46 protein-coding genes, 5 tRNA genes, 3 rRNA genes, 2 pseudogenes and 1 riboswitch (2 of these 57 cut by a window edge) are annotated in these 57,671 nt (G+C 54.4%); of the genes and pseudogenes, 42 read left to right on the top strand and 14 right to left on the bottom strand.

Annotated elements, in window-relative coordinates; all coding sequences use genetic code 11:
* From ubiB to hemB, 6 genes are all read left to right on the top strand, one after another.
* A protein-coding gene (ubiB, locus tag O1Q98_RS10460) for a ubiquinone biosynthesis regulatory protein kinase UbiB (RefSeq protein ID WP_125261021.1) crosses the window boundary here: on the top strand, positions 1–951 show its 3' portion. 687 nt of this gene lie to the left of the window's left edge; the window shows 951 of its 1,638 coding nt (coding positions 688–1,638); its start codon lies off the left edge, out of view; it ends in the stop codon at positions 949–951.
* Positions 952–1,024: 73 nt separating this feature from the next.
* Entirely contained in the window at positions 1,025–1,282 is a 258-nt protein-coding gene (gene tatA, locus O1Q98_RS10455; RefSeq protein WP_125261213.1) for a Sec-independent protein translocase subunit TatA, read from the top strand.
* Positions 1,283–1,285: 3 nt separating this feature from the next.
* Positions 1,286–1,879 (top strand): Sec-independent protein translocase protein TatB, encoded by a 594-nt coding sequence (tatB, locus tag O1Q98_RS10450; RefSeq protein WP_125261020.1) that lies wholly within the window; start codon positions 1,286–1,288, stop codon positions 1,877–1,879.
* A 3-nt stretch (positions 1,880–1,882) separates the two neighbouring features.
* The gene (gene tatC / locus O1Q98_RS10445) at positions 1,883–2,653 is read left to right on the top strand and encodes a Sec-independent protein translocase subunit TatC (protein ID WP_125261019.1); all 771 of its coding nucleotides are present in this window, start codon (positions 1,883–1,885) and stop codon (positions 2,651–2,653) included.
* Between the two features lie 131 nt (positions 2,654–2,784).
* Complete coding sequence (gene tatD, locus O1Q98_RS10440; RefSeq protein WP_125261018.1) at positions 2,785–3,570, top strand: 3'-5' ssDNA/RNA exonuclease TatD; 786 nt, start codon at positions 2,785–2,787, stop codon at positions 3,568–3,570.
* Positions 3,571–3,582: 12 nt separating this feature from the next.
* A complete protein-coding gene (gene hemB / locus O1Q98_RS10435) occupies positions 3,583–4,605 on the top strand; it encodes a porphobilinogen synthase (protein WP_125261212.1) in 1,023 nt (340 codons plus the stop codon).
* A 63-nt stretch (positions 4,606–4,668) separates the two neighbouring features.
* On the opposite strand, the gene rfaH is transcribed toward hemB, so the two are convergent.
* Positions 4,669–5,157, bottom strand: coding sequence for a transcription/translation regulatory transformer protein RfaH (rfaH, locus tag O1Q98_RS10430; protein WP_125261017.1), 489 nt, complete (start codon positions 5,155–5,157; stop codon positions 4,669–4,671).
* Positions 5,158–5,354: 197 nt separating this feature from the next.
* On the opposite strand from rfaH, the gene ubiD reads away from it, so the two are divergent.
* From ubiD to O1Q98_RS10415, 3 genes are all read left to right on the top strand, one after another.
* Positions 5,355–6,851 carry a 4-hydroxy-3-polyprenylbenzoate decarboxylase gene (ubiD, locus tag O1Q98_RS10425; protein WP_125261016.1) on the top strand — a complete coding sequence of 499 codons (1,497 nt, stop codon included), beginning with the start codon at positions 5,355–5,357 and terminating at the stop codon, positions 6,849–6,851.
* Between the two features lie 49 nt (positions 6,852–6,900).
* Complete coding sequence (gene fre / locus O1Q98_RS10420; RefSeq protein WP_125261015.1) at positions 6,901–7,602, top strand: NAD(P)H-flavin reductase; 702 nt, start codon at positions 6,901–6,903, stop codon at positions 7,600–7,602.
* A gap of 119 nt (positions 7,603–7,721) precedes the next feature.
* A complete protein-coding gene (locus tag O1Q98_RS10415) occupies positions 7,722–8,051 on the top strand; it encodes an ArsR/SmtB family transcription factor (RefSeq protein WP_125261014.1) in 330 nt (109 codons plus the stop codon).
* Positions 8,052–8,128: 77 nt separating this feature from the next.
* On the opposite strand, the gene fadA is transcribed toward O1Q98_RS10415, so the two are convergent.
* On the bottom strand, positions 8,129–9,292 hold the full coding sequence (fadA, locus tag O1Q98_RS10410; RefSeq protein WP_125261013.1) for an acetyl-CoA C-acyltransferase FadA: 1,164 nt from the start codon (positions 9,290–9,292) through the stop codon (positions 8,129–8,131).
* A 12-nt stretch (positions 9,293–9,304) separates the two neighbouring features.
* Positions 9,305–11,494 carry a fatty acid oxidation complex subunit alpha FadB gene (gene fadB, locus O1Q98_RS10405; protein WP_125261012.1) on the bottom strand — a complete coding sequence of 730 codons (2,190 nt, stop codon included), beginning with the start codon at positions 11,492–11,494 and terminating at the stop codon, positions 9,305–9,307.
* A 183-nt stretch (positions 11,495–11,677) separates the two neighbouring features.
* Between fadB and pepQ the strand changes: the two genes are divergently transcribed.
* The 10 genes from pepQ to birA all read left to right on the top strand — a co-directional run bounded on the left by pepQ (position 11,678) and on the right by birA (position 23,356).
* Positions 11,678–13,009, top strand: coding sequence for a Xaa-Pro dipeptidase (pepQ, locus tag O1Q98_RS10400; protein WP_125261011.1), 1,332 nt, complete (start codon positions 11,678–11,680; stop codon positions 13,007–13,009).
* The gene (locus tag O1Q98_RS10395; RefSeq protein WP_125261010.1) at positions 13,009–13,623 is read left to right on the top strand and encodes an IMPACT family protein; all 615 of its coding nucleotides are present in this window, start codon (positions 13,009–13,011) and stop codon (positions 13,621–13,623) included. The genes pepQ and O1Q98_RS10395 overlap by 1 nt, the downstream gene beginning before the upstream one ends.
* A 40-nt stretch (positions 13,624–13,663) precedes the next feature.
* Positions 13,664–15,115 (top strand): Trk system potassium transporter TrkH, encoded by a 1,452-nt coding sequence (gene trkH / locus O1Q98_RS10390; RefSeq protein WP_125261009.1) that lies wholly within the window; start codon positions 13,664–13,666, stop codon positions 15,113–15,115.
* A 19-nt stretch (positions 15,116–15,134) separates the two neighbouring features.
* Positions 15,135–15,674 (top strand): menaquinone-dependent protoporphyrinogen IX dehydrogenase, encoded by a 540-nt coding sequence (hemG, locus tag O1Q98_RS10385; protein ID WP_125261008.1) that lies wholly within the window; start codon positions 15,135–15,137, stop codon positions 15,672–15,674.
* Between the two features lie 391 nt (positions 15,675–16,065).
* A 16S ribosomal RNA gene (locus O1Q98_RS10380) occupies positions 16,066–17,605 on the top strand.
* An 85-nt stretch (positions 17,606–17,690) separates the two neighbouring features.
* Positions 17,691–17,766 (top strand) — tRNA-Glu (locus tag O1Q98_RS10375).
* A 204-nt stretch (positions 17,767–17,970) separates the two neighbouring features.
* Positions 17,971–20,879: ribosomal RNA gene (locus O1Q98_RS10370) — 23S ribosomal RNA — on the top strand.
* A 120-nt stretch (positions 20,880–20,999) separates the two neighbouring features.
* Positions 21,000–21,115, top strand: a 5S ribosomal RNA gene (rrf, locus tag O1Q98_RS10365).
* The 16S, 23S and 5S rRNA genes sit together here with 1 tRNA gene alongside, the layout of an rRNA operon.
* Before the next feature lie 250 nt (positions 21,116–21,365).
* Positions 21,366–22,403 carry a UDP-N-acetylmuramate dehydrogenase gene (murB, locus tag O1Q98_RS10360; RefSeq protein WP_125257913.1) on the top strand — a complete coding sequence of 346 codons (1,038 nt, stop codon included), beginning with the start codon at positions 21,366–21,368 and terminating at the stop codon, positions 22,401–22,403.
* Positions 22,400–23,356, top strand: a complete 957-nt coding sequence (birA, locus tag O1Q98_RS10355) for a bifunctional biotin--[acetyl-CoA-carboxylase] ligase/biotin operon repressor BirA (RefSeq protein WP_125257914.1) — start codon at positions 22,400–22,402, stop codon at positions 23,354–23,356. Before murB ends, birA begins: the two co-directional genes overlap by 4 nt.
* A gap of 18 nt (positions 23,357–23,374) precedes the next feature.
* Here the strand turns inward: birA and coaA are convergent, their stop codons facing one another.
* A complete protein-coding gene (coaA, locus tag O1Q98_RS10350; protein WP_416232393.1) occupies positions 23,375–24,337 on the bottom strand; it encodes a type I pantothenate kinase in 963 nt (320 codons plus the stop codon).
* Positions 24,338–24,930: 593 nt separating this feature from the next.
* Between coaA and O1Q98_RS10345 the strand changes: the two genes are divergently transcribed.
* The 15 genes from O1Q98_RS10345 to O1Q98_RS10275 all read left to right on the top strand — a co-directional run bounded on the left by O1Q98_RS10345 (position 24,931) and on the right by O1Q98_RS10275 (position 41,704).
* Positions 24,931–25,006, top strand: a tRNA-Thr gene (locus O1Q98_RS10345).
* Between the two features lie 17 nt (positions 25,007–25,023).
* Positions 25,024–25,108: transfer RNA gene (locus tag O1Q98_RS10340), tRNA-Tyr, on the top strand.
* 134 nt (positions 25,109–25,242) lie between these two features.
* A tRNA-Gly gene (locus O1Q98_RS10335) sits at positions 25,243–25,317 on the top strand.
* A gap of 9 nt (positions 25,318–25,326) precedes the next feature.
* A tRNA-Thr gene (locus tag O1Q98_RS10330) sits at positions 25,327–25,402 on the top strand.
* A 107-nt stretch (positions 25,403–25,509) separates the two neighbouring features.
* On the top strand, positions 25,510–26,694 hold the full coding sequence (tuf, locus tag O1Q98_RS10325) for an elongation factor Tu (RefSeq protein ID WP_012768098.1): 1,185 nt from the start codon (positions 25,510–25,512) through the stop codon (positions 26,692–26,694).
* A gap of 232 nt (positions 26,695–26,926) precedes the next feature.
* Positions 26,927–27,310, top strand: coding sequence for a preprotein translocase subunit SecE (secE, locus tag O1Q98_RS10320; RefSeq protein ID WP_125257916.1), 384 nt, complete (start codon positions 26,927–26,929; stop codon positions 27,308–27,310).
* Between the two features lies 1 nt (position 27,311).
* On the top strand, positions 27,312–27,857 hold the full coding sequence (gene nusG / locus O1Q98_RS10315; RefSeq protein ID WP_015848189.1) for a transcription termination/antitermination protein NusG: 546 nt from the start codon (positions 27,312–27,314) through the stop codon (positions 27,855–27,857).
* A gap of 148 nt (positions 27,858–28,005) precedes the next feature.
* Positions 28,006–28,434, top strand: a complete 429-nt coding sequence (gene rplK, locus O1Q98_RS10310) for a 50S ribosomal protein L11 (protein WP_125257917.1) — start codon at positions 28,006–28,008, stop codon at positions 28,432–28,434.
* A 3-nt stretch (positions 28,435–28,437) separates the two neighbouring features.
* The gene (gene rplA, locus O1Q98_RS10305; RefSeq protein ID WP_125257918.1) at positions 28,438–29,142 is read left to right on the top strand and encodes a 50S ribosomal protein L1; all 705 of its coding nucleotides are present in this window, start codon (positions 28,438–28,440) and stop codon (positions 29,140–29,142) included.
* Positions 29,143–29,488: 346 nt separating this feature from the next.
* The gene (gene rplJ / locus O1Q98_RS10300) at positions 29,489–29,986 is read left to right on the top strand and encodes a 50S ribosomal protein L10 (RefSeq protein ID WP_035339300.1); all 498 of its coding nucleotides are present in this window, start codon (positions 29,489–29,491) and stop codon (positions 29,984–29,986) included.
* 66 nt (positions 29,987–30,052) lie between these two features.
* Positions 30,053–30,418, top strand: coding sequence for a 50S ribosomal protein L7/L12 (gene rplL / locus O1Q98_RS10295; RefSeq protein WP_035339301.1), 366 nt, complete (start codon positions 30,053–30,055; stop codon positions 30,416–30,418).
* 324 nt (positions 30,419–30,742) lie between these two features.
* Complete coding sequence (gene rpoB / locus O1Q98_RS10290; RefSeq protein ID WP_125257919.1) at positions 30,743–34,771, top strand: DNA-directed RNA polymerase subunit beta; 4,029 nt, start codon at positions 30,743–30,745, stop codon at positions 34,769–34,771.
* Between the two features lie 106 nt (positions 34,772–34,877).
* A complete protein-coding gene (gene rpoC / locus O1Q98_RS10285) occupies positions 34,878–39,101 on the top strand; it encodes a DNA-directed RNA polymerase subunit beta' (protein WP_125257920.1) in 4,224 nt (1,407 codons plus the stop codon).
* 262 nt (positions 39,102–39,363) lie between these two features.
* On the top strand, positions 39,364–40,458 hold the full coding sequence (locus O1Q98_RS10280; protein ID WP_125257921.1) for a DUF1176 domain-containing protein: 1,095 nt from the start codon (positions 39,364–39,366) through the stop codon (positions 40,456–40,458).
* 121 nt (positions 40,459–40,579) lie between these two features.
* Entirely contained in the window at positions 40,580–41,704 is a 1,125-nt protein-coding gene (locus O1Q98_RS10275) for a DUF1176 domain-containing protein (protein ID WP_125257922.1), read from the top strand.
* A gap of 269 nt (positions 41,705–41,973) precedes the next feature.
* Here the strand turns inward: O1Q98_RS10275 and O1Q98_RS10270 are convergent, their stop codons facing one another.
* A complete protein-coding gene (locus tag O1Q98_RS10270; RefSeq protein ID WP_240632691.1) occupies positions 41,974–42,150 on the bottom strand; it encodes a DUF1127 domain-containing protein in 177 nt (58 codons plus the stop codon).
* Between the two features lie 114 nt (positions 42,151–42,264).
* On the bottom strand, positions 42,265–42,555 hold the full coding sequence (locus O1Q98_RS19795; RefSeq protein WP_164512935.1) for a DUF1127 domain-containing protein: 291 nt from the start codon (positions 42,553–42,555) through the stop codon (positions 42,265–42,267).
* A 221-nt stretch (positions 42,556–42,776) separates the two neighbouring features.
* Between O1Q98_RS19795 and O1Q98_RS10265 the strand changes: the two are divergent.
* Positions 42,777–44,199, top strand: a pseudogene (locus tag O1Q98_RS10265) (aminotransferase-like domain-containing protein).
* A 122-nt stretch (positions 44,200–44,321) separates the two neighbouring features.
* Here the strand turns inward: O1Q98_RS10265 and thiH are convergent.
* Genes thiH through thiC form a run of 6 tightly spaced genes read right to left on the bottom strand, consistent with a single transcriptional unit; the run spans position 44,322 to position 49,816 of the window.
* A complete protein-coding gene (gene thiH, locus O1Q98_RS10260; protein ID WP_125257925.1) occupies positions 44,322–45,467 on the bottom strand; it encodes a 2-iminoacetate synthase ThiH in 1,146 nt (381 codons plus the stop codon).
* The gene (locus O1Q98_RS10255) at positions 45,467–46,237 is read right to left on the bottom strand and encodes a thiazole synthase (RefSeq protein ID WP_278141449.1); all 771 of its coding nucleotides are present in this window, start codon (positions 46,235–46,237) and stop codon (positions 45,467–45,469) included. The genes thiH and O1Q98_RS10255 overlap by 1 nt, the downstream gene beginning before the upstream one ends.
* A gap of 11 nt (positions 46,238–46,248) precedes the next feature.
* Positions 46,249–46,449 carry a sulfur carrier protein ThiS gene (thiS, locus tag O1Q98_RS10250; protein ID WP_125257927.1) on the bottom strand — a complete coding sequence of 67 codons (201 nt, stop codon included), beginning with the start codon at positions 46,447–46,449 and terminating at the stop codon, positions 46,249–46,251.
* Complete coding sequence (locus O1Q98_RS10245; protein ID WP_125257928.1) at positions 46,433–47,194, bottom strand: HesA/MoeB/ThiF family protein; 762 nt, start codon at positions 47,192–47,194, stop codon at positions 46,433–46,435. Before O1Q98_RS10245 ends, thiS begins: the two co-directional genes overlap by 17 nt.
* Entirely contained in the window at positions 47,184–47,831 is a 648-nt protein-coding gene (gene thiE / locus O1Q98_RS10240) for a thiamine phosphate synthase (RefSeq protein WP_125257929.1), read from the bottom strand. The genes O1Q98_RS10245 and thiE overlap by 11 nt, the downstream gene beginning before the upstream one ends.
* On the bottom strand, positions 47,831–49,816 hold the full coding sequence (thiC, locus tag O1Q98_RS10235; protein WP_240632692.1) for a phosphomethylpyrimidine synthase ThiC: 1,986 nt from the start codon (positions 49,814–49,816) through the stop codon (positions 47,831–47,833). Before thiC ends, thiE begins: the two co-directional genes overlap by 1 nt.
* 140 nt (positions 49,817–49,956) lie before the next feature.
* A riboswitch (TPP riboswitch) is annotated at positions 49,957–50,072 on the bottom strand.
* Positions 50,073–50,331: 259 nt separating this feature from the next.
* Between thiC and nudC the strand changes: the two genes are divergently transcribed.
* From nudC to O1Q98_RS19790, 7 genes and pseudogenes are all read left to right on the top strand, one after another.
* Complete coding sequence (gene nudC, locus O1Q98_RS10230) at positions 50,332–51,105, top strand: NAD(+) diphosphatase (protein ID WP_125257930.1); 774 nt, start codon at positions 50,332–50,334, stop codon at positions 51,103–51,105.
* Between the two features lie 52 nt (positions 51,106–51,157).
* Positions 51,158–52,231 (top strand): uroporphyrinogen decarboxylase, encoded by a 1,074-nt coding sequence (gene hemE / locus O1Q98_RS10225; RefSeq protein WP_125257931.1) that lies wholly within the window; start codon positions 51,158–51,160, stop codon positions 52,229–52,231.
* Positions 52,231–52,905, top strand: a complete 675-nt coding sequence (nfi, locus tag O1Q98_RS10220; RefSeq protein WP_125257938.1) for a deoxyribonuclease V — start codon at positions 52,231–52,233, stop codon at positions 52,903–52,905. Before hemE ends, nfi begins: the two co-directional genes overlap by 1 nt.
* Before the next feature lie 111 nt (positions 52,906–53,016).
* Positions 53,017–53,607 (top strand): YjaG family protein, encoded by a 591-nt coding sequence (locus O1Q98_RS10215; RefSeq protein WP_125257932.1) that lies wholly within the window; start codon positions 53,017–53,019, stop codon positions 53,605–53,607.
* A 252-nt stretch (positions 53,608–53,859) separates the two neighbouring features.
* Complete coding sequence (gene hupA / locus O1Q98_RS10210) at positions 53,860–54,132, top strand: nucleoid-associated protein HU-alpha (RefSeq protein ID WP_012882985.1); 273 nt, start codon at positions 53,860–53,862, stop codon at positions 54,130–54,132.
* Between the two features lie 4 nt (positions 54,133–54,136).
* Positions 54,137–54,679 (top strand): annotated as a pseudogene (locus tag O1Q98_RS10205) (DUF1481 domain-containing protein); the annotation flags it as partial.
* A 23-nt stretch (positions 54,680–54,702) separates the two neighbouring features.
* Positions 54,703–54,840, top strand: coding sequence for a DUF1481 domain-containing protein (locus O1Q98_RS19790; RefSeq protein ID WP_423201720.1), 138 nt, complete (start codon positions 54,703–54,705; stop codon positions 54,838–54,840).
* A 176-nt stretch (positions 54,841–55,016) separates the two neighbouring features.
* On the opposite strand, the gene purD is transcribed toward O1Q98_RS19790, so the two are convergent.
* Positions 55,017–56,306: a phosphoribosylamine--glycine ligase gene (purD, locus tag O1Q98_RS10200; RefSeq protein WP_125257934.1), complete on the bottom strand. Its 1,290-nt coding sequence runs from the start codon at positions 56,304–56,306 to the stop codon at positions 55,017–55,019.
* Positions 56,307–56,321: 15 nt separating this feature from the next.
* Positions 56,322–57,671, bottom strand: partial view of a bifunctional phosphoribosylaminoimidazolecarboxamide formyltransferase/IMP cyclohydrolase gene (gene purH, locus O1Q98_RS10195; RefSeq protein ID WP_125257935.1) — the 3' portion only. 240 nt of this gene lie beyond the right edge of the window; 1,350 of the gene's 1,590 nt are visible here — the last part of the coding sequence; its start codon lies beyond the right edge, outside the window; the stop codon is at positions 56,322–56,324.

Raw genomic sequence — 57,671 nt, 5'->3', positions numbered from 1 at the left:
GTCTATTCCGATTACTGTAACGAGCGTGTGCTCGTTATGGAGCGCATTTACGGAATACCGGTGTCGGATATTGAGGCGCTTAAACGGCATGGCGTGAACATGCCGCTACTCGCAGAGCGCGGCGTACAGGTGTTTTTCACTCAGGTATTTCGCGACAGCTTTTTCCATGCGGATATGCATCCCGGCAATATCTTTGTCAGCTACGAGCACCCGGAAGATCCGCAATATATCGGTATTGATTGCGGCATTGTCGGTTCTCTTAACAAAGAGGATAAGCGTTATCTGGCTGAGAATTTTATCGCTTTCTTTAACCGCGATTACCGCCGTGTGGCCGAGCTGCATGTCGATTCTGGCTGGGTTCCGCAGGATACAAATGTTGAAGAGTTCGAATTTGCTATTCGCACCGTCTGCGAGCCGATATTTGAAAAGCCGTTAGCAGAAATTTCTTTTGGTCATGTATTATTGAACCTCTTTAATACCGCTCGTCGCTTCAATATGGAAGTGCAGCCACAACTGGTGCTGTTGCAAAAGACGTTGCTGTATATTGAAGGCGTTGGCCGCCAGCTCTACCCACAACTGGATTTGTGGAAGACAGCGAAACCCTTTTTAGAAACCTGGTTAAAAGACCAGGTTGGTTTACCTGCCATGCTGCGGGCATTCAAAGAGAAAGCACCGTTTTGGGCAGAAAAGCTGCCAGAGATCCCAGAGTTGTTCTATGACAGCTTACGCCAGCATAAGATGCTGAAGCAGAATATGGAGAGGTTATCCCATGAACTGCGCACCCAGCACACGCGTCAGGGGCAGTCTCGTTATCTGCTTGGCGTCGGGGCGGCGCTGTTGCTCAGTGGCACAGCGTTACTGATTAGTCAGGTCGAGGCGGATATTGTCCCTGCCGGGCTCATCGCCGCCGGTTTTGTCGCCTGGATGATAGGCTGGCGGCGTACACGTTGAATCAGCGTTTTATCAGCGGTGTTATCGTGATAAGGCGTCACATGAATCCTTTTTGCACAAAGAGGTAGGCAGTATGGGCGGTATTAGTCTTCCAAGTTTGTTATTGATAGCGGTTATTGTGGTTTTATTGTTCGGTACCGGCAAACTCAAGTCGCTTGGTGCCGATCTGGGCGCATCGATTAAAGGCTTCAAAAAAGCGATGAGTGATGATCAGCCCGCAACCCAGGACGAAAAACAGCAACAGGATGCTGACTTTGCGACCAAGGCCATGACGGAGCATAAGTCGCAGGGCAGTCAGGAAGAGAAAAATCAGTCTAAAGAGCGGGTGTAACTGGTGTTTGATATCGGCTTTGGTGAACTGTTACTGGTGTTTGTGATAGCACTGGTGGTGTTGGGGCCTGAGCGTCTGCCGGTTGCAGTCAGAACGGTGGCGGGCTGGATTCGTACCTTGCGTTCGCTGGCATCGACGGTGCAAAACGAACTGGCTCAGGAGATGAAACTACAGGAATTGCAGGAAAGCCTGAAAAAGGTGGAACAGGCGAGCCAGTTGCAGAATTTATCCCCAGAGCTCAAGGCATCGATGGATGAACTGAAAGAGGCGGCACAAGCCATAAAACGCCCCATCAGTATTAAACCGGATGGCACTGAATTACCGGAACATGTTCCGTTATCAGAGCCGCATATGGGTGATGGTAAGCAAGCCGAAACGTCGTCTGCTGTCACGTCAGCGCCTGCTGATGCGCCGGATGCCAACAGTGCCAAGGCATCGGCGTTTGTGGCGAGCCATGCACCGGGCGTCTCTGCCAGCCCATCGGATGAGCATAACGTCGTCGTGCAGAATACCGCTGAACATAAAGCAGTCGAGATTAAAGCGAGCGCTGCGCAGTCGGTCACTGCTGTTTCTTCCCAACCTTCTGGTGATCGTTAACGTATGGCTGTTGATCAAACCCAACCGCTGATCAGTCATTTGATAGAACTGCGCAAACGACTGTTAAACAGCATTATCAGCGTACTGGTGGTATTTCTGGCGTTAATCTATTTCGCTAACGATATTTACCAGATCGTTTCCGCCCCGTTGATAAAACAGATGCCTGTCGGTGCCAGCATGATTGCGACCGATGTGGCCTCGCCGTTTTTCACCCCGATTAAACTGACGCTGATTGTCTCGGTGTTCTTGTCGGCACCGTTGGTGTTGTATCAGGTATGGGCATTTATCGCCCCGGCGTTGTACAAGCATGAGCGTCGGCTGATGATGCCGTTGCTGGTATCGAGTAGCCTGTTGTTTTATATGGGCATGGCCTTTGCCTATTTTATTGTGTTTCCACTGGCGTTCGCCTTTTTCGCACAAACCGCGCCGAAAGGCGTATTGATCGCCACCGATATCAATAACTATCTTGATTTCGTGATGGCGCTGTTTATGGCATTTGGGGTGTCGTTTGAAGTTCCGGTAGCGATTGTGCTGCTGTGCTGGAGCGGAGTGGTCACGCCGGAAGGACTCAAGCAGAAGCGTCCTTACGTGCTGGTAGGCGCATTTGTGGTCGGGATGTTGCTGACACCACCGGATGTGTTCTCGCAAACCCTGTTGGCGATTCCGATGTATCTGCTGTTTGAAGTCGGCGTGTTCTTCGCCCGTTTCTACGTCGGTAAACGTCGTCGCCCTGATGAAGATGAGAGTATGGACGAATCCGCGCCGTCTTCCTGATGGTGGCGTATCGTGACAGGGTTGTGTGGCAGAGAATGTCACACTGGTTTAGCGCAACACCTCTTTCGGGAGGTGTTGTCTTTTGGGCCCGGAAGAAACCTTGCTGGACATAACGCGCGGAGTTGCCAGAGATGTTTGATATTGGTGTGAATTTAACCAGCCCGCAATTTCAGGCTGACCGCGACCACGTGATTGCGCGGGCGCGCGAAGCGGGTGTCACAGGGTTGTTGCTAACGGGGACTGACGTTGAAGAGAGTCGGCAGGCGCAGGTGCTGGCGAGCCATTATCCCGATTTTTGCTGGTCAACCGCTGGGGTACACCCGCATGATGCGAGCCATTGGGACGAGACCAGCGCCGAGGCTATTTTTCAATTGGCCGCGCAGCCGCAGGTACTGGCCATCGGCGAATGCGGGCTCGATTTTAACCGTAATTTTTCTACCCCCGCGCAGCAAGAGCAGGCGTTTAGCGCCCAGTTGGCGCTTGCTGCTGAAAAAGCGCTGCCGGTTTTTTTGCATTGCCGCGACGCGCACGATCGCTTTATGGCGATACTGACGCCCTGGCTTGGCAAGCTTCCTGCGGTGGTATTGCACTGTTTTACCGGCACGGGCGATGAGCTGGATGCGTGTCTGCGCGCCGGGCTGATGATTGGCATTACCGGTTGGGTGTGCGATGAGCGGCGCGGGTTAGCGCTGCGGGCACTGTTGCCACGCATCCCTGACGACCGCTTATTGCTGGAAACCGATGCGCCCTATTTGCTTCCTCGGGATTTACATCCAAAACCGACATCCCGACGAAATGAACCCTGCTTTTTGCCACATATTGTCCGGCAGGTTGCGACCTGGCGCGGTCAGGATGCCATCAGGCTTGGCAAAATAGCGGATGACAATGCCCGGCGGATTTTCCGGCCAGGTCTGTAAGGAGAATTAATGATGAGCACTGCTTTTCCCGGTACGTTTCCTGGGCGGCGTATGCGCCGCCTGCGTCGCCACGATTTTAGCCGTCGTCTGGTGTCTGAACATCAGGTGACAGTCAATGACCTGATCTACCCGGTATTTGTGATGGAGGGTAAGAATGGGCGTCAGGAAGTGCCGTCTATGCCGGGGGTGTATCGCCTGACGATTGATGAGCTGGTAAAAGAAGCGGAAGTCATCGCCAAACTGGGGGTGCCGGTATTGTCGCTGTTCCCGGTAATTGAAGCGGATAAGAAATCACTGCTGGCGGAAGAAGCCTATAACCCGGACGGGCTGGTGCAACGCACCGTGCGAGCGCTAAAAGATGCCGTGCCGGAGCTCGGATTGCTGACGGATGTTGCGCTAGACCCCTACACCACGCATGGTCAGGACGGCGTGATTGATGATGACGGGTATGTGATTAATGACATCACCAAAGAGATTCTGGTGCGTCAGGCACTGTCCCATGCGCAAGCCGGGGCGGAAATTGTCGCCCCCAGCGACATGATGGATGGGCGTATTGGCGCGATTCGCGATCAACTGGAAACTCAGGGTCTGATCAATACCCAAATCATGGCCTATTCCGCAAAATATGCGTCCTGCTATTACGGCCCGTTTCGTGATGCGTTGGGCTCATCGGGCAATCTGAAAGGCGGCAATAAGAAGACCTATCAGATGGACCCGGCCAACAGTAACGAAGCGCTGCAAGAGATAGCGCAGGATTTGCAGGAAGGGGCGGATATGGTGATGGTCAAACCGGGGATGCCGTATCTGGATGTGGTGCGCCGGGTGAAAGACACGTTCGGCGTGCCGACATTCGCCTATCAGGTATCAGGCGAGTATGCCATGCAGATGGCGGCGATTCAGAACGGTTGGTTGCAAGAACAGCCGTTGGTGATGGAGTCGCTGTTGTGCTTTAAACGCGCGGGGGCCGATGGCGTATTAACGTATTTTGCCAAGCGTGTCGCTCAGTGGTTGCATGACGAAGCGCAACGCCGCTAACGCACCTCACCGTGTCACGATGACGGCTCCCGCATCCATCCCTTGATGGGGCCGTCATCACTGTCAGGCTTTTTTAAACTGACGGTTGTCGATACTCTGGCGTATCGGCTTGTTGAGCAAATTGAGTAACAGCATGGAGCGGGCCTCGCCGTCAGGTTCGGTATAAATGGCTTGCAACCCGCTGAATACACCTTCGGTAATCACCACGCTATCACCCGGCTGAGGCGTTTGTGGGTCAACATAACGCGCTTCTTGATGTTGGCGTAAATCATTAATCACCTGTTGGGGAACGGTCGCCGGGAGCTTGCCGAAGCGTACAAAATGGCTGACGCCACGGGTTGAGCCCACCGTGGTGGTATGGATCTGTTCCGGGTCAAATTCCACAAACAGGTAATTGGGAAACAGCGGTTCGTTGACCTCGGTGCGTTTACCCCGGACGATTTTTTCGAGTGTTATCATCGGACTGAGGCAAACAACCTCCTGGCGCTCCAGATGTTCTTTGGCCCGTAGCAGTTGGCCGCGCTTGCAATACAGTAGATACCAGGCTTGCATAGTTTCACTTAGTTTTGTGGTTGGCATATTCAGTGGTTGTCACAGCGCGCAGCATAGCAAAAGCCATGCGGGATAAGAATTTCCATAATGGATTTTTCACCCTGAGAATGTTCCGAGTGTTCAGGAACAAACCGCATTACCAGCAAGCGACAGCATGGTGAAGAGCCTCTATAATAGCCGCACCACTGACTTTCCAGATGATCAGCATGAAATACCGTGACTTACGTGAATTTCTCGCCCAGCTTGAAGCGAGAGGCGAGCTTAAACGCATTCGTCAGCCGATAGATCCTTACCTCGAAATGACGGAAATTGCCGATCGCACTCTGCGGGCTGAAGGCCCGGCCTTACTGTTTGAAAACCCGAAAGGGTATGACATGCCGGTGCTATGCAACCTGTTTGGTACGCCTAAACGGGTGGCGCTGGGAATGGGGCAAGAGGACGTGAACGCGCTGCGTGACGTTGGCCGCCTGCTGGCATTTTTAAAAGAGCCGGAACCGCCGCGTGGGTTTCGTGACCTGGTGGATAAGTTGCCGAAGTTTCGTCAGGTGCTGAATATGCCGACCAAGCGTTTGTCGAGCGCGCCTTGTCAGGAGCAAGTGTGGGAAGGCGAGGCGGTTGATTTAGGCCGTATTCCCATTATGCATTGCTGGCCGGGTGACGCCGCTCCGCTGGTGACATGGGGGTTAACCGTGACGCGCGGGCCGTTTAAAGAGCGGCAGAATCTGGGGATTTACCGCCAGCAGTTGATTGGGCGTAATAAGCTTATCATGCGCTGGTTGTCTCATCGTGGCGGCGCGCTGGATTTTCAGGAGTGGTGCCAGCAGCGGCCAGGTGAGCGTTTTCCGGTAGCGGTCGCGCTTGGCGCAGACCCGGCGACCATTCTTGGCGCGGTCACACCGGTGCCGGATACGTTGTCCGAATATGCCTTTGCCGGGCTGTTGCGCGGCCACAAAACCGAAGTAGTGAAATGCCTGTCGTGCGATCTTGAGGTGCCCGCCAGCGCCGAAATCGTGCTGGAAGGGTACATTGAAGCGGGTGAAACCGCCCCGGAAGGGCCTTATGGCGACCACACCGGTTACTATAATGAAGTCGATAGCTTCCCGGTATTTACCGTGACGCATGTCACGCAGCGGCGCGATGCGATTTATCACTCGACCTATACCGGCCGCCCACCGGATGAACCGGCGGTGCTTGGCGTTGCGTTAAACGAAGTGTTTGTCCCGCTATTACAGAAACAATTTCCAGAAATTGTCGATTTTTATCTGCCGCCTGAGGGCTGTTCTTACCGTCTGGCGGTGGTTACTATGAAGAAGCAGTACGCCGGGCATGCCAAACGGGTGATGATGGGCGTCTGGTCTTTCCTGCGCCAGTTTATGTACACCAAATTTGTTATCGTTTGTGATGACGATATCAATGCCCGTGACTGGAAAGATGTGATTTGGGCTATCACCACGCGTATGGATCCGGCGCGCGATACGGTGCTGGTGGAAAACACGCCGATAGATTATCTGGATTTCGCTTCGCCGGTTTCCGGGCTCGGTTCCAAGATGGGTCTGGATGCCACCAACAAATGGCCGGGAGAAACGCAGCGTGAATGGGGCCAGCCCATCACCAAAGATCCGGCTGTGGTGGCGCGGGTAGATGCCATGTGGCATGAACTCGCTATTTTTAATGACAGCGATAAGCCGCGTTAAGGGCGCTTATGCTGTTGTCCGTTTTGCTTCGACCCGACAGAGGGATTGCATGACAACGTTGAGCTGTACAGTGACGTCGGTGGAAGCTATCACCGATACGGTTTACCGGGTGCGTCTGTTGCCCTCGGCGCCTTTTTCTTTCCGTGCCGGGCAGTACCTGATGGTGGTGATGGATGAACGGGATAAACGCCCGTTTTCGATGGCATCAACACCCAATGAACAAGGATTTATTGAGCTGCATATCGGCGCATCCGAGATGAATCTGTATGCGATGGCGGTGATGGATCGCATTCTGAAAGAAAAATCACTGCTGGTTGATATCCCGCACGGTGATGCTTGGCTGCGTGAAGACAGCGATCGTCCGTTGATTTTGATTGCCGGAGGCACCGGTTTTTCTTACGTGCGTTCGATTCTGCTAACGGTGCTGGCGCAACAGCCTGAACGCGCGGTGTCAGTGTATTGGGGCGGGCGAGAATTGAGCCATCTGTACGATTTGGGTGAGCTGGAGTCGCTGTCCAAACAGCATGCCAATCTGAGCGTGATTCCGGTCGTTGAACAACCGGATGACAGCTGGCATGGCCGTTCCGGTACGGTACTGAGCGCTGTCTTGCAGGACTTTGGCTCGCTGGCCGCCCACGATATTTATATTGCCGGACGCTTTGAAATGGCGAAAATTGCCCGCGAGCGTTTTTGCAATGAGCGCGGTGCGCAGCTGGCGCACATGTACAGCGATGCGTTTTCGTTTATCTGATCTCGTCTGCTTCGATGCAACCTTGACGTGTTGTGAATGATTATTTTATATAAAAGTAGATTGTCTCAGTCACTCTATTTGCGATCGGTTCACTTTCAGTCATGCAAAAAGGTAACGACATGGCGGTAGCAACAGCGGATATCAGCGAACAGCGCATTCGTGATGCCGCGCATGGCGCGGCGGATGTTCTGCGCGCCATGGCGAATGGCGATCGACTGATGTTGATGTGTTTTCTCAGTCAGGGCGAAGCGTCGGTTGGGCAAATGGAGCAGGCGCTGGATATTCACCAGCCCACATTGTCGCAGCAATTAGGCGTGATGCGGCGTCTGCATCTGGTGACGACCCGGCGTGAAGGCAAGCAGATCTTCTATCGCATTGATGACCCGAAAATACTCACCTTGCTCAGTACCATTTACGCGCTCTACTGCCCCACGGCGCAGTCAGAATAGGTTGTCGTCTGGCGCGTTGCAGTCAGTTCAGGCGGCGTGTTCTGCCGCCTGAGCTCTTTCTCACGGCAAACGCGTTATCATGCCCGTTCAAGCACGGTGGCAATGCCTTGGCCCAGCCCGATACACATCGTCGCCACGCCAAACTCCACATCACGTTGCTCCATCAGGTTAATCAGCGTCGTCAGAATACGCGCGCCAGAGCACCCCAGCGGGTGTCCCAGGGCGATTGCGCCGCCGTTCAGGTTCACTTTGTCATCAAGACTCGCCATCAGGCCAAGGTCGTTGATGCAAGGTAATACCTGCGCGGCAAACGCTTCATTTAATTCAAATACGCCGATGTCATGTAGGCTCAGACCCGCTCTTTGCAAGGCTTTACGCGTCGCAGGGACCGGGCCATACCCCATTAGCGACGGGTCACAGCCCACCACGGCGGTGGCGCGAACCCGAACCCGGGGCGCGATACCCAACGCGCGAGCATAAGATTCGCTCATGACCAATAATCCGGCGGCACCGTCTGATAGCGCAGACGAGCTGCCTGCGGTTACGGTGCCGTTAACCGGATCGAATGCCGGGCGCAGTGAGGCCAGCGCCTCAAGGCTGGTGTCTGGGCGTATCACTTCATCGTAGTCAAACAGGTGCAGTGCGCCGTCGCTGCGATGCCCGCTGGTTGGCACAATTTCGCGTGAAAACACGCCCGATTGTGTCGCGGCGAAAGCCCGTTGGTGAGAGCGGGCGGCAAAGGCATCCTGCTGTTCGCGGCTGATGCGGTGCAGGCGCGCCAGCATTTCGGCGGTCAGCCCCATCATGGCGGCGGCTTTGGCGACGGTGTGGCTGAGTCCCGGGTGAAAATCAGCCCCGTGAGTCATCGGCACATGGCCCATATGCTCGACGCCCCCGGCCAGGCAAACCTGAGCGTCGCCGACTCTGATGGCGCGAACCGCATCGTGCAGCGCCTGCATGGAAGAACCACACAGGCGGTTAATGGTAACAGCGGGCACATGATGGGGAATTTCAGCCAACAGGGCCGCATTGCGTGCGATGTTAAAGCCTTGCTCCAGCGTTTGCTGCACGCAGCCCCAGTAGATGTCATCAATATTATCGGCGTTCAATGCCGGGTTACGCTCCAGCAGGCTGCGCATCACATGCGCGGCGAGCGTTTCAGCACGAACCTGACGAAATGCCCCGCCTTTAGAGCGCCCCATTGGGGTACGCAGGGCATCAACAATCACGGCGTTTTCCATACTTCTGCGTCCTTATGCCGGGTGATGAAGAGATAAATCGGCGTGTGGCAAGGCCGCCGGATAAAAACACTGTTGCTGTTGCGCCATCTGTTGCAGGCTCTCAGGCAGGCGGTAGAGTGGCCCAAGCCCAGCCAGCGACTGCGCGATGTGCGCATAACGCTCGGCACCGAGGGTGTCGAGATAGCGGCAGGCACCGCCGCGAAAAGCGGGAAAACCGAGCCCATAAAGCAGTGCCATATCCGCCTGTGCCGGGCTTGCCACAATGCCCTCTTCCAGACAGCGCGCCACTTCGTTGAGCATGGGCACCATCAGCCGTTCGATAATCTCATCGGCACTAAATGTGCGTCTGGGCTGGCATACCGCATCGAGTAATACATCCGTTTGCGCATCGTGCTCGCGGCGTTGCTTGCCTTTATCATCGGTGTGATAGCGATAGAAACCGGCACCGCTTTTTTGGCCCAAACGCTGGTGTTCGACCAGCACATCAATCACATCCCGTTCGGTTTTTGCCATGCGCTGTGGAAACCCGGCGGACATGACGGCTTGTGCATGATGTGCGGTATCCAGCCCGACCACATCCAGCAAATACGCCGGGCCCATCGGCCAGCCAAACCGGGATTCCATCACCGCATCAATGTCTCTGAAATCCGCGCCGTCACGCATCAACAGCGAAAATGCGGCAAAATAGGGGAACAGCACACGGTTAACGAAAAAGCCTGGGCAGTCATTCACGACAATGGCGGTTTTACCCATTTTGGCGGCAAAGGCGACGACGGCTGCGAGCGTTTGTTCACTGGTTTTGGCACCGCGAATAACCTCGACCAGCGGCATACGGTGTACCGGATTGAAAAAGTGCAGGCCGCAAAAATTCTCGGGCCGCTTCAGGGCGCTGGCAAGCTGGGTGATAGAAATGGTCGAGGTGTTAGAAACCAACAGCGCCCGCTCGCTGAGGTGGGCTTCTGCCTCGGCCAGCACGCTGGCTTTCACCTGCGGGTTTTCCACCACGGCTTCAATCACCAGGTCGGCCTGCTCAATGGCGTTGTCATGCAGCGTGGGGTGGATGCGCGCCAGCGTCTGTGCCAGCGTCATCACATCCATTTTCCCGCGTTCGACGTCGGCATGCAGCCGTTGCGTCGCTTCTGTCATACCCAGTGTCAATGCGGCGTCGCGGATATCTTTCATCCAGACGGGGATGCCTTTGCGGGCGGCCTGACACGCAATGCCGCCCCCCATGATGCCTGCGCCAAGAACCGCGAGGCGCTCGGGAGCGCGCGCTCCTGCGGCCCACTTTTTCGCGGCGCTTTTTACCGCCTGCTCATTCAAAAACACGCCCACCAGCGCTGAGGCGGCAGAGGTTTGTGTGAGTGCGACGAAATTCTCTGTTTCCTGCAACAGTGCCGCATCACGCGCCAGTCCGGCGGTCGCTTCAATGGTGTTCACAGCGGTCAGTGGGGCGGGATAGTGCGGGCCGGTGAGTTGCTGCACTTTCGCTTTGGCAGTGAGAAAACTCATCATCGCTTCACTGCGGCCTAACCGTAGCGCAGCGGTTTTCTGGCGGCGGCGAGCGCGCCAGTCAAGCTTGCCGCTGATGGCCTGGCGCAACATATGCAGCGCCGCTGGAAGCAATGCCTCTTGCTCGGTGAGGGCATCAATCAGCCCGACATGTAATGCATCGGCGGCGCACAGGTCTTTACCGGCGGCGATTATCTCCAGCGCATTGTCAACGCCGATAAGACGAGGCAGCCGCACGGTGCCGCCAAATCCCGGCATGATACCGAGTTTGACTTCGGGTAAACCGATGCGTGCCTCGCGGGAGGCCACGCGAAAATCCGTTGCCAGCACGCATTCACAGCCGCCGCCCAGCGCATAACCGTTGATGGCGGACAGGGTGGGCACGGGTAAATCTTCCAGTTGGCTGAAAATGGCATTCGCCTGTGTCAGCCAGCGTTGCAGCGTTTGCGTTGGTGCGGCAAACAACGACAGAAATTCCGTGATATCGGCACCAGCGATAAAGGCTGGTTTGTCTGAGCGCAGCAGCAATGCGCGTAAGTCAGGCTGTTGCGCCAGGTGGCGTAGCGCCTCGCCCAGACTGGCGACGGTGCGTGTGTCGAGCGTGTTAATGTTGCCCGGCGCGGCAAACACCAGCTCGGCTATACCATCCTCACGCCACGCCAGATAAAGGGTGTCGCCTTGGTAGATCATGGTTATCTCCCTAATGTATCCCTAATCTGGTACGACCAGATGATAAAAATTGTGGTGTGAATGTTAATAAAATGCAAATAACGGATGGGCGATTTGCCGCCGGGATCACAGGGCTGGCAACGCTGCCGCTATCGGGGGGCTGTGGTACACTGAGCAGATACACGGCTAACGATAGGGGTAGTGATGGAAACGCTAACGTCTTTGTATCATCAACATATCGCCACACTGCAACAACGTACCCAGGCGGTGCTGGCGCGGCATAACTTGGATGCCTTATTGATCCACTCTGGTGAGTTGATGATGGCGTTTCTCGACGACCACGCTTACCCGTTTACCGTCAACCCGCAATTTAAGGCCTGGCTGCCAGTGACTCAGGTGCCTAACTGCTGGCTGTGGGTGGACGGTGTCTCAGCGCCGAAATTGTGGTTCTACTCTCCGGTCGATTACTGGCATAACGTTGCGCCAGTGCCAGAGAGTTTCTGGACATCCGCCTGGGAGATTGCGGTGCTACGCAAGGCCGATGATATCGGCCAGCAACTTCCCGCCCGGCGCGAGCGGGTCGCTTATATCGGCGCACTGCCGCAACGGGCATTGAGTCTGGGTATTGACGCTCAACACATCAACCCGCAGGGCGTGCTGGATTACCTGCATTATCACCGCGCCTATAAAACCGATTATGAGTTGGCTTGCCTGCGTGAGGCGCAGAAAACCGCCGTAATCGGCCACCGCGCGGCACTGGACGCGTTTAAAGCGGGCATGAGCGAGTTTGATATTAACCTCGCCTACCTGACGGCGACCGGCCATCGCGATACTGATGTGCCTTATGACAATATCGTTGCGCTTAATGAGCATGCCGCCGTGCTGCATTACACCCAACTGGAGCAGCGCGCGCCTGCCGATATGCGCAGTTTTCTGCTGGATGCTGGCGCGCAGTACAACGGTTATGCGGCCGATATCACCCGTAGCTATGCGGCAAACCCTGAGAGTGACTACGCCGCGCTGGTGAAAGACCTGAACATTGAGCAGCAGGCATTGATTGGCTCGTTACAAAACGGCGTGCGCTATACCGACTATCATTTGCAAATGCATCATCGGGTGGCGGTGTTGTTAAAACGTCATCAGTTGGTCAACGGCCTGAGTGAAGACGCCATGGTGGAGCAAGGTGTCACCACGCCGTTTTTGCCGCATGGCCTTGGTCATCCGCTCGGTTTACAGGTGCATGATGTTGGCGGTTTTATGCAAGATGATAGCGGCGCTACGCTGCCTGCGCCGTCGGCGCACCCTTATCTGCGCTGCACCCGTATACTGGAGCCCCGTATGGTGATGACTATCGAGCCGGGTATCTATTTTATTGATTCTCTGCTGGAGCCCTGGCGTCAGGGTGCGATGCGTCAGCACTTTAACTGGCAGAAGCTGGATGCGCTGCGCCCGTTTGGCGGTATTCGTATAGAGGATAACGTGGTGATGCATGAGAAGCGCGTCGAAAACCTGACCCGCGATCTCGATTTAGCCTGATGCAGTCATACCCCATCCCTGCAACGTCGGTCAGCGTGCAGGAAGAGATCAAAAAAAGTCGCTTTCTGACGCTGTTGTCACCGGCGTGTGGGGTTGATGCCGCGCGCGAGGTTATCCAGCAGGTGCGGCATGCTCACCCTGATGCCGCACATCACTGTTGGGCCTATGTCGCCGGTGCGCCGGATGACTCACAGCAACTCGGCTTTTCTGATGACGGCGAGCCTTCCGGCACGGCGGGCAAACCGATGCTGGCGCAACTGATGGGCAGCGGCATTGGCGAAGTGGTGGCCGTCATTGTGCGCTACTATGGCGGTATTCAGCTTGGCACCGGCGGCCTGGTGAAAGCCTACGGTGGCGGCGTTCAACAAGCGTTAAAACAGTTGCCGGTGCAGCAAAAAGTGATGCTGCAACAGTTTCGATTGCAGTGTGACTATACCTGGCTATCTCAAGTGGAGAGTACGGTACAGGCGCTGCAAGGGTTGGTGATAGCAAGCGAATATACCAACCAGGTTTCGCTGTTGGTGGCGTTTCCTGTCACCATGGTCGATGAGGCCTCTCGCCGCCTGCGAGATGTCAGTCGCGGCGCGTTGCATTTACAGTCAATTTCACAATAATCCCAGCGCGTAATCTTGAACCATTAAGGAAGGCTCCCTGATGCATTTGCGTGCCATAACCCGCATTGTCGGACTACTGGTTATTCTCTTCTCCGGCACTATGTTTATTCCTGGCATGGTGGCGCTTATTTACCGCGATGGTGCGGGGCGCGCATTTATTCAGACATTTTTTGTCGCGCTGGCAATCGGCATGGCGCTATGGCTGCCGAATCGCAAACATCGGCATGAACTCAAGGCCCGCGAGGGTTTCTTGATAGTCGTACTGTTTTGGACGGTGTTGGGTAGCGTCGGAGCATTGCCATTTTTGTTCGCCGAGCGGCCTAGCCTGTCAATGACCGATGCGTTTTTTGAGTCTTTTTCCGGCCTCACCACCACCGGTGCGACCACGCTGGTCGGGCTTGATTCCCTGCCGAAAGCGATTTTGTTCTATCGCCAGATGCTGCAATGGATGGGAGGCATGGGGATCATTGTGCTTGCGGTGGCTATTTTGCCGATACTGGGCGTCGGGGGGATGCAGCTTTATCGTGCCGAAATGCCGGGGCCGCTGAAAGACAACAAGATGCGCCCGCGTATTGCCGAAACCGCCAAAACACTCTGGTTAATCTATGTATTGCTGACGGTGCTATGTGCGCTGGCCTTATGGCTGGCGGGGATGTCGATTTTTGATGCCATCAGTCATAGCTTTTCCACTATCGCTATCGGCGGTTTCTCTACCCACGATGCCAGTATCGGCTATTTTAACAGCCCGACAATCAACACCATTATCGCGATATTCCTGCTGATTTCCGGCTGTAATTTTGGTTTGCACTTTGCCGTGCTCAGTGGCCGCAGCCTGCGTGTTTACTGGCGTGACCCGGAATTTCGCATGTTTATCTTCGTGCAGCTGTCGCTGGTTGTGGTCTGTACGCTCGTGCTGTGGGGGCATCATGTCTACAAAGGTGGGCTGGAAACCCTGAATCAGGCATTTTTTCAGGTGGTGTCGATGGCGACAACCGCCGGTTTCACCACGGACAGCATCGCATCCTGGCCGTTGTTCCTGCCGGTGCTGCTGCTGTGCTCCGCCTTTATTGGCGGTTGCGCCGGTTCAACCGGGGGCGGGCTTAAGGTGATACGCATCCTGCTGCTGTTTTTGCAGGGTTCGCGCGAATTAAAACGTCTAGTTCATCCCAATGCGGTTTACACCATAAAGCTTGGGCAGCGCGCGTTGCCAGAGCGAATCCTTGAAGCGGTCTGGGGCTTCTTCTCGGCTTATGCGCTGGTATTTATTGTCAGCATGCTGGCAGTGATCGCAACCGGGGTCGATAATTTCTCCGCGTTCGCCGCAGTCACCGCGACGCTCAATAACCTCGGGCCGGGTCTTGGCACGGTGGCTGATAACTTTACCTCGATGAACGATGCCGCAAAATGGATTCTGATTGTCACCATGCTATTTGGCCGTCTTGAGGTCTTTACTATGCTGGTACTGTTTACGCCGACTTTCTGGCGAGAATAACGGATAAAGGGAACGAATCATGAAAGCGTTAATACTGTTTTCCAGCCGGGATGGGCAGACCAGAGCAATCTCTGCTTTTATCGCGAATAACCTTAAAGGGGTGGTGGAGTGCGATATTGCCAACATCCTAACTGCCCAGGAGTTTGATCTGAATAAGTACGATAGCATCATGATCGGTGCGTCAGTACGCTATGGGCGCGTTAATCCGGTGGTAGAGACATTTATCCGACAGAACCTTGCGTTATTACAGCAAAAGCCGAGCGCTTTCTTTTGCGTCAACCTCACGGCGCGTAAACCAGAGAAGCGCTCGCTGCAAACCAATGCCTATACGCGCAAGTTCCTGCTACGTTCCCCTTGGCAGCCCGATCTCGGCGCGGTGTTTGCAGGCGCACTGCGCTACCCTCGTTATCGCTGGTTTGACCGAATCATGATTCAACTCATCATGCGTATGACCGGCGGTGAAACCGACAGCACCAAAGAAATCGAGTACACGGATTGGGAGCAAGTGGCGCGTTTTGCGCAGTCGTTCGGGCAAATAGTGCATAAAAAAGTACAGTAATAGCGCATTGTGGGGTAATTTTCGCCATGATGATGAAAAAAGAGACGCTTGAGAGATTTTTTGCAATTAGGGCTTGTCAGGCCGCAGGAAGTCCCTATAATGCGCCTCCACTGACACGGCAACAGCGGCAACGCAATGCGGTGTCAGCGAAGAAGAAACGAAAATAAACGTTGACTCTTCATGAGGAAAGCGTAGTATACGCCACCTCGCGACAGCAGGCTCAGGCCGGTCGCACTGCTCTTTAACAATTAATCAGACAATCTGTGTGGGCACTCGCAGGACACTTCGCAAAAACTTTTGTGAAAGTCTTGAAGAGTGACAACAGTTAATTCATTACGAATAAACAGTAAATTCTTTGAGCACGTTTTCTTCGGAAAACACAATCAAACTTAAATTGAAGAGTTTGATCATGGCTCAGATTGAACGCTGGCGGCAGGCCTAACACATGCAAGTCGAGCGGTAGCACAAAGGAGCTTGCTCCTTGGGTGACGAGCGGCGGACGGGTGAGTAATGTCTGGGAAACTGCCTGATGGAGGGGGATAACTACTGGAAACGGTAGCTAATACCGCATAACGTCTTCGGACCAAAGAGGGGGACCTTCGGGCCTCTTGCCATCAGATGTGCCCAGATGGGATTAGCTAGTAGGTGAGGTAATGGCTCACCTAGGCGACGATCCCTAGCTGGTCTGAGAGGATGACCAGCCACACTGGAACTGAGACACGGTCCAGACTCCTACGGGAGGCAGCAGTGGGGAATATTGCACAATGGGCGCAAGCCTGATGCAGCCATGCCGCGTGTGTGAAGAAGGCCTTCGGGTTGTAAAGCACTTTCAGCGGGGAGGAAGGCGATAAGGCTAATAACCTTGTCGATTGACGTTACCCGCAGAAGAAGCACCGGCTAACTCCGTGCCAGCAGCCGCGGTAATACGGAGGGTGCAAGCGTTAATCGGAATGACTGGGCGTAAAGCGCACGCAGGCGGTCTGTTAAGTTGGATGTGAAATCCCCGGGCTTAACCTGGGAACTGCATTCAAAACTGACAGGCTAGAGTCTCGTAGAGGGGGGTAGAATTCCAGGTGTAGCGGTGAAATGCGTAGAGATTGGAGGAATACCGGTGGCGAAGGCGGCCCCCTGGACGAAGACTGACGCTCAGGTGCGAAAGCGTGGGGAGCAACAGGATTAGATACCCTGGTAGTCCACGCTGTAAACGATGTCGATTTGGAGGTTGTGCCCTTGAGGCGTGGCTTCCGGAGCTAACGCGTTAAATCGACCGCCTGGGGAGTACGGCCGCAAGGTTAAAACTCAAATGAATTGACGGGGGCCCGCACAAGCGGTGGAGCATGTGGTTTAATTCGATGCAACGCGAAGAACCTTACCTACTCTTGACATCCAGAGAAACCTGCAGAGATGCGGGTGTGCCTTCGGGAGCTCTGAGACAGGTGCTGCATGGCTGTCGTCAGCTCGTGTTGTGAAATGTTGGGTTAAGTCCCGCAACGAGCGCAACCCTTATCCTCTGTTGCCAGCACTTCGGGTGGGAACTCAGGGGAGACTGCCGGTGATAAACCGGAGGAAGGTGGGGATGACGTCAAGTCATCATGGCCCTTACGAGTAGGGCTACACACGTGCTACAATGGCGTATACAAAGAGAAGCAACCTCGCGAGAGCAAGCGGACCTCATAAAGTACGTCGTAGTCCGGATTGGAGTCTGCAACTCGACTCCATGAAGTCGGAATCGCTAGTAATCGTAGATCAGAATGCTACGGTGAATACGTTCCCGGGCCTTGTACACACCGCCCGTCACACCATGGGAGTGGGTTGCAAAAGAAGTAGGTAGCTTAACCTTCGGGAGGGCGCTTACCACTTTGTGATTCATGACTGGGGTGAAGTCGTAACAAGGTAACCGTAGGGGAACCTGCGGTTGGATCACCTCCTTACCGAGTGAAGAGCCTGCGTGGTGTCCACACAGATTGTCTGATGAAGTAAAAGAGTCAAAAGCGTCTTGCGAAGCTGACAAGAGATGTCCCCTTCGTCTAGAGGCCCAGGACACCGCCCTTTCACGGCGGTAACAGGGGTTCGAATCCCCTAGGGGACGCCAATGACAAGACAGGTGAGTGAAAGTCACGGTCAGGGATATCCCGAAGATAACCTAAAGCTGATTAGAGATAGTCAGGTTTACGTTTATCTTGCTCTTTAACAATCTGGAACAAGCTGAAAATTGAAACGACAGCATGTGTATGCGAATGCATGTGTTGTTCGAGTCTCTCAAAAACTTGCATCCCGAAACACTTTCGGGTTGTGAGGTTAAGCGACTAAGCGTACACGGTGGATGCCTAGGCAGTCAGAGGCGATGAAGGGCGTGCTAATCTGCGATAAGCGTCGGCAAGGTGATATGAACCGTTATACCCGACGATACCCGAATGGGGAAACCCAGTGTGTTTCGACACACTATCACACACTGAATTCATAGGTGTGTGAGGCGAACCGGGGAACTGAAACATCTCAGTACCCCGAGGAAAAGAAATCAACCGAGATTCCCCCAGTAGCGGCGAGCGAACGGGGAAGAGCCCAGAACCTGAATCGGCTTGTGTGTCAGTGGAAGCGTCTGGAAAGGCGCACGATACAGGGTGACAGTCCCGTACACGAAGATGCACAGGTCGTGAGTTCGATGAGTAGGGCGGGACACGTGGTATCCTGTCTGAATATGGGGGGGACCATCCGCCAAGGCTAAAATACTCCTGACTGACCGATAGTGAACCAGTACCGTGAGGGAAAGGCGAAAAGAACCCCGGCGAGGGGAGTGAAATAGAACCTGAAACCGTGTACGTACAAGCAGTGGGAGCCTTGATTTATCAGGGTGACTGCGTACCTTTTGTATAATGGGTCAGCGACTTATATTCTGTAGCAAGGTTAACCGAGAGGGGAGCCGCAGGGAAACCGAGTCTTAACTGGGCGTTAAGTTGCAGGGTATAGACCCGAAACCCGGTGATCTAGCCATGGGCAGGTTGAAGGTTGGGTAACACTAACTGGAGGACCGAACCGACTAATGTTGAAAAATGTAGCGGATGACTTGTGGCTGGGGGTGAAAGGCCAATCAAACCGGGAGATAGCTGGTTCTCCCCGAAAGCTATTTAGGTAGCGCCTCGTGAATTCATCTTCGGGGGTAGAGCACTGTTTCGGCTAGGGGGCCATCCCGGCTTACCAACCCGATGCAAACTGCGAATACCGAAGAATGTTATCACGGGAGACACACGGCGGGTGCTAACGTCCGTCGTGAAGAGGGAAACAACCCAGACCGCCAGCTAAGGTCCCAAAGTCATGGTTAAGTGGGAAACGATGTGGGAAGGCCCAGACAGCCAGGATGTTGGCTTAGAAGCAGCCATCATTTAAAGAAAGCGTAATAGCTCACTGGTCGAGTCGGCCTGCGCGGAAGATGTAACGGGGCTAAAACCATGCACCGAAGCTGCGGCAGCGACACTATGTGTTGTTGGGTAGGGGAGCGTTCTGTAAGCCTGTGAAGGTGGCCTGTGAGGGCTGCTGGAGGTATCAGAAGTGCGAATGCTGACATAAGTAACGATAATGCGGGTGAAAAACCCGCACGCCGGAAGACCAAGGGTTCCTGTCCAACGTTAATCGGGGCAGGGTGAGTCGACCCCTAAGGCGAGGCTGAAAAGCGTAGTCGATGGGAAACAGGTTAATATTCCTGTACTTGGTGTTACTGCGAAGGGGGGACGGAGAAGGCTATGTCATCCGGGCGACGGTTGTCCCGGTTTAAGCGTGCAGGTGGGTGGACCAGGCAAATCCGGTCTGCTGTTAACACTGAGGCGTAATGAAGAGGTACTACGGTACTGAAGTGACAGATGCCCTGCTTCCAGGAAAAGCCTCTAAGCATCAGGTAACATTGAATCGTACCCCAAACCGACACAGGTGGTCAGGTAGAGAATACTCAGGCGCTTGAGAGAACTCGGGTGAAGGAACTAGGCAAAATGGTGCCGTAACTTCGGGAGAAGGCACGCTCCTGTTGGTGAAGTCCCTTGCGGACGGAGCTGACGGGAGTCGCAGATACCAGCTGGCTGCAACTGTTTAATAAAAACACAGCACTGTGCAAACACGAAAGTGGACGTATACGGTGTGACGCCTGCCCGGTGCCGGAAGGTTAATTGATGGGGTCAGCCGCAAGGCGAAGCTCTTGATCGAAGCCCCGGTAAACGGCGGCCGTAACTATAACGGTCCTAAGGTAGCGAAATTCCTTGTCGGGTAAGTTCCGACCTGCACGAATGGCGTAATGATGGCCAGGCTGTCTCCACCCGAGACTCAGTGAAATTGAACTCGCTGTGAAGATGCAGTGTACCCGCGGCAAGACGGAAAGACCCCGTGAACCTTTACTATAGCTTGACACTGAACCTTGAGCCTTGATGTGTAGGATAGGTGGGAGGCTTTGAAGTGTGGACGCCAGTCTGCATGGAGCCAACCTTGAAATACCACCCTTTAATGTTTGATGTTCTAACGTGGGCCCCTAATCGGGGTTGCGGACAGTGTCTGGTGGGTAGTTTGACTGGGGCGGTCTCCTCCCAAAGAGTAACGGAGGAGCACGAAGGTTAGCTAATCCTGGTCGGACATCAGGAGGTTAGTGCAAAGGCATAAGCTAGCTTGACTGCGAGAGTGACGGCTCGAGCAGGTGCGAAAGCAGGTCTTAGTGATCCGGTGGTTCTGAATGGAAGGGCCATCGCTCAACGGATAAAAGGTACTCCGGGGATAACAGGCTGATACCGCCCAAGAGTTCATATCGACGGCGGTGTTTGGCACCTCGATGTCGGCTCATCACATCCTGGGGCTGAAGTAGGTCCCAAGGGTATGGCTGTTCGCCATTTAAAGTGGTACGCGAGCTGGGTTTAGAACGTCGTGAGACAGTTCGGTCCCTATCTGCCGTGGGCGTTGGAAGATTGAGGGGGTTGCTCCTAGTACGAGAGGACCGGAGTGAACGCACCACTGGTGTTCGGGTTGTCATGCCAATGGCATTGCCCGGTAGCTACGTGCGGAAGAGATAACCGCTGAAAGCATCTAAGCGGGAAACTTGCCCCGAGATGAGTCTTCCCTGGGCCCTTGAGGCCCCTGAAGGGACGTTTAAGACGAAGACGTTGATAGGCTGGGTGTGTAAGCGCAGCGATGCGTTGAGCTAACCAGTACTAATGACCCGAGAGGCTTAACCTTACAACACCGAAGGTGTTTTGGTGAGAGACGCAGAGAATAGATTCAGCTTGTTCAGAGATTGGTTCGGGTGGTTATGTGGAAGTGAGAGCGGAGCATAACGGCCGGAATAAAAAGAATTTGCCTGGCGGCGACAGCGCGGTGGTCCCACCTGACCCCATGCCGAACTCAGAAGTGAAACGCCGTAGCGCCGATGGTAGTGTGGGGTCTCCCCATGCGAGAGTAGGGAACTGCCAGGCATTAAATAAGGCGAAGGGCCCGGTCGAAAGACCGGGCCTTTTGTTTTGGGTGCGGTTTATGCGGGGGTGGGGCAATGGGGGCCCGGCACGCTGTATGTATGCTGCACCGTAACACACGGTCAGGCATGAAACCACGCGCCCTGTGCTGATGCCTCGCTCGCTTGTCTCGCCCGGTGCTATCGAAACATCAACCCATCATTGCTCAGAATCAGTTAGACTATGCCTAATTGTCCATTAGGTATTGTTCATTATGACGAATGCACTCTATTCCCTTAAAGCATTTAATTCTTTCTCGTTATCCGCCGTTGCTACACGAGTTGTTACTGCAAAAAATGCGCCTGAGCTATTATCTGCCTGGCAACAAGCCCGCCGAGATGGACAACCAGTTTTGGTATTAGGTGAGGGGAGTAATGTCCTCTTTCTCGAGGATTTTTGCGGTACGGTGTTGCTCAACAGAATTAAAGGGATTGAAATTCAAGAGAGTGATTTAGGATGGATGCTGCATGTCGGTGCCGGAGAGAATTGGCATCGTTTCGTGAAATATACTTTGGATAATAATATCCCAGGTCTCGAAAATTTAGCTCTTATCCCGGGGTGTGTTGGTTCTGCCCCTATTCAAAATATTGGTGCATATGGGATGGAGCTTCGGAAGGCTTGCTCATATGTTGATGTCCTTAATTTTAATAATGGCAATGTCATTCGTTTGAGCGCTAGCGAATGCCATTTTGGTTATCGTGACAGTATATTCAAACACCAATATCAGGATGGATTTGCGATAATCTCGGTAGGTTTTTACCTTCCTAAAGATTGGAAACCCATTTTGGAGTATGGCGAGCTGGCTCAGTTTAACCCTGAGACGACAACTGCCGAGCAAATATTTGATGCTGTTTGTCAGATGAGAATAAGTAAATTACCTGATCCCGCAGTAATGGGAAATGCGGGGAGTTTCTTTAAGAACCCGATTGTTTCAGCTGTGCTTGCTGAAAAGATACTCGCTGTTTATCCAAATGCACCCTATTACCCTCAGCATAATGGTGAGGTGAAAATAGCAGCTGGTTGGTTAATCGATCAATGTGGTTTAAAAGGGTATCAGATAGGCCAAGCCGCTGTGCATAATAAACAAGCGCTTGTTCTTGTCAATAAAGGAAGCGCAACAAGCCTTGATGTACTTGAACTGGCTCGCTATGTCAGAAATCAGGTCGCAGAAAAATTTGATATCTGGCTTGAGCCTGAGGTGCGATTTATTTCTTCCTTAGGTGAGGTTGACGCAGTAGAGGCGTTATCATGAAAGATTATACGGTTCCACTGAAGATAATTTCTATTCTCTCTGACGGTGAATTTTATTCAGGTGAATATCTCGGTGAGATAATCGGAATGAGCCGCGCTGCAATTAATAAACACATCCAAACTATTAAGGAATGGGGTGTGGATGTGTTTACTGTAACAGGGAAAGGTTATGCCCTGGCGGGCCCTATGCAATTACTTGATGCCGAGATAATTCGCTCGCAGGTAATAAGTGGTCATATTGCTGTTTTACCGGTTATTGACTCTACTAACCAATACTTATTAGACAGACTCGATTCGCTTGCCTCGGGTGATGCCTGTATTGCTGAGTATCAGCAATCAGGGCGTGGCAGGCGTGGTAGGCAATGGTTCTCACCTTTTGGTAGTAACCTTTATTTGTCACTTTACTGGCGTTTGGAGCAAGGCCCTGCCGCAGCAGTCGGGGTAAGTTTGGTTATCGGTATCATTATGGCTGAGGTACTGCGTAATCTCGGTGCACAAGATGTACGCGTCAAATGGCCTAATGATTTATATTTAAATGATAAAAAACTTGCTGGCATTCTCGTAGAGTTAAATGGCCGTACTGGTGATGCAGCACATTTAGTCATTGGTGCAGGAATTAACTTGAAAATGAGCTCGTCGGGCACTGCGGTAATTAATCAGGAATGGATTAACCTGCAGGAGGCCGGAATTGACGTCGATCGTAATGTTCTTGCTGTGAAATTGATTACCGAGCTTCGCCATGCTTTAACCGTTTATGAACAGCGGGGGCTTTCTCCTTTTATCCCTAGATGGATAGAGTTAGATAACTTCTATAATCGTCCTGTCAGGTTAATTGTTGGTAGCAGGGATATTAAAGGGATTGATAAGGGTATAGACTCTCAAGGTGCTTTGCTGTTAGAGCAGGATGGTGAAATATCCTCCTATATTGGTGGTGAGATATCTCTAAGAGGATAATAAAGGGGGAGTACCCCCTTATTTTCTTAATCTAACGCACTCAACAGCGTGATTAGCACTCTTCGTCATAATAAGGCTGGCTCTCTCGCGTGTGGGTAGAATATTTTGCTGCAAGTTAAGCCCATTAATTTCTTGCCAAAGTTTTGAGGCGATATTGATCGCTTCATCCTCAGTAAGTTTGGCATAATTATGAAAATAAGAGTGAGGGTTAGTAAATGCACCCTGCCTGAATTTTAAAAAACGGTTTATGTACCACGTTTGTAGTAAATTTTCAGGAGCATCAACATAAATAGAGAAGTCGACAAAGTCGGAAACAAAAACCCTATGTGGATCATGTGGATAGTCCATGCCGCTTTGCAGGACATTTAACCCTTCAAGGATAAGGATATCAGGTTGTTCTATAACTTTATTACTCTCTGGAACAATATCATATGTTAAATGAGAGTATGTCGGTGCCGTCACACATGAAACACCTGACTTTACATCAGACACAAATTTTACCAAGCTATGCATGTCATAAGACTGAGGGAAACCTTTTTTCTTCATAAGGTTTCTTTCCTGCAAAGTTTTATTTGGATGCAGAAATCCATCGGTAGTAATTAAGTCAACTTTACGATGTTCTGGCCAGCGACTAAGTAGTGCCTGTAATACTCGCGCAGTTGTACTTTTACCAACAGCAACACTACCTGCAATACCGATGATATAAGGAATCTTTTGCTCGTTAGTGCCTAGAAATTGCTCAAGAACAGCCTGCCGCCGTAAATTAGAACTGATATAAAAGTTCAGTAATCGTGATAACGGCAAATAAATCTCTGCAACCTCATCTAAAGAGAGATCCTCGTTAATGCCTTTAAGCTTAATAATTTCATCTTCAGTCAATGTTAATGGCACAGAATCACGTAAGTTAGCCCATTGCTGGCGATTGAACTGAAGATAAGGCGTGGCGAAAGCGTGCTCTTTAATCATAAGTATGTTCTGCATAGCGCTACCAGTTAAGGAAGGAAATAACCTGTTACTCATCCTTAAAAAGGTCTGGTACTCAGGTTGCTGGACAGACTGTAGTCGCAGCGTCCTTTCCTGATAATAATTTATCGTCCCAAAGGCAGAGTACCACCATGAAGGGCCGGAAAAGAAGCAAAAAACGGACTAAGTTATGATGCCTGTGATGCAGGTGCCAGGATTGGTGGTGTGCTAATCAATCTATTACCTACTCTTGCTCTGGTTTATTTCCCAGGATTATCGACAATATAAAGAGTGTTACTTAAGAACAAAGATATCGGGATGTTAAGTGCTTTTGGCAAAGTATATCGTTTCTTAAGCGTGGCTATTGGCGAATAATTGGTCATAAAGGTGTTGTTTTGGTGCCGGTGTTACCTTGGTTGTACTGCGATAAGTAGCTTGAGTATATTCGGCATGAAGATATTGTGAGCACGTTATGGTGATTATTTGTCCATGTCATTGAGTGATATGCTAAATTGCTCTCAATTTTGTGCAAAATCTAGGCGGTAGTGCGATTTGAGCGATTTTTTTGTTGCATACGGCGTCCCCTCTGCCTAGAATGCGCAGCACTTGATGCCGGCTTAGCTCAGTAGGTAGAGCAACTGACTTGTAATCAGTAGGTCGCCAGTTCGATTCCGGCAGCCGGCACCATCAAGTACACACAATCAGGTGGGGTTCCCGAGCGGCCAAAGGGAGCAGACTGTAAATCTGCCGTCACAGACTTCGAAGGTTCGAATCCTTCCCCCACCACCAAATTCAATCCTGGTGACAGGATAAAATCGATACGGTGGTTATTAAATTCCGCGTCGATTAAGAAAGCAAGGTACAACTATATGTGTGCCTTGCTTTAAGTTCTACAGAGAAATCAGGTAGCCGAGTTCCAGGATGCGGGCATCGTATAATGGCTATTACCTCAGCCTTCCAAGCTGATGATGTGGGTTCGATTCCCACTGCCCGCTCCAATTAGATGTGCTGATATAGCTCAGTTGGTAGAGCGCACCCTTGGTAAGGGTGAGGTCGGCAGTTCGAATCTGCCTATCAGCACCACTTCTTTATCCTCCTCCTGATTTTCTTTCTGTTAACAAATTCAGCAAGTAATTGCTTGGTTGATGTGGTGATATCACCGATTTATCCGTGTCTTAGAGGGACAATCGATGTCTAAAGAAAAATTTGAACGTACAAAACCGCACGTTAACGTCGGTACTATCGGCCACGTTGACCATGGTAAAACAACGCTGACCGCTGCCATCACTACCGTTCTGGCAAAAACCTACGGTGGCCAGGCTCGTGCATTCGACCAGATCGATAACGCGCCGGAAGAAAAAGCACGTGGTATCACCATCAACACCTCTCACGTTGAATACGATACCCCGACTCGTCACTACGCGCACGTTGACTGCCCAGGGCACGCCGACTACGTGAAAAACATGATCACCGGTGCAGCCCAGATGGACGGCGCTATCCTGGTTGTTGCTGCGACTGACGGCCCGATGCCGCAGACTCGTGAGCACATCCTGCTGGGTCGCCAGGTAGGCGTTCCGTTCATCATCGTGTTCCTGAACAAATGCGACATGGTTGATGACGAAGAGCTGCTGGAACTGGTTGAGATGGAAGTGCGCGAGCTGCTGTCTCAGTACGACTTCCCGGGCGACGACACGCCGGTTATCCGTGGTTCCGCGCTGAAAGCGCTGGAAGGCGAAGCCGAGTGGGAAGCGAAAATCATCGAACTGGCCGAAGCACTGGACAGCTACATCCCGGAACCTGAGCGTGCGATTGACAAGCCGTTCCTGCTGCCGATCGAAGACGTATTCTCTATCTCTGGCCGTGGTACCGTTGTGACCGGTCGTGTAGAGCGCGGTATCGTGAAAGTGGGCGAAGAAGTGGAAATCGTGGGTATCAAAGACACCGCGAAAACCACCTGTACCGGCGTTGAAATGTTCCGCAAACTGCTGGACGAAGGCCGTGCGGGCGAGAACGTGGGCGTTCTGCTGCGTGGTACCAAACGTGATGAAGTTGAGCGTGGTCAGGTACTGGCTAAACCGGGCTCAATCAAGCCGCACACTCAGTTCGAATCTGAAGTGTATATCCTGAGCAAAGACGAAGGTGGCCGTCATACGCCGTTCTTCAAAGGCTACCGTCCGCAGTTCTACTTCCGTACGACTGACGTGACTGGCACCATCGAACTGCCGGAAGGCGTGGAAATGGTAATGCCTGGCGACAACATCAAGATGGTCGTAAACCTGATCGCGCCGATCGCGATGGACGACGGTCTGCGTTTCGCAATCCGTGAAGGTGGCCGTACTGTAGGCGCCGGCGTGGTTGCTAAAGTTATCGCTTAATAGCGATATGAATTGACGCAACATGCGGTAAAACAGGGCATCATTTGATGCCCTTTTTCTACGCTCTTATCGTAGAACCTATCTCATCAATGATTGTGAGATATAATCGTTGGTGAGATAGGCTCTGTGTAAGTGGTATGAGTCCCGGAAACAGAAACATCGTGTTCTCCGGTCAGGTTTGCCCTTACGGCAGGGCAAGATTATTTGTCTGAAACTAGTGACAGGTTGGTTTATGAGTGCGAATACCGAAGCTCAGGAGAGCGGGCGTGGTCTCGAGGCGCTGAAATGGCTGGTTGTTGCAGTGCTGCTGGTCGCAGCAATTGTAGGTAACTATTACTATCGCGAATTCAGTCTACCGCTGCGTGCTATGGCTGTCGTTGTGTTGATAGCGGTTGCAGGCGGTGTTGCGTTACTGACCACGAAAGGCAAAGCAACGGTGTTGTTTGCGCGTGAAGCCCGTACTGAAGTTCGCAAGGTTATCTGGCCAACCCGGCAGGAAACATTACATACGACCCTGATCGTCGCTGCTGTTACTGCTGTTATGTCACTGATTTTATGGGGACTGGATGGCATTCTGGTGCGTCTGGTGTCGTTTATTACTGGCCTGAGGTTCTAAGATGTCTGAAGCTCCAAAAAAACGTTGGTACGTCGTTCAGGCGTTTTCTGGCTTTGAAGGTCGTGTGGCGCAGTCTTTGCGTGAACACATCAAACTCCACAATATGGAAGATCACTTTGGCGAAGTGATGGTCCCGACGGAAGAAGTGGTTGAAATCCGTGGTGGTCAACGCCGTAAAAGTGAACGTAAATTCTTCCCGGGCTATGTATTGGTACAGATGGTGATGGACGATGCCAGCTGGCATTTGGTTCGTAGCGTTCCACGCGTAATGGGCTTTATTGGCGGTACGTCCGATCGCCCGGCACCGATCAGCGATAAAGAAGTCGATGCAATTATGAATCGACTGCAGCAGGTTGGTGATAAGCCGCGTCCGAAAACCCTGTTCGAACCGGGTGAAATGGTACGTGTCAACGATGGCCCGTTTGCCGATTTCAACGGTGTGGTAGAAGAAGTCGATTACGAGAAGAGCCGCCTGAAGGTATCAGTTTCTATCTTTGGCCGTGCAACCCCTGTTGAGCTGGATTTCAGCCAGGTGGAAAAAGGCTAATTATTGCCTGAATTCGATACTTGTATCCGGCGCGAAATTGACCTACAATTTCGCGCCTTTGTTTTATGCGTCATTAAGACGTGTAACATGTTTATAAAACGCGGGGAGCTTCCTTGTGAAGCGTTATTACCCATTAGAGGAAAGTTAAATGGCCAAGAAAGTACAAGCCTATGTCAAGCTGCAGGTTGCAGCTGGTATGGCTAACCCGAGCCCGCCAGTCGGTCCTGCTCTGGGTCAGCAGGGTGTTAACATCATGGAATTCTGTAAGGCATTCAACGCTAAAACAGAAAGCCTGGAAAAAGGTCTGCCGATTCCGGTTGTTATTACCGTTTACTCTGACCGTTCTTTCACTTTCGTTACCAAAACTCCGCCGGCATCCGTGTTGCTGAAAAAAGCGGCTGGTATCAAGTCTGGTTCCGGTAAGCCGAACAAAGACAAAGTCGGTAAAGTGACCCGTGCTCAGGTTCTGGAAATTGCCCAGACTAAAGCGGCGGACATGACGGGTGCCAGCGTGGAAGCGATGTCTCGCTCCATCGAAGGTACTGCTCGTTCCATGGGCCTGGTAGTGGAGGACTAAGAAATGGCTAAACTGACCAAGCGCATGCGCGTGATCCGTGAAAAGGTTGATGTGACCAAGCAGTATGACATCAACGAAGCCGTTGCCCTGCTGAAAGAGCTGGCCACTGCTAAATTTGTTGAAAGTGTTGACGTTGCCGTAAATCTGGGCATCGACGCACGTAAATCTGATCAGAACGTCCGTGGTGCAACGGTACTGCCGCACGGTACTGGCCGTTCCGTTCGCGTTGCCGTATTTACCCAGGGTGCAAACGCTGAAGCTGCTAAAGCCGCTGGCGCAGAACTGGTAGGTATGGAAGATCTGGCTGACCAGATCAAAAAAGGCGAAATGAACTTTGACGTGGTTATTGCCTCTCCAGATGCAATGCGCGTTGTTGGCCAGTTGGGTCAGGTTCTGGGCCCGCGTGGCCTGATGCCAAACCCGAAAGTGGGTACTGTAACGCCGAACGTTGCTGAAGCAGTGAAAAACGCTAAAGCAGGTCAGGTTCGTTACCGTAATGACAAGAACGGTATCATCCATACCACTATCGGTAAGGTTGATTTCGACGCTGACAAACTGAAAGAAAACCTGGAAGCCCTGCTGGTTGCGCTGAAAAAAGCGAAACCGTCTCAGGCGAAAGGCGTGTACATCAAGAAAGTCAGCCTGTCCACCACCATGGGCGCTGGCGTTTCTGTTGATCAGAGCGGCCTGAACGCGGCAGCAAACTGATAGCTTTTGTTCCTCTTTACCCGGGCAGCGGATTTCTTTATAATCCTACGCCCGTTGTTCTGTAAATGAACAAAAGATGAATTTTCGGTTGGAGCCTGGCCTCATCCAGGCCTCCGTCCAAGACCGCAGGTGTTTCAAATACTCTAGGGTAAAGAAACTTAATTTTCCTGCGTAGACGGTGACAGAGCCTAAAGAACATTTTTATTCTTTTTCTAAAGAACTTCTTTTTTAAAAGAATAGTCTTGCTGGATTCTGCTCACCGTGTTTTAGCGCTTGCCCACCATTTTGGCGGCAGGTGAAGTGAGTTCCGGAAATTTTTTCCGGCTAAATCCAGGAGCAAAAGCTAATGGCATTAAATCTTCAAGACAAACAAGCGATTGTTGCTGAAGTCAGCGAAGTGGCCAAAGGCGCGCTGTCTGCTGTCGTTGCGGATTCTCGTGGCGTTACCGTAGACAAAATGACTGAACTGCGTAAAGCAGGTCGTGAAGCTGGCGTATACATGCGTGTTGTTCGTAACACCCTGCTGCGTCGCATCGTTGAAGGCACTCAGTTTGAATGCCTGAAAGACACGTTTGTCGGTCCGACCCTGATTGCATACTCTATGGAACACCCGGGCGCAGCTGCTCGTCTGTTCAAAGAGTTCGCGAAAGCGAATGCAAAATTTGAGGTCAAAGCGGCGGCCTTTGAAGGTGAGTTGATTCCGGCGGCTCAGATTGACCGTCTGGCAACACTGCCGACTTACGAAGAAGCAATCGCACGCCTGTTGGCAACCATGAAAGAAGCCTCTGCAGGCAAACTGGTTCGCACTCTGGCGGCGGTTCGCGATCAGAAAGAAGCCGCTTAATTGCGCTCTCTCTGTTATTGCACTTGCTAACGTATAAACTTTTTCTGATTTTTAGGAACAATTGTCATGTCTATCACTAAAGACCAAATCATCGAAGCAGTAGCCGCTATGTCTGTAATGGACGTTGTTGAGCTGATCACTGCAATGGAAGAAAAATTCGGCGTTTCTGCTGCTGCTGCTGTTGCTGTTGCTGCTGCTCCGGCTGAAGCTGCTGAAGAGAAAACTGAGTTCGACGTTATCCTGAAAGCTGTTGGCGCTAACAAAGTTGCTGTTATCAAAGCAGTACGTGGCGCAACTGGCCTGGGTCTGAAAGAAGCGAAAGACCTGGTTGAATCTGCTCCGGCTGCTCTGAAAGAAGCAGTGAGCAAAGATGACGCTGAAGCTCTGAAAAAATCTCTGGAAGAAGCTGGCGCTGAAGTTGAAGTTAAATAAGCCAACCCTTCTGGTTGCAGCCTGATTCGTTAGGCTGATGGCTGGTGACTTTTTAGTCACCAGCCTTTTTGCGCTGTAGGGGGCTAGTCGTTTTTCACACCGTTTGACGGCCAGTTTCCCGCCAATGCTTGTTTCTATCGACGACTTAATATACTGCGCCAGAGCAGTCTGTTCTGTGTAAAGCGCAATGAAATGGTTTAAGAGTGATAGAAACAGGTATTGCGGAAAGTGCTCCACTTTCCGATCGACATAAATGGTGTTGCATGAACCGTCCTTTTCAGGGCGGACAAAGTGGGTCGACTTGTCAGCGAGCTGAGGAACCCTATGGTTTACTCCTATACCGAGAAAAAACGCATTCGTAAGGATTTTGGTAAACGTCCACAAGTGTTGGATATACCTTATCTCCTTTCTATCCAGCTTGACTCGTTCCAGAAGTTTATCGAGCAAGATCCGGAAGGTCAGTATGGTCTGGAAGCAGCATTCCGTTCCGTATTCCCTATCTCAAGTTACAGCGGCAATTCCGAATTGCAGTATGTGAGCTACCGTCTGGGTGAGCCAGTATTTGACGTTAAAGAGTGTCAAATTCGTGGCGTCACCTTCTCTGCTCCGCTGCGCGTGAAGCTGCGTCTGGTGATCTACGAGCGCGAAGCGCCGGAAGGCACCGTTAAAGACATCAAAGAACAAGAAGTGTACATGGGCGAAATTCCGCTCATGACCGATAACGGTACCTTTGTTATCAACGGTACTGAGCGTGTCATCGTTTCTCAGTTGCACCGTAGCCCGGGCGTGTTCTTCGATAGCGATAAAGGTAAAACCCACTCTTCTGGTAAGGTGCTGTATAACGCACGTATTATTCCTTACCGTGGTTCCTGGTTGGATTTCGAGTTTGACCCGAAAGATAACCTGTTTGTCCGTATCGACCGCCGTCGCAAGCTGCCTGCTACCATCATTCTGCGCGCGCTGAATTACACCACTGAGCAGATTCTTGATCTGTTCTTCGATAAAGTGGTGTATGAGATTCACAACAACAAATTGCAGATGGAGCTGGTGCCTGAGCGCCTGCGTGGTGAAACCGCCTCTTTCGATATCGAAGCGAACGGTAAAGTCTACGTTGAGAAAGGCCGCCGCATCACGGCGCGTCATATTCGTCAGCTGGAAAAAGACAGCGTTGAGCGCATTGAAGTACCTGTAGAGTACATCGCAGGTAAAGTGCTGGCGAAAGATTACGTTGATGAAAGCACCGGCGAAGTGATCGCGATGGCCAATATGGAGCTGTCGTTGGATCTGCTGGCTAAACTGAGTCAGTCTGGCCACAAACGTATCGAAACGCTGTTTACCAACGATCTGGATCACGGCCCGTACATGTCCGAGACCGTGCGTGTTGACCCAACCAACGATCGCCTGAGCGCGCTGGTTGAGATCTACCGCATGATGCGTCCTGGCGAGCCGCCGACACGCGAAGCCGCTGAAACCCTGTTCGAAAACCTGTTCTTCTCTGAAGATCGCTATGACCTGTCTGCGGTTGGCCGCATGAAGTTCAACCGTTCTTTGCTGCGTGAGGAAATCGAAGGTTCCGGTATCCTGAGCAAAGAAGACATTATCGATGTGATGAAAAAACTCATCGATATTCGTAACGGTAAAGGCGAAGTCGATGATATCGACCACCTGGGCAACCGTCGTATCCGCTCTGTGGGCGAGATGGCGGAAAACCAGTTCCGCGTCGGTCTGGTGCGTGTTGAGCGTGCGGTGAAAGAGCGTCTGTCGCTGGGCGATCTGGATACGCTGATGCCGCAGGACATGATCAACGCTAAACCGATTTCCGCTGCGGTGAAAGAGTTCTTCGGTTCCAGTCAGCTGTCTCAGTTTATGGACCAGAACAACCCGCTGTCCGAGATTACGCACAAACGCCGTATCTCCGCATTGGGCCCAGGCGGTTTGACCCGTGAGCGCGCTGGCTTTGAAGTGCGAGACGTTCACCCGACTCACTATGGCCGTGTTTGTCCTATCGAAACGCCGGAAGGCCCGAACATCGGTCTGATTAACTCGCTGTCCGTGTACGCACAGACCAACGAGTACGGTTTCCTGGAGACCCCGTATCGCCGTGTGCGCGATGGCGTGGTGACGGACGAAATTCATTACCTGTCGGCGATTGAAGAAGGCAACTACGTTATTGCTCAGGCGAACACCAACCTGGATGACGAAGGCCACTTCATTGACGAACTGGTGACTTGCCGTAGCAAGGGCGAATCCAGCTTGTTCAGCCGCGACCAGGTTGACTACATGGACGTTTCCACCCAGCAGGTGGTTTCCGTTGGTGCGTCCCTGATCCCGTTCCTTGAGCACGATGACGCCAACCGCGCCTTGATGGGTGCGAACATGCAACGTCAGGCTGTACCAACACTGCGTGCGGATAAGCCGCTGGTGGGTACCGGTATGGAGCGCGCGGTTGCCGTTGACTCCGGTGTAACCGCAGTTGCTAAACGCGGCGGTACCGTGCAGTACGTTGATGCCTCTCGTATCGTTATCAAAGTTAACGAAGCCGAGATGTATCCGGGCGAAGCCGGTATCGACATTTACAACCTGACCAAGTACACCCGTTCCAACCAGAACACCTGCATCAACCAGATGCCGTGTGTGTCGCTGGGTGAACCGGTTGAGCGCGGTGATGTACTGGCTGATGGCCCGTCTACCGATCTCGGTGAACTGGCGCTGGGCCAGAACATGCGCGTGGCGTTCATGCCGTGGAACGGTTACAACTTCGAAGACTCCATCCTCGTTTCTGAGCGTGTGGTTCAGGAAGACCGTTTTACTACCATCCACATTCAGGAACTGGCGTGCGTGTCCCGTGACACCAAGCTGGGGCCGGAAGAGATTACTGCTGACATCCCGAACGTGGGTGAAGCGGCGCTCTCCAAACTGGATGAATCCGGTATCGTTTACATCGGTGCGGAAGTGACCGGTGGCGACATTCTGGTCGGTAAAGTGACGCCGAAAGGCGAAACGCAGCTGACACCGGAAGAGAAACTGCTGCGCGCTATCTTCGGTGAGAAAGCGTCTGATGTGAAAGACTCTTCTCTGCGTGTGCCGAACGGCGTTTCCGGTACGGTTATCGACGTACAGGTCTTTACCCGCGATGGCGTGGAAAAAGACAAACGTGCGCTGGAAATCGAAGAAATGCAGCTCAAGCAGGCCAAGAAAGACCTGACCGAAGAGTTGCAGATTCTGGAAGCCGGTCTGTTTGCCCGTATTCACGACGTGCTGGTTGCCGGTGGCGTTGAAGCCGAGAAACTGGACAAGCTGCCGCGCGAGCGTTGGCTGGAACTGGGTCTGACTGACGAAGACAAACAGAATCAGCTGGAACAGTTGGCCGAGCAGTACGACGAACTCAAACATGAGTTCGAGAAGAAACTCGAAGCCAAACGTCGCAAAATCACTCAGGGCGATGACCTGGCACCGGGCGTGCTGAAGATCGTCAAAGTGTATCTGGCGGTTAAACGTCAGATCCAGCCGGGTGACAAGATGGCGGGCCGTCACGGTAACAAGGGTGTTATCTCCAAGATCAACCCGATCGAAGATATGCCTTACGACGAGAACGGCACACCGGTTGATATCGTACTGAACCCGCTGGGCGTACCGTCACGTATGAACATCGGTCAGATCCTGGAAACCCATCTGGGCATGGCAGCGAAAGGCATCGGCGACAAGATCAACGCCATGCTCAAGCAGCATCAGGAAGTGGCTAAACTGCGTGAGTTTATCCAGCGCGCTTACGATCTGGGCAACGACGTGCGCCAGAAAGTTGACCTGAACACCTTCAGCGATGAAGAAGTGCTGCGTCTGGCTGAGAACCTGAAAAAAGGTATGCCGATCGCCACGCCGGTGTTCGACGGTGCCAAGGAAAACGAGATCAAAGAGTTGCTGAAACTCGGCGATCTGCCGACTTCGGGCCAGATCACGCTGTTTGATGGCCGTACCGGTGAGCAGTTCGAGCGTCCGGTTACTGTCGGCTACATGTACATGCTGAAACTGAACCACTTGGTTGATGACAAGATGCATGCACGTTCGACGGGCTCTTACAGTCTGGTTACGCAGCAGCCGCTGGGTGGTAAAGCACAGTTCGGTGGTCAGCGCTTCGGTGAGATGGAAGTGTGGGCACTGGAAGCTTACGGTGCCGCTTACACCTTGCAGGAAATGTTGACGGTGAAATCCGATGACGTGAATGGCCGTACCAAGATGTACAAAAACATCGTGGATGGCGATCACCGCATGGAACCTGGGATGCCGGAGTCCTTCAACGTATTGTTGAAAGAAATCCGCTCTCTGGGTATCAACATCGAGCTGGAAGAAGAGTAATCCCAGCCCGAAAGCGCTGCGAGCATTCGTTACAGGGGCACCTGAACCGTGTTGTTAAAGACAGGTTCAGGTGCCTGACAGGTCTAACTCCGACAGGAGCCAATCCGTGAAAGACTTATTAAAGTTTCTGAAAGCGCAAACTAAAACCGAAGAGTTTGATGCGATCAAAATTGCTCTGGCTTCGCCAGACATGATTCGTTCGTGGTCTTTTGGTGAAGTGAAGAAGCCAGAAACCATTAACTACCGTACGTTCAAACCAGAACGTGACGGCCTGTTCTGCGCCCGTATTTTTGGGCCGGTAAAAGATTATGAGTGCCTGTGCGGTAAGTACAAGCGCCTGAAACACCGTGGCGTGATTTGTGAGAAGTGCGGCGTTGAAGTGACCCAGACCAAAGTGCGTCGTGAGCGCATGGGCCACATCGAGCTGGCGTCTCCGACCGCCCACATCTGGTTTTTGAAATCCCTGCCGTCGCGTATCGGCCTGCTGCTGGATATGCCGCTGCGTGACATCGAACGCGTACTGTACTTCGAATCTTACGTGGTGGTTGAAGGTGGCATGACCAACCTGGAACGCCGCCAAATCCTGACCGAAGAGCAGTATCTGGACGCACTGGAAGAGTTCGGTGACGAATTCGACGCCAAAATGGGCGCCGAAGCTATCCAGGCGTTGCTGAAAGGGATGGATCTGGAGCAGGAATGCGAACAACTGCGTGAAGAGCTGAACGAAACCAACTCCGAAACCAAACGTAAAAAGCTGACCAAGCGCATCAAGCTGCTGGAAGCGTTCGTACAGTCTGGCAACAAGCCGGAGTGGATGATCCTGACCGTGCTGCCGGTGCTGCCGCCGGACTTGCGTCCGCTGGTGCCGCTGGACGGCGGCCGTTTCGCGACCTCCGATCTGAACGATCTGTATCGCCGCGTGATCAACCGTAACAACCGTTTGAAACGTCTGCTGGATCTGGCGGCTCCCGACATCATCGTACGTAACGAAAAACGTATGTTGCAGGAAGCGGTCGATGCGCTGCTGGATAACGGCCGTCGCGGTCGTGCCATCACCGGTTCCAACAAGCGTCCGCTGAAATCTTTGGCCGATATGATCAAAGGTAAGCAGGGTCGTTTCCGTCAGAACCTGCTCGGTAAGCGCGTGGACTACTCCGGTCGTTCCGTTATCACCGTAGGCCCGTACCTGCGTCTGCATCAGTGCGGCCTGCCGAAGAAAATGGCGCTGGAACTGTTCAAACCGTTCATCTACGGCAAGCTGGAACTGCGTGGCCTTGCGACCACCATCAAAGCGGCCAAGAAGATGGTAGAACGCGAAGAAGCGGTGGTGTGGGATATTCTGGATGAAGTTATCCGCGAACACCCGGTACTGCTGAACCGTGCGCCGACGCTGCACCGTCTGGGTATTCAGGCGTTTGAGCCGGTTTTGATCGAAGGTAAAGCGATTCAGTTGCACCCGCTGGTGTGTGCGGCCTATAACGCCGACTTCGACGGCGACCAGATGGCTGTTCACGTACCATTGACGCTGGAAGCCCAGCTTGAAGCGCGTGCGCTGATGATGTCTACCAACAACATCCTGTCTCCGGCGAACGGCGAGCCTATCATCGTTCCGTCTCAGGACGTGGTGTTGGGTCTGTACTACATGACCCGTGACTGTGTTAACGCCAAAGGCGAAGGCATGGTGCTGACCGGGCCGAAAGAAGCCGAGCGTATTTATCGTGCGGGTCTGGCGTCACTGCACGCGCGCGTCAAAGTGCGTATTACCGAGCACGAGAAAAATGCACAGGGTGAGTGGGCGGCGAAAACCAGCCTGATCGACACCACTGTTGGTCGTGCCATTCTGTGGATGATCGTGCCGAAAGGCCTGCCTTACTCCATCGTCAACCAGGCGCTGGGTAAGAAAGCGATCTCCAAGATGCTGAACACCTGCTATCGCGTGTTGGGTCTGAAGCCGACGGTTATTTTTGCCGACCAGATCATGTACACCGGTTTTGCTTACGCGGCGCGCTCTGGTTCTTCTGTCGGTATCGACGACATGGTGATCCCGGCGAAAAAAGTGGAAATCATCACCGAAGCCGAAGCCGAAGTTGCCGAGATTCAGGAGCAGTTCCAGTCTGGTCTGGTGACAGCGGGCGAGCGTTATAACAAAGTCATCGACATTTGGGCTGCGGCGAATGAGCGCGTGGCCAAAGCGATGATGGAAAACCTCTCGACCGAAACCGTTATCAACCGTAAAGGTGAAGAAGAGAGACAAGTGTCCTTCAACAGCATCTTTATGATGGCCGACTCCGGTGCGCGTGGTTCTGCGGCACAGATTCGTCAGCTGGCGGGGATGCGTGGTCTGATGGCGAAGCCGGATGGCTCCATCATCGAAACGCCAATCACCGCGAACTTCCGTGAAGGTCTGAACGTACTCCAGTACTTCATCTCGACGCACGGTGCGCGTAAAGGTCTGGCGGATACCGCACTGAAAACGGCGAACTCCGGTTATCTGACCCGTCGTCTGGTTGACGTGGCGCAGGACTTGGTTGTCACCGAGGACGATTGCGGCACCCACGAAGGCATCATGATGACGCCGGTTATCGAAGGCGGCGACGTCAAAGAGCCGCTGCGTGAGCGCGTACTGGGTCGTGTAACGGCTGAAGACGTGCTGAAACCGGGTACGGCTGACATTCTGGTTCCGCGCAACACGCTGCTGAACGAGAAATGGTGTGACCTGTTAGAAGAAAACTCGGTTGATGCCGTGAAAGTGCGCTCCGTAGTAGGGTGTGAAACCGACTTCGGCGTGTGCGCCAAGTGCTACGGTCGTGACCTGGCGCGTGGTCATATCATCAACAAAGGTGAGGCCATCGGGGTTATCGCGGCACAGTCCATCGGTGAACCGGGTACCCAGCTGACGATGCGTACGTTCCACATCGGTGGTGCGGCATCGCGTGCGGCGGCTGAGTCCAGCATTCAGGTGAAAAACAAGGGTACGTTACGACTGGGCAATGCCAAGTTCGTTATGAACAATGCCGGTAAGTTTGTCATCACCTCGCGTAACACCGAGCTGAAACTGATCGACGAATTCGGCCGTACCAAAGAAAGCTATAAAGTGCCTTACGGTGCGGTGATGGCGAAAGGTAACGGTGACGATGTCGCGGGCGGTGAAACCGTCGCGAACTGGGACCCGCATACCATGCCGGTTATCACCGAAGTGGGCGGTAGCATTCGCTTTACCGACATGATTGACGGCCAGACCATTACGCGTCAGACCGACGAACTGACCGGCCTGTCTTCCATCGTGGTTCTGGACAGTGCAGAACGTACCGGTGGCGGTAAAGACTTGCGTCCGGCGCTGAAAATCGTTGACGCCAACGGCAATGACGTACTGATTCCGGGCACCGACATGCCGGCACAATACTTCCTGCCGGGTAAAGCGATTGTTCAGCTGGAAGACGGTGCGCAGATCGGTGCGGGTGATACGCTGGCGCGTATTCCGCAGGAATCCGGCGGTACCAAGGATATTACCGGTGGTCTGCCGCGCGTTGCGGATCTGTTCGAAGCCCGTCGTCCGAAAGAGCCTGCTATCCTGGCTGAAATCAGCGGCGTGGTATCGTTCGGTAAAGAGACCAAAGGCAAGCGTCGTCTGGTGATCACGCCGGTTGATGGCAGCGATCCGTACGAAGAGATGATCCCGAAATGGCGTCAGCTTAACGTGTTCGAAGGCGAACGTGTGGAACGCGGTGACGTGATTTCCGACGGCCCAGAATCTCCGCATGACATTCTGCGCCTGCGTGGTGTTCACGCGGTGACGCGTTACATCACCAACGAAGTGCAGGAAGTTTACCGCTTGCAGGGCGTTAAGATTAACGATAAACACATCGAAGTTATCGTTCGTCAGATGTTGCGTAAAGGCACCATCGTTAACCCAGGCAGCTCTGAGTTCCTGGAAGGTGAGCAGGTCGAGATGTCACGCATCAAGATAGCGAACCGTCAGTTGGAAGCAGACGGCAAGATCTCGGCAACTTACAGCCGCGACCTGCTGGGTATCACCAAAGCGTCGCTGGCTACCGAATCCTTCATCTCTGCGGCATCGTTCCAGGAAACGACGCGCGTGTTGACGGAAGCAGCCGTTGCCGGTAAACGTGATGAACTGCGTGGCCTGAAAGAGAACGTCATCGTCGGTCGTCTGATTCCGGCCGGTACGGGTTATGCGTATCATCAGGATCGCATGCGTCGCCGTCAGGCGGGCGAAGTGCAGTCAGCTCCTCAGGTGAGCGCAGAGGAAGCCTCTGCTAACCTGGCCGAGTTGCTGAATGCCGGTCTGGGTGGTAGCGACGACGAGTAATCGTTGGTCACGCCGCCGTTACAGGCTGTCACGTAACAGGCTATCCTGTAACGGGCTATAAATGAAAAAACCGCGCCTTGTCAAAGGTGCGGTTTTTTTTATCCTCTTATTTCACTTCCTTGTCTTTCTTTGATGTCGGTAACGGTTTAAAAAGAAGGGTGGCCGTCTCTGCTACAGTGGGCTGTGATGTGAATGGGAGAGACGTGCGGGTGATATAATGTGCGCTATAACATCAGCATGGGTGTCTTATAAGGAATATCCGATGCGATTTAACATCATACTTTCAGGCATGGTGCTGGGCATGCTGTCCGCGAGTGCGTTCAGCGCCGGTGAAATGCCTGCGGGTTATCCAGCACCGGTGCAGAAAGTGTTCAGGCACTGGCAAGTGACCTGCAATAACCTCAATGACTGCGACATCAGGAATAACGACCCCTACTTGCGCGTGACGCTCAAACGTGAGGCGGGGGCGCAGGGGAAGATCTCGCTGGATTTTGATCTGGCGGATAAGCGCCAGGCGTTGTATCTCGACGACGCGCGTTTTGCCCTCGCTCAACCCGCCTGGCAGACGGATGAGGAAGAAGGCGCATTCTATGTTCATACCGAGCAACTGGATGTCATCCAGCAATTTGTTCAGGCGGCGAAAAATGCCAAGCGCCTGACGCTCTCCGAGGCGAGCGCGCAAGGAAGTAATCAGGATGAGTCGATTTCACTGAATGGACTCAATGCGGCACTGCTATTTGTGGATGAGCGTCAGGGACGGTTGGATAACCGCAGTGCGTTGCTGAAAGTGGGCAATGGCGATGTATCACAGGTTCCCGCTGCGCCGATAGGACAAGAGATTCACCCCGCCTATACCCAACCACCGCCGTTAACCAATGGTAAGGCCTTGATTAATGCGGTGATCAAGGCGAAAAAAACGCTGCTGGAAGAGGAAGATTGCGGGTTGAGCAAAGAAGCCCGCCAGTTAAGCGAAGTCGAGCCGCTGACGCATGATCTGGCGCTGGTGATGCTCAACTGTGGCGTAGGCGCGTATCAATCCTCCAGCCTGCTGTTTATTACGCCGCGTAATAACCCGCAGGCCGCGCAATTGCTGGAGCTGACCAGGCCTATCCGCCCGTTGAACAGCCGTGAAGAGAAGATTCGCTGGTTTACCGAAGCCGATTATGACCCGGAAAGCGGCATGTTGTATCACTCGGTGAAAGGCCGTGGCATTGCTGACTGCGGCGAGAGCGGGCAATGGGTATTTGATGGTAAGACTTTTCAACTGGTCGCCTATAACTATCAACCGGAATGTAACGGTGGGCAACCGGGAGATTGGCCTTCGGTCTGGGCGATGCCGGGCTACCCGACCGAGTAGCCCGACACGATGTTGTTGTGGGCTATTTTTTATGTAGCCCCTTTTTTCCTATCGTTATCTACCTCTTAAAGGATCATCACGTTTTGCGAGTAGTGGAGCCGTGATTTGAAGGGATATGGATATGCAATTTTTGAAAAGCCTGTTTTGGGGTGTGGTGCTGTCGTTGCTGTCTGGTAGCGCCTGCGCGGCAGAGGCTAAAATTCTAGGGTATCTTGTTCCGGTACAGAAAGAATTTAAAGATTGGCAAGTGACGTGTAACAACTTGAATACCTGTCAGCTCAATAATTACTCTGAGAGAGACGGTTATCAATATGTGATCCTCAAGCGTGATGCAGGTGCTTCAGGAAAGATTTCCCTGTCCATCCTGTTAAAACCCGATCAGCAGGCCGTCTATCTGGACGGCACGCCGTTTCCGCTTGATGCCGCCGACTGGCAGATTGATAACGAATCCGATAGTGATGGCAAGTTCTATCGCTATACCACCAGGTTAGAGGTAATTCAACGGTTTATTCAGGCGGCGAGAAACGCGCAGCAATTGGCGTTGGTTGAACAGCCCACTACTCAGGAAGTTGAGGATGGAGATGTGGTGTCGCTAAATGGCCTGAGTGCGGCGCTGCTACTGGCGGATGAGCGGCAAGGCCGGTTAAAGAACCGCAGTGCGTTGCTGAATGTCGGTGAAGGCGAGGTTTCGCAGGTCCCGCCAGTGCCTACCGGGCAACAGGTTGACATTACCTATCGTCAGCCATCACCGCTGAGTGATGCGGTCGCATTGGCGGCTGCGGTCGGCGAGGCGCAGAAGGATAAATTAGAAAATGCACATTGTGATCAACGCGATAAAAACATAACTGCAAATCCAAGAGCCATCGCATTAACCCGCGAGTTGGCGTTAGTGATCTTTACATGCCCTCCTGGGGCAATCCAGATCAGTAATGAGCTCTTCATTACCTCACAACTTCGCCCACAGGCAGCCAGCTTGTTAACGCTACTGATTTTTGACTGGGACAAAAATGTGCTGGTTAACATGGCGGACACGGCTACGACACTTATGAATGTTGAGTATGACGAGAAAACCGGAATATTGTCTCATACAGTTCAAGGGAACACGGTCTGTAATCTTGGTGAAAGCGCGAGATGGATGTTTGACGGTAGCACTTTCCAGCCAGTGGACTATCGATTTTCCAATATCTGTGCCAGGAGAAAAGACTGGCCTTCGGTCTGGGCGATGCCGGGCTACCCGACCGAGTAGCCCGACACGAGGTGACAGTCAGCACGCCTTTTTGCATCCATGCTGGCTGGGTGGCGGCAGAGCCGATGGAAGGCGCAGGCTCTGGCTGTATCAGCACCGCCACTCTAATGCGCAAGGGCTGGGCGTGCGACCCGCCGTGTCGCACGGTGCGTAGCGGCGCGCAATCTATCGTCCGGCTCATGGCGCGATGACATTTTTTTTGCGATACGCTTCGCTCGTGTTCCCGACCAGCACGTTTTCCCGCCGCTCTCTGCGCCCGGTTGCAGCGGTTAACGCAACGAATCCACGTCCCGACGCGTCAATCCGATATCTTCCAGTTGGTTATTGTTCAGGCGTTGCAATGTCTTCCGCGCCTGGCAGCGCTGACGCCAGCGCTGCCAGCATTGGCTGACGCGCTGGAGTAGCCCGTGTTTTTTTCCCGATTGAAAGCGTGAGTGCGTCATCATGGCTTCCTTCTTCCGCGTTATTTCAGGCTTCTCCCCTTTCGATACAGAGAGAAAAAGTAACTTTTAAAAAATACAGATAGTGAGGTCAGGGCCCCTGAATGAGCCTTTCCGGTGCTATCTGTCACTGTTCCGGCAGTCTGCTTTATGGTTTAAAGAGGTCTGACAGATGGTGTGGTGATTCACTATCGCGGAGGCCCTCGCTCTCTTCGCGCCGTTTGAATAACGCAACTGAATTGTTTCGCGCGTCAGCCCAATGTCTTTAAGCTGATGATCAGTCAAGCTATTCAGGATATGTCGTGTCTGTCTTTGCTGGTATCGGCCTTGCCAGTATTGGCAGGCGTGTTGTAATAACCGGCGGACAGGCGTAATCGCAGAGACGATCGCGGTAGCAATAGTGCGTGTCATGGGCGTTCTCCTCAGGTGATCCATGGCTGATAGCATGACCGAGGTTTCTGTATTGTTTTAGAGGCAGGATCAGGATTTGTTTTTCATACAGATGCCCGTTATTACCCTCTGAATGCCGATTTTATCGGTAAACTGTATGGTCGGGAGCGGCCGCACCAACCGGCAGCATGCTGGAATGGCTGGAATGGATAAACCGTAGCTAATCAAAGGGGCAGCAGACGATGACGCGATATCAGTATTTGGCTGACTTGCTGGCGCAGCGTATTGAGCAAGGGTTGTATCGTGGCGGCGAGCGTTTGCCTTCGGTACGTACACTTAGCCAGGAGCATGGCGTGAGTATCAGTACCGTACAGCAGGCTTATTATCGCCTTGAGCAACAGCAGTTGATTGTGCCGCTGCCGCGCTCGGGCTATTTCGTGCGTTCGCGTAAAGCCGAGCCGCCAATACCCTCGATGACCCGGCCTGTGCAGCGTCCGGTAGAGGTGAAAAAATGGGGCGCGGTGTTAGAACTGGTGAGCGCACGGCAAGACCCGGACGTACTTTCCTTAGGCGGCAGCTCGCCGGATCTCACGCAAAGTACGCTTAAGCCGCTGTGGAAACAGTTGCAGCGCATTGGCCAGAAGCAGCAAGAGGCGGCGCTGAGTTACGACAACCTGGCGGGCTCAGTGCCACTGCGCGAGCAGATAGCCCGCCTGATGGTCGATAGCGGCTGCCAGCTTCAGGCCGAGGATATTGTGGTGACAACGGGATGTACCGAGGCGCTGTCTGTCGCGGTGCGCGCTGTCGCACAATCGGGCGATATCATTGCGGTTGAGTCGCCGGTTTTTCACGGAATTTTGCAGATACTGTGTGGGTTAAACATAAAAGTCATTGAGATTCCGACAGATTTTACCACCGGCATCAATCTGGACGCGCTGGAGCTGGTGCTGGAACAATGGCCGGTCAAGGCGGTGATCACCGTGCCGCATTGCAATAACCCCCTCGGCTTTATGATGCCGCCCGAACGTAAACGGGCGCTGTTAACACTGGCGCAGCGTTATGACATCGCCATTATCGAAGATGATGTGTATGGCGAGCTGGCGTACGAGTACCCGCGACCTGCCACGCTAAAGTCCGCTGACCGCGATGGCCGTGTGTTGTTGTGCAGTTCATTTTCTAAAACGCTGGCGCCGGCGGGTGCGTGTGGGCTGGGTGGTGCCGGGGCGTTATCGCGACCGGGTGCTGCACATGAAATACACCAGCACCGGTTCGAGCGTGTCGAGCACGCAGCTTGCGGTAGCGGAGTTTATCGCGCAGGGGCACTACTTACCCCATTTGAGACGAATGCGCATGCTCTACCAGCGTAATCTGGCGCTGTTTTCCGGCTGGGTGCGGCGCTACTTTCCCGAAACGATTTGCGTCAGTCGGCCACAGGGTGGGTTTGTGTTATGGGTGGAAATGCCGCCTGCCTTTGACGCCGTTGCCCTTTGCCAGCAGATGAAAGCGCACAATATCTATGTGGCGGAAGGGTCGCTGTTTTGTGCCTCCGGCAAGTATCGCCACTGTTTGCGCCTGAGCTATGCCATGCCCATGACACCGGCCATTGAACAGGCGGTGGCCGCGATTGGCGCAGCGGTTGAGCAGCAGCTCTCGGCAGGCGCGTAATGCGCGCAACAGATAATAGATACATGAATGCATGGCAACAATACGTGCATGACAAGCATGGCAACACCAGCCGCGCGCTGGCGCGTACTGGTGCGGATGCCATAAACCAGGCGGCGGGCTGTTTAGGTTGCCGCTCTGCCCAGATAACTGTCCCAGTCCTTCCAGACTGGCTGTAGTCCTGATTGGCTAAGGGCTTGCGCCACCGCGTGCGGGGTGCGCTCATCGTGCGGGGTGAATTGCTCGAGCTCCGGGCGAGCCTCGGCGTAACCGCCCGGCTGGGTTTTGGAAAAGGCGCTGACGTTGTTGATGGCAATCGGGATCATGTGGTCGCGGAAATGGGGCGACTCACGCGTAGAAAGTGACAATTCCACCTCCGGTGCCAGCAGCCGGAACGCGCAGATGACCTGCATCAGTTGCGCTTCATCCATCAGCGAGGCGGGTTCGATGCCGCCAGCACACGGGCGCAGGCGCGGAAAAGAGACGGAGTAACGGCTCTGCCAGTAGGTTTGCTGTAAGTAGAGCAGGTGCTCGGCCAGCATATAACAGTCGGTGCGCCAGCTATCCGATAAGCCGATAAGCGCCCCCAGCCCGATTTTATCGATACCCGCTTGCCCCAGTCTGTCTGGCGTTTCCAGCCGCCAGGTGAAGTCCTGTTTATGGCCGCGCAGGTGGTGACGGGCGTACGTAGGTGAATGATAGGTTTCCTGATACACCATCACGCCATCGAGCCCCAGGGTTTTTAGCTCGGCGTAATCGGCCTGCGATAGCGGCTGTACCTCCATCATCAGCGCACTGAAATGCGGGCGGATCAGCGGCAGCATCTGGCGGAAATAATCCATGCCGACTTTACGCTGGTGTTCGCCTGTCACCAGCAACAGGCTGTCAAACCCCAGGGCTTTGATGGCCTCGCACTCGCGTAACACCTCCTGTTGATTGAGCGTTTTGCGCTTAAGGTGGTTGCTCATCGAGAAGCCACAGTAAGTGCAATCGTTGGCGCACAGGTTGGAGAGATACAGCGGCACATACAGGCTGACGGCGTTGCCAAAGCGCTGGCGCGTCAACTGCTGTGCCCGCTGTGCCAGCGGTTCCAGCCAGCGGCTGGCGGCGGGCGAGAGCAACGCCATCATGTCATCGCGGGTCAGCGTCTGTGCATTGAGCGCGCGCTCGACGTCGGCGTCGTTTTTACTGTTGATGCGCAGACTCAGCTCATGCCAATCAAGGCGTTGCCAGTCATGTGTAAATGACGGCGGTTGCAGGTAAGCATTCATCAGCGCATCACCTCCGTCTGGCGCAGAAAACCGGTCAGCGGGCTGGTGGCGCAGGCTGTGGCCTGGCGGCGGCCCAGCCCCGCGTGTTGCGCCAGCGCACCGGCCTCGACCGCCAGCCGGAAGGCGTGCGCCATCTGCACCGGGTCGCGCGCCACGGCGATAGCAGTGTTGACCAGCACCGCATCCGCGCCCAGCTCCAGCGCGTGCGCCGCGTGGCTGGGCGCGCCGATACCGGCATCGACCACCACCGGCACCCGCGCCTGCTCGATAATAATGCGCAGAAAATCCCGCGTCTGTAGCCCCTGATTCGAGCCAATCGGCGCACCCAGCGGCATCACGGCGGCGCAGCCTGCTTCTTCAAGCCGCTTGCACAGCACCGGATCGGCGCTGCAATAGGGCAGCACCACGAAACCCTCTTTCACCAGTTGTTCCGCCGCTTTCAGGGTTTCGACGGCATCGGGCAGCAGGTATTTCATGTCCGGGTGGATTTCCAGTTTTATCCACGACGTGCCGAGCGCCTCGCGCGCCAGCCGGGCGGCGAAGAGCGCTTCATCAGCGGTTTTCGCCCCTGAGGTATTTGGCAGTAAGCGCACGCCGAGCTCACGCAGCGGAGCCAGAATGGCATCGCTGCCGCCTTTTAAATCCACCCGTTTCATCGCCATCGTCACCAGTTGCGTGCCGCTGGCGCGCAGAGCTTCTTGCATCAGCGATGCATTGGCGAATTTTCCGGTGCCGGTAAACAGCCGTGAGGTAAATAGGGTACTCGGCAATCTGTAGCATGTCAGCCTCCTGCAATCGCCTGGAACAGCAAAATGTCATCGCCGTCCTGCACCGGGTGATGAGCCCAGTCAGCACGGGGAATAATGGTGTGATTGATAGCCAGCGCCGTGCCCGCTTGCAGGCGATCCAGGCGCTCGAGTAACTGTTGTACGGTTAGGCCGTCTGGCAGCGTGAGGGCATCGTCATTAAGCCGAATGTGCATGTGCGCCTCCGCAGACCGGGCACGCCGGGGTGCGCGTTAATTGCAGCGTGTGCCACTGCTGCTGGCGTGCCTCGAACAGCCGTAATTTGCCGTCCAGCGGCGAGGGGAGGCCGCACAACAACTTGATGGCCTCCAGCGCCTGTAGCGTGCCCATTACGCCGACGACCGGGCCGAGCACGCCCGCCGTGCGGCAGTTGCGCTGCGGTTCGTCAGCGTCCGGGTAGAGGCAGGCGTAGCAGCCGTGCCGAAACGGGGGCGTCAACACCAGCAACTGGCCGCTAAACCCTACGGCGCTGGCGCTGATGAGCGGTTTTTGCGCGGCGACACAGGCGGCGTTAACCGCATGGCGGGTGGCCATGTTGTCACAGCAATCCAGCACCAAATCGGCCTGTGCGACGGCGTTCTCAAGTGAGTCACCGGCAAGCCGGGTGGTCAGTGCGAGGGTTGTCACTAACGGATTCAGGGCTTGCAGCGCATGCTGCGCCAGCACTGCTTTGGCGCTCTCCACGTCAGCGCTGCGATAGAGGATTTGGCGTTGCAGATTAGAGAGGTGCAGCGTGTCGTGGTCGGCAAGCGTGAGCGTGCCAACGCCAGCGGCGGCCAGATAGAGCGCCGCCGGTGAACCCAGCCCGCCCAGCCCGACCAACAGCACACGGGCGGCCGCCAGTTTTTGCTGCCCGTCCTGACCGATATCTTCCAGTAACAGCTGGCGGCTGTAGCGCATAAAAGCATTGTCATCGAGCATCGGCGGTCTCCTTGCCGTCAATTAAATGCCGCAGCGTGGCGGTAGCGGCACGCCAGTCAGCGGCCTGTGTGATGGCGCTGACCACGGCGATGCTGCCTACACCGCTGGCCAGCACCTCGGGCACTCGCTCAAGGCTGATGCCGCCGATAGCGACGCAGGGAATACGCCCCGCCAGTTGCTGTACCTGCCGCGTGAGCGCAGCCACCCCTTGCGGCGCGGAGGGCATCACTTTGGTTTGGGTGGGAAAAATGTGGCCGAGCGCAATGTAAGAGGGCTGGATGGCGATAGCGCGCGCCAGTTCGGCGTCGTCATGGGTGGAAACACCCAGCCGCAGCCCGGCGGCGCGAATCGCGTCCAGATCGGCGGTGTCGAGATCCTCCTGCCCTAGGTGTACGCCATATGCCTGATGCTTCACCGCCAGTTGCCAGTAATCATTGATAAACAGCCGGGCCTGATACCGGTGGCCCAGCGCAATCGCCCGGATAATGTCAGGCTCGGCCTGCTCCGCTGGCAGGCCTTTGATACGCAACTGGAGGGTTCGCACGCCTGCATCCAGCAGGCGCTCAATCCACACCACGCTATCGACCACCGGATAAAGCCCCAGTCGGGCATCCGTGGCGGGAAACGCGCGGCTCATCAACGCTCCTCCTGCGGCAGGCTGGTCGCGGCGGCACTGTGGTACAGCTCGCTGCCACGGGCGCGAAATTCGGCGGACATGTTTGCCATGCCGACGTCTATCGATTGCGTTTGCTGGCGGGCGGCGTAGTCGCGCACTTCCTGCGTTATTTTCATCGAGCAGAATTTTGGCCCGCACATCGAGCAGAAATGCGCCACCTTGCCGGATTCCTGCGGCAGGGTTTCATCGTGGTAGGCACGGGCGGTTTCCGGGTCGAGCGCCAGATTAAACTGGTCTTCCCAGCGGAATTCAAAGCGCGCCTTGGACATGGCGTTATCGCGGATTTGCGCACCGGGGTGGCCTTTGGCTAAATCAGCGGCGTGAGCGGCGATCTTGTAAGCGATCAGCCCTTGTTTGACATCGTGTTTGTTCGGCAGCCCCAAATGTTCTTTCGGCGTGACGTAGCACAGCATGGCGCAGCCGAACCAGCCTATCATCGCCGCGCCAATGCCGGAGGTGAAATGGTCGTAGCCGGGGGCGATGTCGGTGGTGAGTGGACCCAGCGTGTAGAACGGCGCTTCGTGGCAGTGTTCCAGCTCTTCGGTCATATTGCGTTGGATCATCTGCATCGGCACATGACCGGGGCCTTCTATCATCACCTGCACGTCGTATTCCCAGGCGATTTTGGTTAACTCGCCCAGCGTGTGCAGCTCGGCAAACTGCGCCTCGTCGTTGGCATCCTGAATCGAGCCGGGGCGCAGGCCATCGCCCAGCGACAGCGCGACGTCATAGGCGGCGCAGATTTCGCAAATTTCGCGGAAATGCTGGTAGAGGAAGTTCTCCTGATGGTGCGACAGGCACCATTTCGCCATGATGGAACCGCCGCGCGAGACAATACCGGTCAGGCGTTTGGCGGTCATCGGGACGTAACGCAGCAGTACACCGGCGTGAATGGTGAAGTAATCCACCCCTTGTTCGGCCTGCTCGAGTAAGGTGTCGCGGAACAATTCCCAGGTGAGGTTTTCCGCAATACCATTGACCTTTTCCAGCGCCTGATAAATCGGCACTGTGCCGATCGGCACCGGGCTGTTGCGCAAAATCCATTCGCGGGTTTCATGGATATAACGCCCGGTCGAGAGATCCATCACTGTGTCTGCGCCCCAGCGCGTGGCCCAGACCAGTTTTTCCACTTCTTCCTCAATCGAGGAACTGACCGAAGAGTTACCGATATTGGCGTTCACTTTGACCAGAAAATTGCGGCCAATAATCATCGGCTCCGATTCCGGGTGATTGATGTTAGCCGGAATAATCGCGCGCCCGGCGGCCACTTCCTCGCGCACGAACTCTGGCGTGATGTTCTCTGGCAAGCGAGCGCCAAAGTGGTGGCCGGGATGCTGCTGGCGCAGCACGGCGCTGCGAATACGCTCGCGCCCCATGTTTTCACGGATGGCGATAAATTCCATTTCCGGCGTGATAATGCCGCGCCGCGCGTAGTGCAGTTGGGTGACGCACTGGCCGGTTTTGGCGCGCAGCGGTTTGGTCAGAGGGTCAAAACGCAGATGATCAAGGCCGATATCCGCCAGCCGCTGTTGGGTGAAACCGGAGCTGGCGTGCGCCAGGGGCTCGGTGTCGCCGCGTTCGGCAATCCAGTCGGCGCGCAATGCCGCCAGCCCACGGTGGACATCGGGGGTGATGGCCGGGTCGCCATACGGCCCGGCGGTGTCATACACCGGCACGGCTTCGTTGGGCTCATAGTGCGGGTTATCACGGCTGCCGCCTGTCAACGTCGGACTTAAGCGGATCTCCCGCATCGGTACGCGAATGTCCGGGCGCGAGCCGGTCAGATAAATGCGTTGCGAATTAGGAAAGGTTGAGCCGCGCAGCGAGGCGATAAACTGCTGGGCGGCGGCGCGCTGTTCTCGGCGACCGGGTGCGGTTTGTTCTGTGAGAACACGCGATGCTGTAGACGAAGTTGGTTCTGTAGGTGACGTTGGTTCTGTAGACATAGCAAGTTCCTGTTGATTAAAGGAAAATTTGCTTGTCTGGAGCTCGCAGGGAGTAATAGCCGGATGCTCATCCACATGCGACCGCAACGTGGCGCGTTTACGGTTACAGCGGCGGCCTGGAAGGGCAGCCCGTGGCAGGCAATGTGGTTACTCTTGTTCCCTTCGCAGGTATTAACCTGATCAGGTTCCGCGGATCCCGAATTAACGGTCTCAGCCTGCTCGCCACAAGGCGCGCTAGGCACTCCGACAAGATTTGCCCCGGATGGGGCCATCAAAAACAGTGACACTCTATGCCGTGTCACGGTGCGCCGTCAATACACGGCACCGTCAATGGTGAGGCGGCGGGATATCCGCGCGTGAGCGCATTGCCAAGGTTTTCACCTCGCCGGATAATGGCGGCACACGGCAATTCAGCCCGGTTGTTTTGATAATCAAATGGGTTGAGAGTAAAACGCATTGAGAGCGAAACCGGATCAAACGTGAAACCGGGTCATCAGCGGGAGTGATAAAGAAAGATGGACGTAGCGCTGAAAGGTGATGAACAGGGCTGGTGGGTAGTGTATCACCAGCATCAGATATGGCTGCCGCAAGGCGAGTTGCCGCAGGGCACGGCAGCGCAGTGGCAGTTACAGCAGTGTACGGCGCGTCAGGTTGGCGAGTGGCAGGGTGAACCGGTGTGGCTGGTACTGCAAGAGCGGGCGCGGGAGATGGGGTCGGTGCGCCAGTTACTCAGCCAGGATGCCGGTCTGTTTCAATTAGCCGGGCGCGCGGTACAACTGGCCGAGTTTTATCGCTCACATCGGTTTTGCGGCTACTGCGGCCATACGATGACCGCAAGTACCAAGGAGTTGGCCTGCTTGTGCCCGCAGTGTAAAGAGCGCTACTACCCACAGATTGCGCCTTGCGTGATTGTCGCCATCCGCCATCACGATAAAATCTTGCTGGCGCAGCATTTGCGTCATAAAGGCAATATGTATACCGTGCTGGCCGGGTTTGTTGAAGTCGGCGAAACGCTGGAACAGGCGGCGATGCGCGAGGTGATGGAAGAGAGCCAGATTCGCATCAAGAACCTGCGCTATGTCTGCTCACAGCCCTGGCCGTTTCCCCATTCGCTGATGACCGCTTTCATGGCGGACTATGACGGCGGCGAGCTGAAACATGACCCTTCTGAACTGCGCGCGGCGGGCTGGTTTCGCTACGATGATTTACCGGAGCTGCCGCCGCCGGGTACGGTTGCGCGCCGTTTAATTGAAGACACCGTCGTGCTGTGCCGCGACATGGCGCAGTGAGCAAGAGCCTGCGGCAATCATGCCTGAGAAAGGCGTAATAAAGGAAAAAATCATGACTGATCTAAAAAATGATCGCTATCTGCGAGCATTATTACGCCAGCCGGTGGATGTGACGCCCGTATGGATGATGAGGCAAGCCGGGCGTTATCTGCCGGAATATCGGGCGACCCGAGCGCAGGCGGGCGATTTTATGTCGCTGTGTAAAAATGCGGAATTGGCGTGTGAAGTCACGTTACAGCCGCTGCGACGCTATGCGCTTGATGCCGCCATCCTGTTTTCCGACATTCTCACGGTGCCGGATGCGATGGGGCTTGGGCTCTACTTCGAAGCCGGTGAGGGCCCGCGCTTTACCTCGCCGGTGACATGCCGTGCCGATGTGGAAAAACTGCCGGTGCCTGACCCGGAGCAGGAGCTGGGTTACGTGATGAATGCGGTGCGCACCATTCGCCGCAATCTGGCCGGTGCGGTGCCGCTGATCGGTTTTTCCGGCAGCCCGTGGACGCTGGCGACCTATATGGTTGAAGGCGGCAGCAGTAAAGCGTTCACCGTTATCAAAAAAATGATGTTTGCCGAACCGCAAACCCTGCATCTGTTACTCGATAAACTGGCTGATAGCGTCACGCTCTACCTGAATGCCCAAATTCGCTCAGGCGCACAGGCGGTGATGATTTTTGACACCTGGGGTGGCGCACTGAGCGGCGCGGCGTACCGCGAGTTTTCGCTGCATTACATGCACAAAATTGTCGATGGCCTGCAACGTGAACACGAAGGGCGGCGGGTGCCGGTGACGCTGTTTACCAAAGGCGGCGGCCAGTGGCTGGAAGCGATGGCCGATACCGGCTGCGATGCGCTTGGCCTCGACTGGACGACCGATATCGCCGAGGCTCGCCGTCGCGTCGGCCACCGGGTTGCCTTGCAGGGCAACATGGACCCCTCCATGCTCTATGCGCCAGCGGCGCGTATTGAACAGGAGGTGGCGAGCATTCTGGCCGGTTTCGGCGCAGGCGATGGCCACGTGTTTAACCTTGGCCATGGTATCCATCAGGATGTGCCGCCAGAGCACGCCGGCGCGTTTGTTGAGGCGGTACACCGCTTGTCTGCGCCCTATCATCAGGATAACGCGTGATGGATCTTAATGCGCTGCGGGCAGCGCAGCGCGAGAATGCCGCGCTGGTGGTGCGCCACGACGATCTGCCGTTTGTGCAGCCGACGCTTATCGCGGGTGCGGATGTCGGGTTTGAGCAACAGGGCGCTATCACCCGTGCGGCGTTGACTGTACTGACGTATCCTTCGCTGCAACTGGTGGAGTACCAAATTGCACGCATTCCGACATGCATGCCTTATATTCCCGGTTTGCTCTCGTTTCGTGAATACCCGGCGCTGTTAGCGGCATGGGCGCAACTGCAACACAAGCCGGAGCTGCTGTTTGTTGATGGGCACGGCGTGTCCCATCCGCGTCGTTTGGGGGTTGCCAGTCATTTTGGCCTGCTGGTCAACGTGCCGACTATCGGGGTGGCGAAACGCCGCTTGTGCGGGCAATTTGCACCTTTGGCATCAGCGGTCGGGAGCCGTCAGCCGTTGCTTGATAAGGACGAACAGATAGGCTGGGTGTGGCGCAGTAAAGCCCGCTGCAATCCGCTATTTATTTCTGGCGGGCATCGCATTAGCAGCGATAGCGCGCTGGAATGGGTGATGCGCTGCATGAACGGCTATCGCTTGCCGGAGCCGACGCGCTGGGCCGATGCGGTGGCCTCGAACCGTCCGGCATTTCAGCGCTGGCAACGCGATGCGGTGGTGTAGGATAATACCCGGCAGGAGACTTTGGGCATTCTGGCCTATTTTCGGAATTCAGGCATAGGGCGGCTGGGTAATTTTCGTTACACTGCCGCCCACTATTAATTGAGATAAGCAATGTTACGTAACCCCATTCATTTACGTCTGGAAAAGCTGGAAAGCTGGCAGCATGTCACCTTTATGGCCTGCCTCTGCGAGCGTATGTACCCGAATTACCACGCATTCTGCCAGCAAACCGAATTCGGGGATGCGGCGCTCTATCGGCGTATTCTGGACCTGGTATGGGAAACGCTGGTGGTCAAGGACGCCAAAGTCAACTTTGACAGCCAGCTGGAAAAACTCGAAGACGCCATCCCGGTCGCGGAAGACGATGACATTTACGGTATCTATCCGGCAATCGACGCCTGTGTTGCATTAAGTGAGTTACTGCATTCGCGTCTGAGCGGAGAAACACTGGAACATGCTATCGCGGTGAGTGAATCCTCGATTCGCACAGTAGCCATGCTGGAGATGACCCAGGCTGGCCGTGAAATGACCGATGACGAGCTAAAAGTGCTGCCTGCGGTGGAAGAGGAATGGGATCTTCAGTGGGAGATTTTCCGCCTGCTGGCGGCCTGCGAAGAGCGCGACCTCGAGTTGATAAAAGGCCTGCGAGCTGACCTGCGCGAAGCGGGAGTCAGCAACATTGGCATAAATTTGTACCAATAACGCGATAAAACGTGATTTAAGGCCTGAAATGGCCTGTCTAAAGGCTTCACATCCGCACCCTGTCTGGTCTACATTTGGGGGGCGTAATAAAAGTGGCTGTCGGTGCGTGTATGCAGGAGAGTGCTACTACACCCTAAATAATTCGAATGACGGGAAAGCGGCAACGCCTTTGCTGTTCGAAATATGACGGGAGATGGCATATCCGTCGCACTCGATGCTTAGCAAGCGATAAACACACTGTAAGGATAACTTATGAATAAGACTCAACTGATTGATGTAATTGCTGACAAAGCTGACCTTTCCAAGACCCAGGCTAAAGCTGCCCTGGAAGCGACTCTGGCGGCGATTACTGAGTCTCTGAAAGAAGGTGATGCAGTACAATTAGTTGGTTTTGGTACTTTCAAAGTCAATCATCGTAACGAGCGCACTGGCCGCAACCCGCAGACGGGTAAAGAGATCAAAATTGCCGCCGCTAACGTGCCCGCTTTTGTGTCCGGTAAGGCACTGAAAGACGCTGTAAAATAAGCGCATGCTGACAGCAGGTTTAAGCAGGGGGGCGATTTCGCCCCTTTTGCTTTTTTGCCGCCGCTGCGGGTCGCTGGCGTTGATGTCACTGCTGGCTGGATGCAGTAGCCATCCGCCAGCGCCGACGGTTTTTGCCAGCGGCTATTTAGCCGATCGCGGTGTGATTCGCCTGTGGCGTCAGGATGAACCGCAGCAACAGTTAACTTCGCTGGTAACGGTGTTCACCCCGCTGCAAGGCGATGATATTCGCATCACCCGTTATCACTTCCAGCAAGGCGCGCTGCGCGAGGTGCAAGAACAGCGCGTGATGCCAGAGCGAGAAGAGTCCAGGCTGCGCTTTGATCAGGCTGGCACGGTCAGCTATATGCAGCGTCAGCTTCCCCATCGCCGTGAGTCATTATCAGAAGACGACATCGCCTTGTATCAATTCGATGCGCGACAACGGCTGGCGTTAAGTGACTCTCTGCGCGCTGGCCATGTGATGTTACGGCAAGGGCGCTGGCAAGCGGGGCAGGTGACAACCTGCGAAGGACAAACGGTACGACCCGACTGGGATAGCAGCGCCCGGCATTGGATAAGCCAACAGGCGCAGCAGGCGATCAAGGCGCTCTTGGCATCGCCTGGCTGGAATCACCGCAAGGCACACAGCTTTTACAGATGGCCGAAGAGGATTTTTGCCGTTTTGAGCCGATGAAGGAAGGCGAGTAGCTTTACCGGTATTGGCGCTGCACAGGTATTGATGTTGCACAAGCTATTGGGTGTTGCAGTGCAGACAGTGAATGCCACGCGGCAAAGCGGATGTTGATAAAGCAGATGTTGATAAAGCGGATACTGATATGGCAGAAGCCACAGTCTGGCTCCTGCCGTTATCGCTTTAGCGAGTGCTAGCTTTTTTGCTCACGGGCGATGGCGCGATAGCCAATGTCACTGCGGCAGAAGCTGCCTTCCCAGCGAATGGTGCTCGCCAGTGCATACGCGCGCTGTTGGGCGGCGGCAACACTTTCACCTAACGCGGTCACGCACAATACACGCCCGCCGCTGGTCACAACATCGTGGCCTTTCAGCGTTGTTCCGGCATGGAACACTTTACCGTCAGCGGCATCCTGTTCAGGCAGGCCGGAAATGGCATCGCCGGTGCGGTAGTCCGCCGGGTAGCCGCCTGCGGCCAGCACCACGCCCAGTGACGGGCGCGCATCCCACTCAGAATGCTGTTTATCCAGCGTGCCTTCACAGGCCGCCAGACACAGCGCAACCAGGTCAGACTTCATGCGCAGCATAATCGGCTGGGTTTCCGGGTCGCCAAAGCGGCAGTTGAACTCGATAACTTTGGGCTGGCCATCGGGTGAAATCATCAGGCCGGCATACAAAAAGCCCGTATAGACGTTGCCCTCTGCCGCCATGCCGCGCACGGTTGGCCAAATAATCTGTTCCATCACCCGCTGGTGAACGGCATCCGTCACTACCGGTGCTGGCGAGTAAGCGCCCATGCCGCCAGTGTTCGGGCCGGTGTCGTTGTCACCTACACGCTTGTGATCCTGGCTGGTGGCCATCGGCAGCACATGCTCGCCATCCACCATCACAATAAAGCTGGCTTCTTCACCATCCAGGAACTCCTCCACCACAATGCGGTGGCCTGCATCGCCAAAGGCATTACCAGCCAGCATATCGGTGACAGCGTTTTCCGCTTCCGCCAGTGTCATGGCGACAATCACGCCTTTACCAGCGGCCAGGCCATCGGCCTTGATAACAATCGGTGCGCCCATACGCCGAACGTAGGCCAGCGCGGGTTCCACCTCGGTAAAGTTCTGGTATTCCGCCGTCGGAATATGCTGGCGCGCCAAAAAGTCTTTGGTAAAGGCTTTGGAGCCTTCCAACTGTGCTGCTGCCTGGGTCGGGCCAAAAATGTTCAGACCGGCGGCGCGGAACGCATCCACCACGCCAATGACCAGTGGCGCTTCCGGGCCGACAATCGTCAGGCCAATATCCTGCTGACGGGCAAATTCAAGCAGCGCCGGAATGTCCGTCGCCGCGATGTTCACATTCTCCAGCGCAGGCTCCAGCGCGGTGCCTGCGTTGCCCGGCGCGACATAGACTTTATCCGCCAACGGAGACTGGGCAGCTTTCCAGGCCAGCGCATGCTCGCGGCCACCATTACCAATAATTAAGATGTTCATCGTCGTGACCTCGGATTAGTGGCGGAAGTGGCGCATATCGGTAAACAGCATCGCAATACCGTGCTCGTTGGCCGCAGCAATCACCTCATCATCGCGAATCGAACCGCCCGGTTGGATAACACAGGTGATGCCAACGGCGGCAGCGGCGTCGATACCATCGCGGAACGGGAAGAATGCGTCGGATGCCATGACGGAGCCTTGCACCTCAAGCCCTTCATCACCGGCTTTAATGCCCGCAATTTTAGCGGAGTACACCCGGCTCATCTGACCGGCGCCGATGCCGATAGTCATGTTGTCGCGGGCATACACAATCGCGTTGGATTTAACGAACTTCGCCACTTTCCAGCAGAACAGCGCATCGCGCAGCTCGGCTTCGCTTGGCTGGCGCTCGGTGACGACGCGCAGTTGCGCGCTTTCCACCATACCCAAATCGCGGTCTTGCACCAGCAATCCACCGTTAACGCGTTTGAAGTCCAGCCCGGCAACACGCTGCTGCCAGGTGCCGCACGTCAATACCCGTACATTTTGTTTGGCGGCGGTGACGCTTAATGCGGCTTCACTGGCGGAAGGCGCGATAATCACCTCGACAAACTGACGGCTGATGATGGCTTGCGCCGTGGCTTCGTCCAGTTCGCGGTTAAAGGCGATAATGCCGCCGAAAGCGGAAGTCGGGTCGGTTTTATAGGCGCGCTCGTAGGCGTCGAGAATCGACTCACCGATGGCAACACCGCAAGGGTTGGCGTGCTTCACAATCACACAGGCCGGTTCAGCAAACTCTTTCACACACTCAAGGGCCGCGTCGGTATCGGCGATGTTGTTGTAAGAGAGCGCCTTGCCTTGTAACTGCTGTGCAGTCGCAACAGAGGCTTCTGCAATTTGTTCTTCTATATAGAAGGCGGCCTGCTGATGGCTGTTCTCACCATAACGCATGTCCTGCTTTTTAATGAGATTCAGGTTCAGCGTGCGTGGGAAACGGCCAGAAGGCTCCGTGGTATCGCCATGGTAAGCCGGGACTTTGCTGCCAAAGTAGTTCGCTATCATGCTGTCGTAGGCAGCGGTATGCTCAAATGCTTTGATAGCCAGATTGAAGCGGGTGGGATAAGTCAGAGCGTTTTCGTTAGCATCCATCTCGGCAACGATAGCATGGTAGTCACTGCTCTTGACGACGATAGCCACATCGTTGTGGTTTTTCGCCGCCGAGCGCACCATGGTCGGCCCGCCGATATCAATATTTTCAACGGCGTCTTCTAAGGAGCAATCGGCTTTAGCGACTGTCTGGGCAAACGGATAGAGGTTGACCACCACCATATCAATAGGCTGAATCGCGTGTTGCGCCATGATGGCATCGTCCTGGCCGCGACGCCC

The organism is Dickeya lacustris (assembly GCF_029635795.1).
Taxonomy (GTDB): domain Bacteria; phylum Pseudomonadota; class Gammaproteobacteria; order Enterobacterales; family Enterobacteriaceae; genus Dickeya; species Dickeya lacustris.
Note: the sequence above shows the minus strand (reverse complement) of the source record. Positions and strands in the feature narration are given on the sequence as shown.

Coding starts and splice junctions, on each gene's coding strand:
- O1Q98_RS10415 (WP_125261014.1), top strand. CDS start 7,722: ATGGCGGTAGCAACAGCGGATATCAGCGAACAGCGCATTCGTGATGCC.
- rpoB (WP_125257919.1), top strand. CDS start 30,743: ATGGTTTACTCCTATACCGAGAAAAAACGCATTCGTAAGGATTTTGGT.
- tuf (WP_012768098.1), top strand. CDS start 25,510: ATGTCTAAAGAAAAATTTGAACGTACAAAACCGCACGTTAACGTCGGT.
- hemG (WP_125261008.1), top strand. CDS start 15,135: ATGAAAGCGTTAATACTGTTTTCCAGCCGGGATGGGCAGACCAGAGCA.
- rfaH (WP_125261017.1), bottom strand. CDS start 5,157: ATGCAAGCCTGGTATCTACTGTATTGCAAGCGCGGCCAACTGCTACGG.
- O1Q98_RS10395 (WP_125261010.1), top strand. CDS start 13,009: ATGCAGTCATACCCCATCCCTGCAACGTCGGTCAGCGTGCAGGAAGAG.
- tatA (WP_125261213.1), top strand. CDS start 1,025: ATGGGCGGTATTAGTCTTCCAAGTTTGTTATTGATAGCGGTTATTGTG.
- purD (WP_125257934.1), bottom strand. CDS start 56,306: ATGAACATCTTAATTATTGGTAATGGTGGCCGCGAGCATGCGCTGGCC.
- nudC (WP_125257930.1), top strand. CDS start 50,332: ATGGACGTAGCGCTGAAAGGTGATGAACAGGGCTGGTGGGTAGTGTAT.
- rplA (WP_125257918.1), top strand. CDS start 28,438: ATGGCTAAACTGACCAAGCGCATGCGCGTGATCCGTGAAAAGGTTGAT.
- fre (WP_125261015.1), top strand. CDS start 6,901: ATGACAACGTTGAGCTGTACAGTGACGTCGGTGGAAGCTATCACCGAT.
- secE (WP_125257916.1), top strand. CDS start 26,927: ATGAGTGCGAATACCGAAGCTCAGGAGAGCGGGCGTGGTCTCGAGGCG.
- birA (WP_125257914.1), top strand. CDS start 22,400: ATGAAAGATTATACGGTTCCACTGAAGATAATTTCTATTCTCTCTGAC.
- fadA (WP_125261013.1), bottom strand. CDS start 9,292: ATGGAAAACGCCGTGATTGTTGATGCCCTGCGTACCCCAATGGGGCGC.
- nfi (WP_125257938.1), top strand. CDS start 52,231: ATGGATCTTAATGCGCTGCGGGCAGCGCAGCGCGAGAATGCCGCGCTG.
- rplK (WP_125257917.1), top strand. CDS start 28,006: ATGGCCAAGAAAGTACAAGCCTATGTCAAGCTGCAGGTTGCAGCTGGT.
- tatD (WP_125261018.1), top strand. CDS start 2,785: ATGTTTGATATTGGTGTGAATTTAACCAGCCCGCAATTTCAGGCTGAC.
- thiS (WP_125257927.1), bottom strand. CDS start 46,449: ATGCACATTCGGCTTAATGACGATGCCCTCACGCTGCCAGACGGCCTA.
- O1Q98_RS10275 (WP_125257922.1), top strand. CDS start 40,580: ATGCAATTTTTGAAAAGCCTGTTTTGGGGTGTGGTGCTGTCGTTGCTG.
- hupA (WP_012882985.1), top strand. CDS start 53,860: ATGAATAAGACTCAACTGATTGATGTAATTGCTGACAAAGCTGACCTT.
- O1Q98_RS10215 (WP_125257932.1), top strand. CDS start 53,017: ATGTTACGTAACCCCATTCATTTACGTCTGGAAAAGCTGGAAAGCTGG.
- O1Q98_RS10280 (WP_125257921.1), top strand. CDS start 39,364: ATGCGATTTAACATCATACTTTCAGGCATGGTGCTGGGCATGCTGTCC.
- tatC (WP_125261019.1), top strand. CDS start 1,883: ATGGCTGTTGATCAAACCCAACCGCTGATCAGTCATTTGATAGAACTG.
- nusG (WP_015848189.1), top strand. CDS start 27,312: ATGTCTGAAGCTCCAAAAAAACGTTGGTACGTCGTTCAGGCGTTTTCT.
- thiH (WP_125257925.1), bottom strand. CDS start 45,467: ATGAATGCTTACCTGCAACCGCCGTCATTTACACATGACTGGCAACGC.
- murB (WP_125257913.1), top strand. CDS start 21,366: ATGACGAATGCACTCTATTCCCTTAAAGCATTTAATTCTTTCTCGTTA.
- thiE (WP_125257929.1), bottom strand. CDS start 47,831: ATGAGCCGCGCGTTTCCCGCCACGGATGCCCGACTGGGGCTTTATCCG.
- hemE (WP_125257931.1), top strand. CDS start 51,158: ATGACTGATCTAAAAAATGATCGCTATCTGCGAGCATTATTACGCCAG.
- thiC (WP_240632692.1), bottom strand. CDS start 49,816: ATGTCTACAGAACCAACGTCACCTACAGAACCAACTTCGTCTACAGCA.
- hemB (WP_125261212.1), top strand. CDS start 3,583: ATGAGCACTGCTTTTCCCGGTACGTTTCCTGGGCGGCGTATGCGCCGC.
- pepQ (WP_125261011.1), top strand. CDS start 11,678: ATGGAAACGCTAACGTCTTTGTATCATCAACATATCGCCACACTGCAA.
- trkH (WP_125261009.1), top strand. CDS start 13,664: ATGCATTTGCGTGCCATAACCCGCATTGTCGGACTACTGGTTATTCTC.
- O1Q98_RS10245 (WP_125257928.1), bottom strand. CDS start 47,194: ATGCTCGATGACAATGCTTTTATGCGCTACAGCCGCCAGCTGTTACTG.
- O1Q98_RS10270 (WP_240632691.1), bottom strand. CDS start 42,150: ATGATGACGCACTCACGCTTTCAATCGGGAAAAAAACACGGGCTACTC.
- rplL (WP_035339301.1), top strand. CDS start 30,053: ATGTCTATCACTAAAGACCAAATCATCGAAGCAGTAGCCGCTATGTCT.
- coaA (WP_416232393.1), bottom strand. CDS start 24,337: ATGCAGAACATACTTATGATTAAAGAGCACGCTTTCGCCACGCCTTAT.
- ubiD (WP_125261016.1), top strand. CDS start 5,355: ATGATCAGCATGAAATACCGTGACTTACGTGAATTTCTCGCCCAGCTT.
- fadB (WP_125261012.1), bottom strand. CDS start 11,494: ATGATCTACCAAGGCGACACCCTTTATCTGGCGTGGCGTGAGGATGGT.
- O1Q98_RS19795 (WP_164512935.1), bottom strand. CDS start 42,555: ATGACACGCACTATTGCTACCGCGATCGTCTCTGCGATTACGCCTGTC.
- rplJ (WP_035339300.1), top strand. CDS start 29,489: ATGGCATTAAATCTTCAAGACAAACAAGCGATTGTTGCTGAAGTCAGC.